The organism is Olleya sp. HaHaR_3_96 (assembly GCF_019278545.1).
In the GTDB taxonomy this organism is placed as follows: Bacteria; Bacteroidota; Bacteroidia; order Flavobacteriales; family Flavobacteriaceae; genus Olleya.
The window spans coordinates 358,528-416,198 of record NZ_CP058987.1; the positions used below are offsets into that span (position 1 = coordinate 358,528).

Annotated in this window: 43 protein-coding genes (2 of these 43 only partly in view); 13 read left to right on the plus strand and 30 right to left on the minus strand. The window is 33.4% G+C overall.

The window, feature by feature from the left end; translation table 11 throughout:
* From H0I26_RS01520 to H0I26_RS01530, 3 genes are all read left to right on the plus strand, one after another.
* Positions 1–423, plus strand: partial view of a lipocalin family protein gene (locus H0I26_RS01520; RefSeq protein ID WP_218700714.1) — the 3' portion only. The gene continues 48 nt to the left of window position 1, outside the view; only the last 423 of its 471 coding nucleotides appear in the window; the start codon falls outside the window, past its left edge; it ends in the stop codon at positions 421–423.
* 5 nt (positions 424–428) lie between these two features.
* A complete protein-coding gene (locus H0I26_RS01525; RefSeq protein ID WP_218700715.1) occupies positions 429–1,136 on the plus strand; it encodes an OmpA family protein in 708 nt (235 codons plus the stop codon).
* Between the two features lie 357 nt (positions 1,137–1,493).
* Positions 1,494–3,611: a Tex family protein gene (locus H0I26_RS01530; RefSeq protein ID WP_218700716.1), complete on the plus strand. Its 2,118-nt coding sequence runs from the start codon at positions 1,494–1,496 to the stop codon at positions 3,609–3,611.
* Between the two features lie 54 nt (positions 3,612–3,665).
* Here the strand turns inward: H0I26_RS01530 and H0I26_RS01535 are convergent, their stop codons facing one another.
* From H0I26_RS01535 to H0I26_RS01560, 6 genes are all read right to left on the minus strand, one after another.
* Complete coding sequence (locus H0I26_RS01535; RefSeq protein WP_218700717.1) at positions 3,666–4,913, minus strand: YaiO family outer membrane beta-barrel protein; 1,248 nt, start codon at positions 4,911–4,913, stop codon at positions 3,666–3,668.
* A gap of 46 nt (positions 4,914–4,959) precedes the next feature.
* A complete protein-coding gene (locus tag H0I26_RS01540; protein ID WP_218700718.1) occupies positions 4,960–6,423 on the minus strand; it encodes a glycosyltransferase family 2 protein in 1,464 nt (487 codons plus the stop codon).
* Between the two features lie 22 nt (positions 6,424–6,445).
* A complete protein-coding gene (locus H0I26_RS01545) occupies positions 6,446–7,339 on the minus strand; it encodes a hypothetical protein (RefSeq protein WP_218700719.1) in 894 nt (297 codons plus the stop codon).
* The gene (locus tag H0I26_RS01550; protein WP_218700720.1) at positions 7,339–7,695 is read right to left on the minus strand and encodes a response regulator; all 357 of its coding nucleotides are present in this window, start codon (positions 7,693–7,695) and stop codon (positions 7,339–7,341) included. Before H0I26_RS01550 ends, H0I26_RS01545 begins: the two co-directional genes overlap by 1 nt.
* Before the next feature lie 297 nt (positions 7,696–7,992).
* Entirely contained in the window at positions 7,993–8,493 is a 501-nt protein-coding gene (locus H0I26_RS01555; protein ID WP_218700721.1) for a hypothetical protein, read from the minus strand.
* 93 nt (positions 8,494–8,586) lie between these two features.
* The gene (locus H0I26_RS01560; RefSeq protein WP_218700722.1) at positions 8,587–8,931 is read right to left on the minus strand and encodes a hypothetical protein; all 345 of its coding nucleotides are present in this window, start codon (positions 8,929–8,931) and stop codon (positions 8,587–8,589) included.
* 130 nt (positions 8,932–9,061) lie between these two features.
* Here H0I26_RS01560 and H0I26_RS01565 point away from each other — a divergent pair, with 130 nt between their 5' ends.
* The 5 genes from H0I26_RS01565 to H0I26_RS01585 all read left to right on the plus strand — a co-directional run bounded on the left by H0I26_RS01565 (position 9,062) and on the right by H0I26_RS01585 (position 12,125).
* Positions 9,062–9,967, plus strand: a complete 906-nt coding sequence (locus H0I26_RS01565) for a histone deacetylase (RefSeq protein ID WP_218700723.1) — start codon at positions 9,062–9,064, stop codon at positions 9,965–9,967.
* Positions 9,968–10,003: 36 nt separating this feature from the next.
* Positions 10,004–10,831 (plus strand): helix-turn-helix domain-containing protein, encoded by an 828-nt coding sequence (locus H0I26_RS01570; RefSeq protein WP_218700724.1) that lies wholly within the window; start codon positions 10,004–10,006, stop codon positions 10,829–10,831.
* Positions 10,832–10,964: 133 nt separating this feature from the next.
* The gene (locus H0I26_RS01575; protein WP_157814064.1) at positions 10,965–11,132 is read left to right on the plus strand and encodes a hypothetical protein; all 168 of its coding nucleotides are present in this window, start codon (positions 10,965–10,967) and stop codon (positions 11,130–11,132) included.
* Positions 11,133–11,158: 26 nt separating this feature from the next.
* Positions 11,159–11,707, plus strand: a complete 549-nt coding sequence (locus H0I26_RS01580) for a carboxymuconolactone decarboxylase family protein (RefSeq protein WP_218700725.1) — start codon at positions 11,159–11,161, stop codon at positions 11,705–11,707.
* Between the two features lie 28 nt (positions 11,708–11,735).
* The gene (locus H0I26_RS01585; RefSeq protein WP_101202065.1) at positions 11,736–12,125 is read left to right on the plus strand and encodes a plastocyanin/azurin family copper-binding protein; all 390 of its coding nucleotides are present in this window, start codon (positions 11,736–11,738) and stop codon (positions 12,123–12,125) included.
* Between the two features lie 145 nt (positions 12,126–12,270).
* Here H0I26_RS01585 and H0I26_RS01590 read toward each other — a convergent pair whose 3' ends face one another.
* From H0I26_RS01590 to H0I26_RS01610, 5 genes are all read right to left on the minus strand, one after another.
* Entirely contained in the window at positions 12,271–13,479 is a 1,209-nt protein-coding gene (locus tag H0I26_RS01590; protein WP_218700726.1) for an SdrD B-like domain-containing protein, read from the minus strand.
* A 96-nt stretch (positions 13,480–13,575) separates the two neighbouring features.
* On the minus strand, positions 13,576–15,345 hold the full coding sequence (locus tag H0I26_RS19835; RefSeq protein ID WP_317618212.1) for an OmpA family protein: 1,770 nt from the start codon (positions 15,343–15,345) through the stop codon (positions 13,576–13,578).
* Between the two features lie 244 nt (positions 15,346–15,589).
* Positions 15,590–15,973, minus strand: coding sequence for a hypothetical protein (locus H0I26_RS01600; protein ID WP_218700727.1), 384 nt, complete (start codon positions 15,971–15,973; stop codon positions 15,590–15,592).
* Positions 15,974–16,036: 63 nt separating this feature from the next.
* On the minus strand, positions 16,037–17,407 hold the full coding sequence (locus H0I26_RS01605; protein WP_218700728.1) for a DUF5689 domain-containing protein: 1,371 nt from the start codon (positions 17,405–17,407) through the stop codon (positions 16,037–16,039).
* Positions 17,408–17,439: 32 nt separating this feature from the next.
* Positions 17,440–20,331 carry a carboxypeptidase-like regulatory domain-containing protein gene (locus H0I26_RS01610; RefSeq protein ID WP_218700729.1) on the minus strand — a complete coding sequence of 964 codons (2,892 nt, stop codon included), beginning with the start codon at positions 20,329–20,331 and terminating at the stop codon, positions 17,440–17,442.
* Positions 20,332–20,471: 140 nt separating this feature from the next.
* Here H0I26_RS01610 and H0I26_RS01615 point away from each other — a divergent pair, with 140 nt between their 5' ends.
* Positions 20,472–21,533, plus strand: a complete 1,062-nt coding sequence (locus tag H0I26_RS01615) for an endonuclease/exonuclease/phosphatase family protein (RefSeq protein ID WP_218700730.1) — start codon at positions 20,472–20,474, stop codon at positions 21,531–21,533.
* Positions 21,534–21,601: 68 nt separating this feature from the next.
* Here the strand turns inward: H0I26_RS01615 and H0I26_RS01620 are convergent, their stop codons facing one another.
* From H0I26_RS01620 to uvrC, 12 genes are all read right to left on the minus strand, one after another.
* Positions 21,602–22,027 (minus strand): hypothetical protein, encoded by a 426-nt coding sequence (locus tag H0I26_RS01620; protein ID WP_101015524.1) that lies wholly within the window; start codon positions 22,025–22,027, stop codon positions 21,602–21,604.
* A gap of 109 nt (positions 22,028–22,136) precedes the next feature.
* The gene (locus H0I26_RS01625) at positions 22,137–24,680 is read right to left on the minus strand and encodes a TonB-dependent receptor (RefSeq protein WP_256935231.1); all 2,544 of its coding nucleotides are present in this window, start codon (positions 24,678–24,680) and stop codon (positions 22,137–22,139) included.
* 315 nt (positions 24,681–24,995) lie between these two features.
* Entirely contained in the window at positions 24,996–26,636 is a 1,641-nt protein-coding gene (locus H0I26_RS01630; RefSeq protein WP_218700731.1) for a choice-of-anchor J domain-containing protein, read from the minus strand.
* Between the two features lie 12 nt (positions 26,637–26,648).
* Positions 26,649–29,183: a TonB-dependent receptor gene (locus H0I26_RS01635; protein WP_218700732.1), complete on the minus strand. Its 2,535-nt coding sequence runs from the start codon at positions 29,181–29,183 to the stop codon at positions 26,649–26,651.
* A gap of 169 nt (positions 29,184–29,352) precedes the next feature.
* On the minus strand, positions 29,353–30,996 hold the full coding sequence (gene pgi, locus H0I26_RS01640) for a glucose-6-phosphate isomerase (protein ID WP_218700733.1): 1,644 nt from the start codon (positions 30,994–30,996) through the stop codon (positions 29,353–29,355).
* A complete protein-coding gene (locus H0I26_RS01645) occupies positions 30,996–32,318 on the minus strand; it encodes a peptidoglycan DD-metalloendopeptidase family protein (RefSeq protein ID WP_218700734.1) in 1,323 nt (440 codons plus the stop codon). The genes pgi and H0I26_RS01645 overlap by 1 nt, the downstream gene beginning before the upstream one ends.
* The gene (locus tag H0I26_RS01650) at positions 32,276–33,199 is read right to left on the minus strand and encodes a tryptophan 2,3-dioxygenase family protein (RefSeq protein WP_218700735.1); all 924 of its coding nucleotides are present in this window, start codon (positions 33,197–33,199) and stop codon (positions 32,276–32,278) included. The genes H0I26_RS01645 and H0I26_RS01650 overlap by 43 nt, the downstream gene beginning before the upstream one ends.
* Positions 33,200–33,204: 5 nt before the next feature.
* Entirely contained in the window at positions 33,205–33,987 is a 783-nt protein-coding gene (locus H0I26_RS01655) for a DUF3108 domain-containing protein (RefSeq protein WP_218700736.1), read from the minus strand.
* A gap of 144 nt (positions 33,988–34,131) precedes the next feature.
* Positions 34,132–35,295 carry a 4-hydroxyphenylpyruvate dioxygenase gene (gene hppD, locus H0I26_RS01660; protein ID WP_101015533.1) on the minus strand — a complete coding sequence of 388 codons (1,164 nt, stop codon included), beginning with the start codon at positions 35,293–35,295 and terminating at the stop codon, positions 34,132–34,134.
* Positions 35,296–35,471: 176 nt separating this feature from the next.
* On the minus strand, positions 35,472–36,632 hold the full coding sequence (locus H0I26_RS01665) for a homogentisate 1,2-dioxygenase (RefSeq protein WP_218700737.1): 1,161 nt from the start codon (positions 36,630–36,632) through the stop codon (positions 35,472–35,474).
* 337 nt (positions 36,633–36,969) lie between these two features.
* Positions 36,970–39,210, minus strand: coding sequence for a patatin-like phospholipase family protein (locus H0I26_RS01670; RefSeq protein ID WP_218700738.1), 2,241 nt, complete (start codon positions 39,208–39,210; stop codon positions 36,970–36,972).
* Positions 39,207–41,000 carry an excinuclease ABC subunit UvrC gene (uvrC, locus tag H0I26_RS01675; protein ID WP_218700739.1) on the minus strand — a complete coding sequence of 598 codons (1,794 nt, stop codon included), beginning with the start codon at positions 40,998–41,000 and terminating at the stop codon, positions 39,207–39,209. The genes H0I26_RS01670 and uvrC overlap by 4 nt, the downstream gene beginning before the upstream one ends.
* 150 nt (positions 41,001–41,150) lie before the next feature.
* On the opposite strand from uvrC, the gene H0I26_RS01680 reads away from it, so the two are divergent.
* From H0I26_RS01680 to H0I26_RS01695, 4 genes are read left to right on the plus strand one after another with little or no spacing between them, the layout of a single operon-like run.
* A complete protein-coding gene (locus tag H0I26_RS01680; RefSeq protein ID WP_218700740.1) occupies positions 41,151–41,573 on the plus strand; it encodes an ATP-dependent zinc protease in 423 nt (140 codons plus the stop codon).
* A 1-nt stretch (position 41,574) separates the two neighbouring features.
* Positions 41,575–42,453 (plus strand): 30S ribosomal protein S6--L-glutamate ligase, encoded by an 879-nt coding sequence (gene rimK, locus H0I26_RS01685; RefSeq protein ID WP_218700741.1) that lies wholly within the window; start codon positions 41,575–41,577, stop codon positions 42,451–42,453.
* A gap of 3 nt (positions 42,454–42,456) precedes the next feature.
* On the plus strand, positions 42,457–43,425 hold the full coding sequence (locus tag H0I26_RS01690) for a succinylglutamate desuccinylase/aspartoacylase family protein (protein ID WP_218700742.1): 969 nt from the start codon (positions 42,457–42,459) through the stop codon (positions 43,423–43,425).
* A gap of 8 nt (positions 43,426–43,433) precedes the next feature.
* On the plus strand, positions 43,434–43,997 hold the full coding sequence (locus H0I26_RS01695) for a 5-formyltetrahydrofolate cyclo-ligase (protein ID WP_218700743.1): 564 nt from the start codon (positions 43,434–43,436) through the stop codon (positions 43,995–43,997).
* On the opposite strand, the gene H0I26_RS01700 is transcribed toward H0I26_RS01695, so the two are convergent.
* The 7 genes from H0I26_RS01700 to H0I26_RS01730 form a co-directional block, all read right to left on the minus strand.
* Positions 43,994–44,620: a lipoprotein signal peptidase gene (locus tag H0I26_RS01700; RefSeq protein ID WP_218700744.1), complete on the minus strand. Its 627-nt coding sequence runs from the start codon at positions 44,618–44,620 to the stop codon at positions 43,994–43,996. The genes H0I26_RS01695 and H0I26_RS01700 overlap by 4 nt on opposite strands.
* Positions 44,621–44,690: 70 nt before the next feature.
* On the minus strand, positions 44,691–45,314 hold the full coding sequence (locus H0I26_RS01705) for a hypothetical protein (protein ID WP_218700745.1): 624 nt from the start codon (positions 45,312–45,314) through the stop codon (positions 44,691–44,693).
* Positions 45,315–45,435: 121 nt separating this feature from the next.
* Entirely contained in the window at positions 45,436–45,819 is a 384-nt protein-coding gene (locus H0I26_RS01710; protein ID WP_101015543.1) for a TraR/DksA family transcriptional regulator, read from the minus strand.
* A gap of 4 nt (positions 45,820–45,823) precedes the next feature.
* Positions 45,824–49,231 (minus strand): isoleucine--tRNA ligase, encoded by a 3,408-nt coding sequence (gene ileS, locus H0I26_RS01715; RefSeq protein ID WP_218700746.1) that lies wholly within the window; start codon positions 49,229–49,231, stop codon positions 45,824–45,826.
* A 117-nt stretch (positions 49,232–49,348) separates the two neighbouring features.
* Entirely contained in the window at positions 49,349–55,084 is a 5,736-nt protein-coding gene (locus H0I26_RS01720; protein WP_218700747.1) for a LamG-like jellyroll fold domain-containing protein, read from the minus strand.
* Positions 55,085–55,764: 680 nt separating this feature from the next.
* The gene (gene radA, locus H0I26_RS01725; protein ID WP_101015546.1) at positions 55,765–57,126 is read right to left on the minus strand and encodes a DNA repair protein RadA; all 1,362 of its coding nucleotides are present in this window, start codon (positions 57,124–57,126) and stop codon (positions 55,765–55,767) included.
* 3 nt (positions 57,127–57,129) lie between these two features.
* Positions 57,130–57,671: the 3' end of an alpha/beta hydrolase gene (locus H0I26_RS01730; protein WP_218700748.1), read on the minus strand. 604 nt of this gene lie beyond the right edge of the window; only the last 542 of its 1,146 coding nucleotides appear in the window; its start codon lies off the right edge, out of view; its stop codon occupies positions 57,130–57,132.

Below are 57,671 nucleotides of genomic sequence, written 5' to 3' on the forward strand. Positions count from 1 at the left end.
GGTACTTCAAAAACAGTAAAAGAATCTAGAAAAACAATTAAAGGAGAATGGGTAATAAACACTATAAGTTACAGCGAGGCTGGGACCTATAAAGTATCCCTTTTTAACGATGTCTCTAAAACGTGCTTTGAGCAAAGTACATGGAGATTTATCCCTAATAATAATTCAGGAGTTTACACTATCAATGATTCTAATTGTAGTACAGGTGAAAGAAATTTCAACTTTACCATTCAGGAAATAGACTCAGCTACTGGATTGTATAATTTTCTTTTAAAGCCGACAGATGCAAAAGGTAACAGTGAGACCAATCAAGGTTTTAGATTGACATTAGCTCAACTTTCTGAAACTAATATGAGATGGGAACAAACACTTACTGTGGATGGAAAACCATTTACAATTAACATGAACTTTACAAAATTATAAAAACTATGAAAACTATATTTAATAAAATATCAATTAGCACTTTAACTGTTCTTTTAGCGATTAGCTTTACAAGTTGCAGCAGTGTGAAAAATGCTAATAACAAACAAAAAGGTGGTGTTATCGGCGCTACAGGCGGTGCTCTTTTAGGTGCCATTATTGGAAACAATATTGGAAAAGGTGGTAACGGAGAACTTGGAGCTGTCATTGGAGGGGTTGTTGGTGGAGGCGCCGGAGTTTTAATTGGAAACAAAATGGACAAGCAAGCACAACAAATTGAAGAAGAAATCCCTGGCGCAGTTGTAGAGCGTGTTGACGAAGGAATTGTAATTACTTTTGACGAAAATAGTGGTGTTTATTTTGATACTGCAAAATACGGTGTTAATGCAAAGTCACAAGAATCGTTAAATAAACTTGTTGGCATTTTCAAAGAATACCCAGATACTAACATATTAGTTGTTGGTCATACAGACAGTGTTGGTAGCGACGAAAACAACCTGATTTTATCTAAAAACAGAGCTAATGCTGTCACTAATTACTTGACAAACCAAGGATTGATCAGTAGTCGTTTTACTACCAACTGGTTTGGAGAAACGCAGCCAATGTATGACAATGCAACTGCTGAAGGTAGAGCAAAAAACAGACGTGTAAATGTGGCTATTTTACCAAATGATAAAATGATTAACGATGCTAAAGTACAGTCTGGCGAAAACTAGAATTAGTTTCGATTTTATTCGGAAAATTACACAGAGTTAAATATATTACAAGACCTTATTAAAAACACTTAATAGGGTCTTTTTTTATGCGTATAAAACAAGAACAACATAGAGCTTATACAAAATACTATAAAATTAAAAACAGATCAAAAAACAGGAACGGCACATATTATTCTTAAAGCAGAAAACAAATCTGACAGCGTTAAAAATCATAATATTACAATAACGCAACATTCAGATAAAGATATGCAATAGCCCACCTAACTACTTTGAAAGCTAGATACCGAACAGTTAATCTGTTATTTATAAAAGTATAAAATCCGTTTTCTAATCACCATCTAAAGCAAAAATCAAAACATGTTAAACTACATAATTTCCAAAACCAATCTACCCGAAAAATCAGTTAAAAACACTATTGATTTACTAAATCAAGATGCAACTATTCCTTTTATTTCTAGATACAGAAAAGAAGCTACAGGGAATTTAGATGAAGTACAAATTGGAGATATTGTTAAATATAAAGATGAATTTGAAGCTTTAGAAAAACGTAAGACCGCTATTTTAAAAGCTTTACAAGAGCAAGCTGTTTTAACGAATGATTTAAAAACTAAAGTTAATGCATGTAAAGATTTAACAAGTCTTGAAGATTTATATTTACCCTTTAAAAAAAGCAGAAAAACGAAAGCGGAAACGGCTCGTAAAAACGGATTAGAACCATTGGCTAAAATTATCATGAGCCAAAATGCAAATGATGTCGAATCTATAGCCATTAAATATGTAAAAGGCGATATTAAAACAGTCGAAGATGCTTTAGAAGGCGCTAGGCATATTATTGCAGAATGGATTAATGAACGAACCGACATCCGTAATAATTTACGTAACCAATTAGAGCGTCATGCTATGATTTCCACGAAAGTGGTAAAAACAAAAAAAGAAGATGAGAATGCTCAAAAATTCAGAGATTATTTTGAATGGGAAGAAGCATTAAGTCGCATTCCCTCTCACCGATTATTAGCCATTTTAAGAGCAGAAAAAGAAGGGTTTATTCGCGTTAAAATTGAAATAGATAAGATAAAAGCATTAGAAAACATTGATAGACGCATTATCAAAAGCGAAAATGCCTGCGCAGACCAAATAGAACTAGCCATTAGCGACGCTTACAAACGTTTATTATTCCCGTCTTTAAGTAACGAAGCTTTACAAAAAGCGAAAGAGAAGGCTGATGAATCTGCTATTTCGGTATTTGCAAAAAATTTAAAACAATTACTATTAGGTTCGCCTTTAGGTGAAAAACGTGTATTAGCAATTGACCCTGGCTTTAGATCAGGCTGTAAAATAGTCTGTTTAGATGCGCAAGGGGCTTTATTACATAACGAAAACATATATCCGCATCCTCCAAAAAGTGATAGTATTGGTGCTATGAACAAGCTATCGACTTTAACGGAAACGTACAATATCGAAGCTATTGCTATTGGTAATGGAACAGCATCCAGAGAAACGGAAGCGTTGGTTAAAAAAATTCAATTTAAAAACGACATACAAGTCTTTGTAGTTAGCGAAGCGGGCGCTAGTATTTATTCCGCATCCAAAATTGCGAGAGACGAATTTCCTAATTACGATGTTACTGTTAGAGGCTCAGTCTCTATTGGGCGACGTCTGCAAGACCCTTTAGCAGAATTAGTAAAAATTGACGCTAAGTCAATTGGTGTTGGGCAATACCAGCATGATGTGGATCAAAGCAAACTACAGAAACAATTAGATGTTGTGGTAGAAAACTGTGTCAATAGTGTTGGTGTAAACATCAATACCGCAAGCACCTCTTTACTTAGTTATGTCTCTGGAATTGGTCCAAAACTAGCAGAAAACATCTTTAACTATAGAAACGAAAACGGTGTTTTTACTAGCAGAAATACGATAAAAAAAGTACCCCGTTTAGGCGGAAAAGCATTTGAACAAGGCGCTGCATTTTTAAGAATTAGAGCGGCAAAAAACCCATTAGACGATTCTGCGGTACACCCTGAGAGCTATAAAATAGTCGAGAAAATGGCTAAAGATTTAAAAGTCACTTTAAATACTTTAATTGGCAATCAAGAGTTGCTTAAAAAAATAGAATTAAAAAATTACTGTACTGACACTGTTGGTTTATTAACCTTAGAAGATATTATTAAAGAACTAGAAAAACCAGGCCTAGACATTAGAGAAGAGGCTAAAGTATTTACTTTTAATCAAAATATTAAAACAATAAACGATTTAGTTGCTGGTCAACTATTACCAGGAATAGTCAATAACATTACTAATTTTGGGTGTTTTGTAGATGTCGGAATTAAAGAAAGTGGCTTAATACACGTCTCTAACTTATCTGATAGTTTTGTAAAAGATGTTAACGAGCATGTGCATCTACATCAACAGGTTATCGTTAAGGTTTTAGAAGTTGATGTGCCACGTAAGCGCATACAGTTAAAACTACATAAATAGTATTGCAAAGTTTAAACTCTATTAAAAACAAATGATAGCTAGGACTACATTAGGTTAAAATCTATATTTCAACCCTATTGCTGCATTTATTTGATTACCCGTTTTATTATTTGTAAGTTCTTGGCTTAAATAACCAACACTTCCCTGCAAGACATAGCGATTTCCTATAGCTCTAGAAAGGCCAAGTGTCGTGTAAAATGAGTTTAAGTTTGGATCTATCCCAATTTGGGTAAATCGTGTTGTTTCATCAGGCGAAATTCCAGTACCTACCCTAAAATACAAATAATTTTCGCTATTACTATTTAAATAATAACGCACGTTTAATTGATAATTTTGTACAAACTTATTATTAATTTCTGGACCAATAAAAGTTCGTGCGTTTAAGTAAAATTTATCAACATAAGACGTTAAACCAAAAACATAAGATAACGCATCTACATTATTATTAAAGCTAAAATATCTAAAACCAGCTTCAACTTCAACCCATTTTGTCGCACCATAAAAAATTGAAGCACTAGTACCAAAGTTTTGAAAAAAATTGGACTTAGCTGATGTGCTTAGGTTAATAAATCCATATAACTTTTTAGAAAAAACAGGATAGGCTTCTAATTCATACAATAGTGCATTATCAAAAAAACGCTGACTATAACTCACTCTAGCGCTTATAGAATGTGCTCCTACAAACCTTGTGTATTCCACTTGAGACGTATTCCAACTTTTTGTCAAAGGGTAATCATCCAAAAAGCTTAAAGTTTCATGATACACACTAATTTGATTTTTATTTAATCGTTTTAACGACACTCTATACCTATAATTTTCTTCTTGATTTAAAGGCGTATCGTTTAATGTTTTCGCTACAGCCTTAGCCGCTTCATGATCATCAAGTTTTACATATGTTTCTATTAAAACCAATTTAAAATCGATATCATCGGAATAGTAAGGACTCATCTTTTCCGCAAAAGAAGCTAGCGCCTCACTAGTTTTAGTGGTAGTCACCTGTCTTATAACTAAGCTTCGATAGGCAGCAAACGTGTTTGCATTAACCAAAAGGCCCAAATCATTAGAAGCTTGTTCATAATACTTTAACGCCTGAGCAACTCTAACACGTAAAACACGAATATCAATATATTCAGGGGCAATTAATAAGCCTTCATTTAATTTGACCAAAGCTTCACTATACGATTTGGTTGTATACAGTTTTTTTGCCTGAAAGTAAAGTGAGTCTACATCAACTTTAGCCTCTTGCGCCTTTAAAATAAAACCACTAAAAAGGATGATGGTAACAATAATTAATCTTTTCATTTGATTATTTGTCCTATTAATATTAGGCCTTTATTAAGTTTTTTAATTAAGAATTTAATCCAGGTTCTTTAACATCAATTTCTATTTTTTCTTGTTCTTCATTAAATCCTGTTCTTGTCATAACACCCCAACCTGTATCAATATTAAATACTTTTTTTAAAAATCCTTTAATTTGAGCATATAACAAAACAGGATGATTATAAAACGATTCTATATATGCTGCTAATAACAACTGGAAAATCATTTTGGGTTTTGAATAATGTCCATAGTTTAAACTATACATTAAAATGGCTATCGTCGAAAATATACAGCCAGCAAGATAAACTGTAACAAAAAGAGCTATTGTAAATGGCCAGTTTATTCCCATAAAGAAAATAAGATACATAATGAATAACATTCCTAAAAACTCAACAATTGGCGCTCCTAATTCAAAAAACACCCAATATGGATAGAAAAACATGCCCATATTATTATATTTTTTATTAAAGAATAACGTTCTATGCTTAAAAATAGTTTCCCATAAACCTCTTGCCCAACGATCACGCTGACTTATGTAAATTTTAAAGGTAGAAGGCGATTCTGTCCAACATAATGTCTCTGGAATATAAACGACTTTATATTTTAATTTCAAATCTTCCATATGGCGCCTCAATCGTATACATAGCTCTAGATCTTCACCTATAGTATCTTTATCAAAGCCTCCAACTTCCAACAAGCGTTGTTTAGGATACAAGCCAAAAGCACCCGAAACTAGCATTAAACCTCCAATTTCTCCCCAAGCCATGCGCCCCAACAAAAAAGCACGAATATACTCGACGATTTGAATTCTTGAAACTAACTTCTTGGGCATTCGAATCTCTTTAATTGTACCATTTACAATTACAGAATCATTGGCTATCCCAATTGCTCCTCCACTAGCTATAACCTCTTCGTCTAATGCTTCTAAATAAGGTCTAACCATTTTTAGCAAGGCATCTTGCTCTATAATACAATCTGCGTCCGTACAAAGTACTAGATTAGATTTAGCATAGGCAATAGCCGCATTAATAGCATCAGAACGCCCACCATTTTCTTTATCAACTACTGTTAACGTCGCATATTTAGGATTTTTACTTTTATAAATTGCTTTTATAGGTGCACATTCAATTTCTTTAGCACCTTCATAAAAAGTTACAGGCTCTAAATTAAAAACAGTAATCAATTGCTTTAAAGAATCATCAGTACTACCATCATTGGCTATAATCAATTCATAGGCTGGATATTGAATAGACAACAGGGACCTAACATTTGTAACAATGGTTTTCCCTTCGTTATAAGCAGGAGCAACCAACGTAATTGAAGGTAAATCTTTAGCGCCTTTTACTAAATTTATATCCAAAAAAGTTGCCTCTTTCTTATTACGGATAATTGCTTTTCTAGACAACACAATTATCAAGATATATATAGCCAATATGCTTAACCCATAAATTAAAAAGAAAAGTTGTATAGAGTAATAGAAAAAATTATGCATGCAAATATATTTACCTATTAATTTAGTTAGAAACGTACAGGTAATTGTCAAGCAAATCGGCTTGCAAAGGATTTAAATTATTAGCCGACATTAACTTAAACTGCTTTAATTCTGCATTTTTCATTTCTAAATCTAATTGAGCAAGTGCTTCTTTGGCTACTTTAACTAATTGTTTATTCTCTGAGCTAAGTTGCTCTACAACATAATATTTATAGTTAAAAAGTTTAAAGTTTTTTATAATCCTAACCATTAACTCCTTAGTCATATAATTATCTGCTTTTAGAGCTTTTTCAAAAGAATATAAATCAAAAGGTTCTTCAATTTCATGCAGTTTTTCAATAATACGTATTTGCTGCCATAAAGATATAGGTGCAACAACATCCAGAAAAGAAGTTAAACTTTTCCATCCATAAAAAGTAATTAAAGCGATTTGTGCTTCTCGTTTTACTAACCTGTTTTTATCATCTTTATAAGACGAAATAATTAAATTATTTTCTTTTAATTCTAATTCGTAAGAAATCCAAATAGCCTTAGCTTTCTCATACCAATCCTTCGATTTTAAATTAGAAAGCAATGTTTTATTTAATCCCAATTGATAAAAAAAAGCTTTAAAATTATGACTTTTAGAAAATTTAAAAACTTGATTAACTTTTAAAAAAACATGAGCAACATCATTAAATTGGATGTCATTGTTTTTTATATATTTAGAAGTATGTTGTTGTTTTTTTAAAGACAACTTTTTAGAATCTTCAGAACAACTAGACACAATACCTTCGATAAGGTTTTTTTCCAATTCTAGGTATTGAATCTTTTGTAGTTTACTTGAAGTAATGTGTTTTAATATGGAAAACCACAAAAACATAAGAGTCATCAAAAAGAAAACAATGACCACATAGGTTACTGTTAAAAGAGTCATTATATATAATTAGAAATTAACGCCTTAGCTTTAGGGAAGTTTACAGGTAGCGAAATAAAATCGTTTACACCCATCTCTTCCAAACTTACTTTAATAGAATATTGATCCATATGCGACATCACTATAATGTGTGCTTTGGGAGCAATCAGTTTTAAATCTTCTATATATTGTAAAAGAAAGTTACCATTAATAGCTGCATCGGTTAAAATAACATCGTAATGCGTATTAGAAATCGCAGCTGCGACTTCTTCATAAGTCCTTTTAATAACAAAATCTATATTTGGTAAGTGTAGCATTTTTTTTAGTAAAAAAGAAACGCCCGGATCGCTATGTACTAGAAGTATTTTCTTTGACAACTTATTGTGTATTAATTAGTAACTCGGCTAAAGTAGTATTTCTTTTACAAGAGCATGTGGTTACTCCACAATCTGCAGATAAATTCGTTTAAAGCTTTTTTTTTATAAAACAAAAGCCTTTTTACAACACATTTTAACTTCGCTAATAGAAGTTATAAACAGAAATACACCATTTAAATTACTATTAATTTAAGACCTCTACGACTTAAAAAACACTGACTATTAAAAGTTTTACACATAAAAAAGCATCAATCTAAATAATAGGTTGATGCTTTTTTTATTCTTAATTTCATAAGATTAAGATGCCATTTTAGCGTTGACTATAACCTTTAAGTTGTTATCAATAATGTCTTTCCAGTTTTCTATTCTTCGTGCCTCATAATCTTCTGTAAAGGCTTCATCTGTATCAAAAAAGCTAATAACTACAGCCTCTTTATTAGGTGTGTAAAACCAGATTTTTAAATCTAAATGCTTTAATCTAGTCACTTTATCTATGTCTTTTTTATAATCAGAAATGACTTCGCAAGACTTGATTTCAGACAGCTCTAAATTAAGCACTTGGTTTTCGTCTGGCTTAAAAGCGACGTAGGATAATACTTTTTTATCTTCGGTTAAACCGATAAATTTATTGTTCCAAACCTCTTTTAAATTGTACTTAAACCCATTTGATTTTAATAGATTCTCTGCTTTATGTTTTGTTTTTGTAGTGTTATTTAAACCTTTAAAAATGAATATAAAAAAAGGAACGAATACGCTTAATGTTACTAGTATAGCTAGTAATGAGAATGAAATTTTCATTGTTTTAATATTTTGATTTAATGTATAAGAAATCAACACGTTATCTTTACGTAAAAGACAAGCGTTGCAATAGTTAATAAAAACGTATTGCGCTTAAGTAAACCAATGAAAAGGGTAAATAATCTGTGTTTTAGACAATCCAACAGCAATAGACGTACTAGTTTTTTGATACACCAAGAAATTTTCTTGTTGCTCCTTACTAATTGCATTTACAAAAGCAAGTTGCTTAAAAAAAGTAATGCCGTCTTCTACCTGTACGTTAACTGTAAGATCAATTTGAGAATTTACAATTATACCTTGAGAATTTAAGGCCGCACTTGCTTGAACTGTATGCTGTGGAAAAGTATTTTGCACGACAGAAGCAACCTCAACTTCAGAAGTGAAGAAGGTAGACAGCCCTATTAAAAGAGAAATAACCAAAAAGTTAAATCTTGCCATGTTATACTTTAATTTAAAGTACAAAGGTATACGATAAGTTGTTAAGAAGATGCTAAATTTTAAAAACGCACTTAATTTTTTTTTGAACCTACTAAAGCCTAAATTTAAAACTTAAACTGTCAATTTACTTATGCTAAAAATAGCTTATCATCCTATTTACTGTCATCCATTACCTGAGGGACATCGGTTTCCGATGCTAAAATACGAGTTGCTTCCTGCACAATTAAAACACGAAGGCACTTGTACTGAGGCTAATTTTTTTGAACCTAATAGAATGCTAAACGAAGCACCAATACTGGCAGTCCATGATCCGGAGTATTTTTACGACTTGCTTAATATTACATTGGATCCACGTGCTGCGCGTAAAATTGGGTTTCCGCTGAGTGAGGTTTTAATTGAACGTGAAATAGTTATTGCAGACGGCACCATAAAAGCTAGTGAATTTGCTCTAAAACATGGTATTGCTATGAATATTGCTGGCGGAACACATCATGCATATACTAATCACGGAGAAGCCTTTTGCATGTTAAATGATCAAGCCATTGGCGCTCGATTTCTTCAGAAAAAAGGATTGGCTAAACGTATTTTAATCGTAGATCTAGACGTACATCAAGGCAACGGGACTGCCCAAATATTTAAGGATGATCCTTCCGTGTTTACTTTTTCTATGCACGGAAAACATAATTACCCGTTTAAAAAAGAACAAAGCGATTTGGATATTGCTTTAGAAAACAATGTCGGCGACACAGAATATCTTTCTGTTTTACAGGACACATTACCCAAACTAATTAAAGACTTTATACCCGACTTTATCTATTATTTATGTGGTGTAGACGTGATTGCCACAGATAAACTGGGTAAATTAGGACTAACCGTGACAGGCTGTAAAGCACGTGATCAATTTGTTTTAGAAACCTGTAAAGCTAATAACATACCAGTCATGTGTAGTATGGGCGGCGGTTATAGTCCAGACATTAAAACCATTGTCGAAGCGCATGCCAATACGTTTAGATTAGCTCAAAAAATCTATTTCTAAATGTAATGTAACCCTCGGTTATCAGACTATATAGTTATGCTAAAAACATTTACAGAGTTTTCCACGAATGGGACATTAAAAATCTCTGACCAAAGTCTTTTAAAACAGTTTACAACCTCAAAGCAAATTGGGCTGTACACCTTTATTCTTACTGGTAGTAGTACCATTACTGCGGAAGTGGATGGCGTCCCTTTGGTTTTAAAACCGCATCAAATATTATCCTTAACGCCTATCCAAAATTTTAAATACATTGATGGGGACGATAGCGTAGTCTATCAATTTAACCAAGAGTTTTATTGCATAAAAGACCATGATAAAGAGGTGGGTTGTGCTGGTGTTTTATTTTTTGGGAATGATACTATTCCTGTGATTTCTTTAAACGAAAATGAGCAGCACAAATTTAATGTGCTCCATGATATGTTTTTAGATGAAATAGAAACAGAGGATACTATTCAGGCCGAAATGCTAAGAATGTTATTAGCGCGATTTATAATTAAGACCACACGTTTACTTAAAAACGAAACACCATCTACACCACTTAATAAAGCTACTGACGAAACATTAAGACAGTATAACTTATTAGTAGAAACCCATTTTAAAGAAGCCCATCAAGTTAGTTTTTACGCAGAAAAATTATTTAAGTCTCCAAAAACACTATCCAATAGCTTTGCCAAATCGGGACAAAGTCCTTTAAAGATTATTCATGAGCGTTTAGTATTAGAAACCAAACGTCAATTAATGTATACTGACAAAACTGCCAAGCAAATTGCTTACGATATTGGTTTTGAGGATGCTTCACACTTAAGCAGATTGTTTAAAAAACAAACTAGCATTACCCTTTCTGACTTTAAAAAGAGTTTATAAACCACATTTAAAGCCTTTATTTCTTCATAAAAACCATTATTGGGAAAAATCGACAACTACTAAGGTAATATCGTCGTTTTAAAACCCGCTTTCGCGTCGCATCTTTGCACTGTAATATAAAAACAACAGCATTATGAAAACGACCATATCTATATTCAATCTAATTGAAATCTTTACAAAAGCAAAAAGAAAGCTAACCAAATCTATCAATCCACAAGAACATTGTGAGCATAAACAATTACACGATTACTATTGTGATGCAGAAATAAACAAAGGAATTATTGACAATTCAATTATATAAAAACACAACATTAAAAACATAAGATTATGACACCTATTAAAGCACTTAAAAGAGACGAAGTAAACGCAACCAATCAAACTATTTTTGACCAATTAGAAAAAGCTGTAGGATTTGTACCTAATTTATATGCAACGTATGCTAATAGCGAAACTGCTTTAGAAAACTACTTGAATTTTGCAAATGCAAAGACCTCTTTAAAAGCTAAAGAAAAAGAAGTAGTAAATCTTGCTGTAAGTGAAGTAAACAGCTGTATCTACTGTTTATCGGCACACACTGCCATTGGTAAAATGAATGGCTTTACAGACGACCAAATTTTAGAACTAAGAGCAGGAAAAGCCTCTTTTGACACTAAGTTTAATGCTTTAGCTGCTTTAGCTAAAAACATTACAGAAACTAGAGGAAAAACAGACGCTACAATCTTAAACAACTTTTTAGACGCTGGTTATAACCACGGAAACTTAATTGATGTTATTGCTTTAGTTGGAGATAAAACAATCTCTAATTACATCCATAATACAACACAAGTTCCTGTAGATTTCCCAGTAGCACAACCATTAGAAACAGTAATATCTTAATTAATTATAACCTTAAAAATAAATAACAATGAAAAAATTAATCGCAACTTTAGTAATGACATTAACACTTTTAGTATCTGTTAATGCACAAGACAAAATGATGAAACATGATGCTGTAAAAACAGTCGCATTAGAGCAAACTACAGGTGAGTTTACTCAAAAAGGATTAACGATAAGTGAAGGGACTTATATTTTTGAAATAGCTAACAACGCTGTTGGAACAGATGTTGGCTTTGTACTAATTAAAAAAGGTGCTGATGCTTCTAACCCAGAAAACCACATTAAAACTGCTTACGTAACTAGTGTTGTTAAGGATGGAGAAACACAAACCTCTAGCGCAACAACATTAGCAAAAGGAGAATACACATACTTTTGTCCATTAAATAAAACACCACAGTACACATTAACTGTACAGTAACATTAGCTTTTAAGTTAAAAAAAATCCTGCCTACGATTACGTTAGACAGGATTTTTTGTATCTACATAAAAGCCACAATTGTAATGATCACATAAAACAAATAAAAACTCAAAGTCATCGTTATAACAACCTTGAGTTTAATATTTTAATTATTACAACTATAAAACGCTACAATTTCCACTGAGTTACTTACTACTGTAACAGACTCCGTTGTCACAGTTTGTGTCCATCCTGTTTGGTTTACAATTTCAACTGTATACGTTCCATCAGGTATACCTGAAAAGAAAATATTACCATTTACATCTGTTGTTTCCGTTCTAATAATTGTATTCGAAGCATCTTTTAAATTAAACATCCAACCCGCTCCCAATACATCTGTCGCATTATTAAACATTCTATCACAATCTTCTTCTAAAATATTTAAAACACTAATAACATTGTTTTCACAACACCCTTCTACATTATTAGAGATTGCTTGCTCACCATTACTTGTAACCATATTTCCTAAAAATGAAAACCCTAAAGTTACGGAACCCGTGTTTACTAATCGCGCTCTAATACTATAACTTCCAGAGCTTAAAGGCAATCCCGTTGTTGACCATGTTAAAATAGGATCTATAGACCACACATAGGTCGCACTAGTATTTAAAACCGTATTTGTTGCGTTATCTATTAACACAAAAGAAACTTGATCATCTCCTTTATAGGTAAAACTAAAATCTACACTTGTATCTTCTAACACACAAAACGAACGTTCAAAAACGTATGGCACTCTATCTCCATCAGCATTAGAAGCATTATTACAACCAAAATTCCCATTTGCCCCTAAATCAAAAGGAGCAATAGTTGATGCCCCTGGCTGATTAACCCATTGTGTATTATTAAAGTTATTAAAATTCATGACATAAGTATTACCAGAAAATGTTCCTATCGCAGGACTTGTACACGGATTATCTGGCGAAAACTGAAAAATAGGAGGTTGATTTATAATTTTCCAAAACGGATCTACAGCTCCAAAAGCTGGCGTAATCACATCTCCGTTAGCATCTATACCTGTCGATAAATTTAAATCTGATTGAAGATCGCATCCTTCAGGAATTGAATTTACTGGCATACATTCGCAAAATTCATTTACAATTCCGTCATTGATACCATTTGCATTTGAATCACATCGGTCACCAATATTTAACTCAAGATCCGCGCAATCTAAATCATTAAGATTTATGTAGTCACAATCTTCTTCACTACACGAAAACACCAAAAACAAAATAATAATTAGCACTAAATATTTTATTGTTGCAAAAAACCAAGAGTCTAAATCAGTGTTTTTTTTATTTATATATCTATTTTTCATAATTTCTAAATTTTTAAAACAAGCCAAGGCAGCCAGTTATCTATAATTACTGCCTTGACTCTATATTAATTAATAGCCTTATTTAAATGGTTTCATTTATTCTGAACAAACGACCTTAAACTCCGTTCTACGATTAATTGTATGCTCACTTTCTAGACATTTTACTCCATCTGCACAACGGTTAAGTAGTTCTGACTCTCCTGCTCCTCGAGCAATCAAACGATCTCTTGAAACTCCTTTAGTCATTAAATAGTCTACTGTAGATTGGGCACGTTTTTGAGATAACTCTTGATTATATTTATCACTACCTCTAGAGTCCGTATGTGATGACATTTCGACTTTAATAGATGGATTATCCTGCATTAGCTTTACAACATACTCCAAATCCGGGCCTGCTGCAGGTAAAATATCCCATTTATCAAGATTAAAAATGATATTATCCAATTTAATAGCCTGACCACACGGATTAACACACATTTCAAAATCTATAAACAAGGACTTATTTCTATCCATATTTGTTGTAGAAACATGTACTTCATTTGAAAAATAACCATTCTTTCTACCGTTTAGCGCGTAAGTCGATGCTTGCTTTAAATGAAAAATAAAATCTCCTTCTATATCAGACAATGTATTTTTTTGTCCAGCTTGAAGCTTATCTTTTAAGATAATATCCACGCCTTGAATACCTATAGCTGTATTACACTCAACTACATCTCCTTTTAAAATAAAATTAAGATCTCCATATTTAATTTCTTTTTGAATGCTATTACCCTCTTTCTTACAGGCAATAAATTCATTTATAGAAATCGAGGTTTCATCTAAGTCTACATTGTACAATTTACCCGTAACGATATAATCGTTTTGTGCTACGTCATTAAAAACAACCACTCCATAAGAATTTGTTGTACCTGCCTGCACTATATTTTCGTATAAATCCGTTAATATCACATCTGTATCCGGTAAGATTTCTCCTGTAAATTTATCTAAAGCAGTAACGGTTACACTACAACCACAAGTTGCACAACATCTAGGCATATGGTCTTCTCCGCAAACCTCACAAACCTCAACTTTTTCTTTTTTATTAAATTTAAAAGTTACACCAGCAAATAACCCAACAGAAGAAATATCACAATCACATGGTTCTTCTCTTAACAAAGGACCATTTGGATCTTGTCCATTACCTGTAGCTCCTGCAGCCCCAGTAATATCTACTAGTGGATAATACCCAGTCGACACAGCTAGCGGCGTATCGTATAATTCGGTAGCACCAAGATGACGCATATAATAAGCACCTACATTAATTCCAAAATTGTCATTTAAATAGTAAGTAAACCTCATTTGCCCTTTAAAAGTAAGGATTCCTGAATCATCATAACCTGCATGAAAGTTTAATGGTTGAGCAATAGGCATTGTACTTTGCAAATAAGTACGCCCCCCTTCTATTGATGCTAATCCAAAGCGTGTATTAAATTCTGCAGTAAATTTTCTAGACAAGCTTCTAAATTGAAAGTTTGGCCCTATACCAAAAAATAGTCTAGATATATTATCCTCTACTAAATTAAAATTAGTGACTAATGCCCCAGTTGTATCGTACAAATTATCTGTTGGGTATTGACTTTCGGATTGATTTTTTATATAATCAAAGTCCATCCCCAGACCAAACCAATTCCAATAATAATCTAAAGATAACCCCAAGTCTAAACCGCCTTTATAATCTATATAAGGTGTATTGTTATTATAACTTGGAAAGTCATAACCAATTCTTGGTGACAACTGAAAATAATTAGTATCTCCTTGTTGTGCATTTGTAATAAATGCCGAAGCAAATAAAAATATGATTAATAAAAAATTGAATAGCTTTTTCATGATTAACAGTTTTAAATTTTAGTTATACATATTTATATAAAGAAGGGATTGCTTTTGTTACCCTTCTTATAAAACCGTATTAATCAAGAGAGTTAATACATAACCAAATTTGGCCACGACAAATCATTTATTATAGCAACAAGTAACCTGTAATTATTTTCAACCTATGCCATGCTAACTGTTATGGACAAAAAAAAGCCCACTATAAATAGCAGGCTTTGTAATTGTAATAAAAAATTTAAAACTATAAACTTTGAAGAAGTATCAATCCAAGTACTAAGCAGACAAAAGGTAAGCTAAACAACATCATTAGATTATGCTTCTTTGCTTTGCTTTTATTAAACTTAGCATTTAAAACTTTTCTAGTTTTTCCATTATATTTTAGCCAATTTTTAAAATGAATAGCGATAGCAGATAATACAAATAGTGTCCAAGCTTTTTCGCTTGATATCGTCGATGCATTCATCTTAGTTAAAAAAGTAGCTACAAATACACCCAACAAAAAGCATAGAGCTATTTGCAAAGTAGAAATATAAAATAAAGCTATAGTATTCGCCTTTTGCTTAAACTTTGTTTTAAACGCTGTAAATACGGTAAAGAAAAACTGATCAAATTTATTATTATTCATAAATTATTAAAATGTGTCGCCCGCTTCACTTCAAGTGGTTCTCTTTTAAGATTGAAAATTAAATTATTGTACTGTTACAAATACATTATCCAAATGCACCGTTGAGTTTAAATTATTAGTATCACTCCCTGTGTACACAAAAGCAATGTAACCTAGTCCAGAAAATGTTGACAAATCGATATCTCCAGAACCTGTCCAAGTATACCAATTATCAAAATTAGCCTCTAAACTTGACGTAAACTCTAATGTTTGCCAAGTTGCATTTAAAATACCGGCTGGTGTCCCATCAAAATTTGTGGAAATATAAACTTTTATTGCGTCATGTCCTACATCTGGATATGCATGTTCTGTTTGAAAAGTTAATATTTCTCCATCTCCTTGATCTAAATCCAATACAGGAGAAATAAGCCACCCTGTATTATTACTATCTCCTGATGATAAAGCAGAAAACTCAGCAAATCCATTACCTTGATATACTTGCTCTGTCCAAGATTCGCTACCCTCCTCAGTACTATTCAACCAACCCTCAAAATTAAAATTAGTATTATCTGAAGCTTCCGTAAAATAAGCAGTTAATAAAGGTTCAGAACAAGGCTCAAGATTATTAAAGTGTAGTGCTTCTGGTGTATTTATATAGAGAGTATAAAAGTCGTCATAAAAATCTCTAGTTAAAACCCCATCAATACTACCTCGGTTATCAGGTAAAGCCACACTTTTAAAATCAGAAAAGGTACTTGTACTTAAAATAACACTATTTCCTAAGCAATTAAGCATGACACGCTCGCCATTAAAACTATCATTATTTTCTGAAGCAAAAGTCTGTCCCATATGATCATCAGCAAATGTCATATTATTCAATCTAATATATTGACTTTCTAATCCGTCTGAAAAATCGACAATAGAAACTTCTTTTGCAATTACTGCAGCAACCTCGTCAGTCCTTTTAATATATTCTGTCACTTGTGTGCTGGGAATCCGCGCTATCTGACCACCTTCTAACCTCCCTAACTGAATGACACCATTACTTTCTCCTACTGCCAAACCGTTTAGTTTGACATATACTTTACGTCCAAACTCATACTGAGTAAACATAGGATTTTTATCTACTTGAATGACAATAGCTGCTGTTGGGTTTTCCGGAGCATCCTGTATAACTAACTGTTTATAAAAATTCCCGCCCTCATCACTTGAAACAACATAACCTTCGGTATATTTTTCTAAAACACCTTCTGCTACTGCTTCATAAGTTACCGGATCTCCGGTACCTGTTCCAAAGTTTCCTAAAACAGCGCTAATCGAATTAAACTGAGCTTGGTCATTTGGATATGCCGTAATCCCTGAAAGGCTCGTAGGTATATCAAAATTATCATCTTCTACGCAACTAATACAGACAAAAAAACTAACTAATAACCATGCTACTTTGTAAGTCTTCATTTTTCTTGAATTTATTTTTTCTTTATACATAATTAAAATCTTACATAGACATTTAAATAATAAGTAGTCCCATTTCCAAAAAAATAACGATTCCCAAAAACAGGTCCATTAACATTAGTTTGTTCTACTAATTGACTTCTGTAGTCGACACGTCTAGATTGCTCAAATCCACCAGTTTTGTACTCTTCATTAAGTACATTATTAATTGTTGCAAAAAAACCAGCAAAATAATCTCCCATCCGCCAGGACTTACCACCAATTATATTGACTAGCATATAAGAATCAAACTGTTCTTGCTGCAATAATTGTTTAGCAATATCCGGATCTATATTATTAATCTCACCGCCAGTTAAAACATAAACAGCTCCATCCGCCGTACCTTCCTGAAACTCCGCTTCTGAATATAATTCTGGATCCGTTACAAAAGCCGCACTTCTTTTTATTGCACTTGTATTGACATAAACCTTAGAAAAGTGGTTAGCAGTAACACCAACATTCCAATATCCTGGATCACGATACTCAAAACCTAATTGTAATGCTTGCTCTGGTCCTCCAGAAATATGTAAATTTTCAAGGTTTGTTGTTCCGTTTCCAAAGACCGCACGTCCCACACCAAATTCTTGACTATAAAAAGTTAAATTAGGGTTATTGTTATAGGTATATTGCCCAACAGAAACAGCACCTTTCAACTTTACCGTTGGGGTCACCTGGGCTTCTATACCAAATTCAGCTCCTATCCGCTGCGTTTCTATCCCCGTGACTGCTTCTTGCACTAAATTATTGCCTACACCTTCACTATAATAAAAACCCGTTTCTGTCCCTTTTTTAAAATTAGAATAAAACCCTGTTAATCGTGCTTTTACAATTGTAGATCTAAAAATATAACTAGCATCTATACTTGTAATAATTTCACTATCGACATCTTCAATAAGCATATTAGACTGTCTAACATTAGCAAACGTATTTCTCATATTAGGCGCCTTAGTCATGTATGCTCCATTAAAATCCAATATATGCCGACCAGACACTTTATAAGTTACGCCTGCTTTTGCTCCAAAATTTTTAAATTGAACTTTTTCTCCCCTACCAAAAGAATGACCGGTAAAATAACCGTTTTCAAAAAGGCCCTCCCGTTGATAATTTGTTGTTGAAACATTACCCGCTAAATAAAAGTCTACTTTACTATAATTAAATACAGATTGCGCAAAAGCACTACATACAGTAGCATCAATATTATAATTATATTTATAACGCTCTCCTTCTGTAACTATCCTATTAGGATTTCTTATATCTGATTGTGCTGTTGTTAATGTACCATCCGTAGATTCTGTTGTTTCATCAGAGAAAAAATCAACATCTAAATAACCTGTTCCTCCCAATAAATCCGAAACCAATGCAAAATTTTCACTTTTTAAATGCCTATAATTTACTGCTGCGTTTAAACGAATGTTATCACTTAACTCTGTATCAAAAATAGCATTAGCCATTAACTGCTTATCGTCTACACGATCTTCTTGAATAGCATAAATTGAATTAAACCCTTGATTTGCTGAATCTGTATTAGCTGTATAAAGGTCGTTCCAATTAAACTGACCATCATTTTGAAACGTTTGCCGCGCTATATACGCTTGTTCATAATTATAAGCTGTTGGACCTCCTTCAACATTCAAAAAATAACTTGGTAAATTTTGATAATACGTAGGGTCGGTATTACGCGCACCTCCAATGTAACTATCCTGTCCTTGAAAATTGACTAAACGCGTCCCGCCATTATCTACTCTAGTATTTCCAGAAGTCCCGAATTGATAGCCAATATTTGTATTAATCCCTGTTTTTTCAGAAATATTCCAATAATGATTCAACATGATAATAGGTTCTTCTATTTTACGTATTCTAGAGTTTCTTATTTTACCATTTTGTTCTCCCCAAAAAGGATTGTATTGCCTTCCTTTTAAATTAAAAACTTCGTCCGTTAAAGCGGTCCCTTTACCTCTTCTATTTTTAGCGTAAATAGTCGTTAAGTTAATACTATGCCTATCATTAATTTGTTTTTCTACAGAAGCTGCGAAAGAGTTAGCATCATACAACGTGCCCTCTACATACCCTCCATTGCCAAATCTTCTAGAAGCTAACACACTATACGCCCAGTTATTTTTCATTATACCAGAGTTATAGCTTAACATTAAACGCCCTTGATAGCTTCTATTAGCAGATGCCAAAGACAAACGTCCACCCTTTCGGTATTTAGAAGCTCTCATAATAATATTATTTGTCCCTGCTAAATCTCCAAAACTATAATCATTAGAAGCCATTCCCATTGAAAACTCTTGGTTACGTTGCACATCATTAATTCCGCCCCAGTTTCCCCATTGTGGTCGACCTGTATTTTGTTTATTCAATTCAAGACCGTTTATTAACACTTTACTGTTAGCATTATCCAGACCTCTTGGCCTAAAAAAGGTTGCACTAAAATCGTAAGCTGCTGCACTTAAAAAAGCATCTTTAGAAGATTGTAATAATCCCGACACATTACTAGTTAACCCATCGTCTTCGCTATTCAATTGATCATCGGAAATAGAAATAATATACAACGCATTATTATCAACGACATTAAACGTTAATACCATATCCTGTATATCTATCGTTTGTCCTTCGTTTATAATTATGGGATACCGTTTTGTAGTGTACTGTAAATGTTCAATTCTTAAAACCTGCTCTCCTAACGGAATGTTTTCATGAAAGTAAAATTGCCCAAAATCATCCGTACTTGTAGATAAACTAGAGTCTTCAATAGTAACAATCACTCCAACAATGGGCAAATTAGTTATCGCATCATTCACACTCCCCTTTACCAAGGTATCCTGAGTTAAAAGAGCATTATTTGCGAGCATTACAAATAAAAAAAACAAAAAAGGTCTTATCATAAAGAGGGATTAAGATAAAAGTAGCGTTGTTACTTTACATATTGATTTTTAATGACTTAGTATTTTATAGTATATTTAATAAATATATACTTTTACAGAACAATCTACAAATAACATTCTCAAATACAATACATTAAGAGATGAAACACTTAAATTACCACCTTATTTCCTTTTTACTACTGATTTTTACAAATGTAAATGGACAAGAAAAAAAGAACTTCCGAATACACACTGTAGCATTTTACAACCTTGAAAACCTATTTGACACCATTAATGATCCTACCAAATATGACGAAGCAAGTCCCATGATGGAGATTAAGGCCAATCGTTCTAAAATTTATAAGAAAAAAATACAAAATATGGCACGTGTCATTTCTGACATTGGTAGCGACATTACGCATAATAGTCCTGCATTAATAGGCGTGTGTGAAATTGAAAATAGTACGGTCCTAGAAGACATTGTAAATGATTCTTTATTATTACATAAGGATTACGCAATTGTCCATTTTGATGGCCCAGACAACAGAAGCATAGATGTGGGGCTTTTATATCAAAAATCATTATTTCAAGTTATCTCAAAAAGCACACATACTCTAAAAATATATGATAGCGAGAGTCATAAACGTCAAAACACAAGAGACCAATTACTAGTCACAGGAAAACTAGAAGAAGAAACAGTACACATCATTGTTAATCATTGGCCATCAAGACGTGGAGGAGAAGCTAAAAGCAGACCTAAACGCATTGCTGCCGCCAAACTTAATAAACACTTAATAGATAGCTTACAATCCATAAATCCCTATGCAAAAATAATAACTATGGGCGATTTAAATGATAACCCAACAAACGCCAGTGTAAAAGATATCTTGAAAGCTGAAAGAAAAAAAGAAAAAGTAGCCTTTAAAGGTATTTACAACCCATTTATAAACATGTTTAAACAATCTGGCTTAGGAACTACTGCCTATAGAGATGCCTGGAGTTTATTTGATCAAATAATGATGACTAAACCATTTTTGCATAAAGACTACTCTAATTGGACCTACTACAAAGCCGGTATTTTTAACCAGAATTATCTAGTGACAAAAAAAGGACGGTTTGAAGGTTATCCACTACGTAGTTTTGCTGATGGCGGTTTTACCAATGGTTTTAGTGATCACTTCCCTGTATACATATATTTAATTAAAGCAATAGAAACTAAATAACCATTCGGGTAAAAAAAGTTTGATATAAACGCATAAAAAAAACGACCATATGGTCGCTTTATTTTATGTTATAAATTAAACCATGCTTTCCATGGTAATTTTGCTAAGACTAAAAGGAATGCTAATGTATAAAAGATAGCCAAAGGTTTCAATTTCCCTGCAGAGGTCAATTTCTTTTTATGTTTAGAATAACCGATGGTAATAAAAGCGACTGCCAAAATCATTGCAACTGGATGTTCTACTGCGTTAGAACGTAATGCTGAATTCCCCATCACTTCCTTCATAGAGCTCTCTCCAAAATAATCTTGCGCAAACCACAAAACAATACCTAATAGTAATTGAATATGAGAGACTATTAGTGTAAATAATGCAATACGAAAATCCAAAGGCTCGTATTCCTTTTTTCCAAAATACTTTATTAATGCATTTGCAGTTGCAATTATCATCATAAAAAATACTAGATAGGCCCAATAGGAGTGCAACATTTTTATCATAATTCTTGTTTTAATTAGTTATACCGCAAATGTAGTAATTATTAGGCATAAAAAAACCGCTTCTGTACAGAAGCGGTTTTAATACGTAGATTTAAACTAAATCTTATGTTTAGAAATTAAAACGAACACTTGTATTCCAAGTTCTTCCGTAACCAAATCTACCTGTATTTGATCTATTAATTCCTTTATAATTTTCTGATTCTATTGCTGAAGCTGCAGTAGTCCCGTTTACAGATTCTAAATAAACTTCATCAAAAACGTTATTTACATTTAATCTAAATTGTAAAGACGTTTTACCCGTTTCACCAAATAATAATTTATATGATAACCCTGTATCAACAGTATCATAAGAAGGCATAGACAATGGAGCAACTCCTAATGAACCTGTAGAAAAGACATCATTATACCAGTTCCATCCAGCATCGATACTAAATCTTGGTAAAAACTCGTAGCTACCATTAATACCTGCAGTTACCTGTGCAGCACCACCAACGTTAAAACCATCAATAACGATATCTTCGTCGTCACCGACTTTATTACCATCATTATCAAACGTTCTTAAGGTAGCATTATCCTTAAACTGCCATTCACCTAAAGCTACAAATCCATTAAGTTTTAAATTATCTAAAGGACGTGTCATTACTTCTAATTCTACACCGTAATGTACTTGTTTTACTCCTAATGTTTGGTAACTTAAAAAAGCATCACCAATCTCTCCATTACTATTATACTTCGTAACATTATCCCAAGTAGTGTGATATACGTTTAAGTTTGCGGAAATTGCGCTACCTCCGTTAAATTGATAACCAGCTTCTAAACCTGTAATTTCCTCATTTTCAGCTTCAGGTGATAATAAAGTATTACCTTCTCTGTTATTTTGGTATAAATTATCATGAAAAGGTTGACGAGAATAGTAACCAGCGTTAACAAAAACTTTATGTGCATCGCTTAAAACATAAGCACCACCCAGTTTCACATTGTAACCAAGATTATTTACCTTATCTGACTCTTCTGAAACTCCAGCTTCTTCAACATTTAAAAATTCTGTTCTAACATGTGATTGATTAGAAACAGCTCCTTGAAAAAACGTAGAGAAATTATCTTTAGAATACTCTAGTTGACCAAAAACACCAGCATAGTTAATCTGCTCTTCATAATCATATCCAAAACGTTGTGAGTGATCATTATTTTGATTAAAAAACACTTCCCAAGGGTTAATTCCTCCTGCTTCAGTTAATTCATAATCTAAACCACCACTATATCCAGAATTAGCAGTCACTGCATCTACAGATATAAACTCTCTAACATCTCTAAAATGGAATCCATTGTACAAACGTACGTCAGCTCCAAAATTTAAGTTTAAATTTTCTGTTAATTGATTGTTGTAGTTTGTTACTAATCCAAACCAATCATGATTATTGTTAGATCCTCTTGCATACGTTACATCATCTCCAGAAGTTATTGCCTGAGCAAAACTTCCTCTACCCATAGAGCCATAAACTACCGTAGACAATTCAGAATCTTCATCGATTGTCCAATCCCAACTTATGTTAGCTACTGGCTTATGATAGATATTTCTACCTCCTGGATAAGCACCACTACTTAAAGTATTCGAACTATTTACATTATCATAATTCCATGAATTATAACGTCTACCTTCCTCTAAAAACTCTCCTATAGAACCACTTCCTGCAACAGCATGCGATTGCGGCGCCCCTGTTAATAAGAAGTTTAATGTATGATTTTCATTTGGTTGGTAACCTACAGAAAAGAAATATGTTTGTCCTTGACCATCTGTATTGTCAACATAACCATCACCTTGCCAGTGACCTAATAATCCAGAAAAAGACCATCCCTTTTCGTTTACTCCTGTTGAAAAATATGCTGTAGTTTTAGTGTAACTATCGTTAGCTACCATTTGCTGTACAAAACCACCTTCTTTTCTGTCAATAGTCTTTGTTACGATATTTACCGTTCCACCTACTGAAGAAATAGCTAATTTAGAAGCTCCTAAACCTCTTTGTACTTGTATTGCATCAGCAACATCCATTACACCAGACCAGTTAGACCAGTACATTCTACCATCTTCCATTCCATTAATTGGTTGACCATTTAGTAAGAATGCCGTGTTTGTTTGATCAAAACCACGTATAAACATTTGACCATCTCCAAAACCACCAGATTTAAGATTTTGAACAGAAGGTGTAGACTTTAACACCTCTGGTAAATCCCAATTACCAGCTTTTTGTTGAATTTCTGCTGCCTTAATTGTAGATACAGCAACCGGCGTTTCTCTCCCCCCAGCTAAATCAATTACACCTTTTCCAACGACAACAACCTCGTCTAAAGAATTATCTGGTGTTAAGAAAATATTACCAAGGTTAATACTATCGCTAAAAGAGATTGTTTTTTTACCATAACCTACATATGAGATTATAAGAACACCTGAACTTGCCTGTGTTTCAAAAGTAAACGTACCATCAAAATCAGTAATTGTACCATTACTTGTACCTTGCTCAACAATACTTGCACTTGGCAGTGATGAGTTAAATTCGCCGTCCATAACTGTACCAGTAACAGTACTTTGAGCCATTGTAAATGCAGAAAACATTAATGTCACTGCAAAAAACATAACTTTAATTGTGTTTTTCATTGTCTTAAAATAAAGATTTGTTAATTTCAAATTTCGTGCAAAAGTACAACTATTTCTTATTCTAACATTAACTTAACGTTAAGAACTGTTCTAAATAAAATCACAAAAAGAACGATTTATAAGCTACCCACTACATCGTATTGTTGATGGAGATGTTGCCAACGGTTTTAGTAATCACTTCCTTGTATAAATATTTTTAATTAAAAGTAACAGAAATTAAAGAACCTTTCGCTAAAAATAAGAAAAGCTTGTTTTTAGGCATAAAAAAACCGCTTCTTTACAGAAGCGGTTTTAATATTATATTATTATTAGAAACTATTGGTATATCCAACTACCTCCCATTTTAATAACTGCAAAGTCTTCAGTGGTATTACTACCATTATACACCTCTATAGTAACAACATATTTTTGTTCATCTGCTGCCGACGGGTCAATTTGATCTAAAACTACAGCGACTGCTTCCAATACCATTGCGTTAGTCCATTCTGCAGGATTCCCCGCTCTTCTATCCATATTACCATAGTTAATCATACTACTCGTTGCTGTTGGATAATCAACAGCTAAAGCTGTACCTATATTTGCATAGTCATCAGCAGCTAAAGTATACCTAATGGTGTTATCAGGAACCCAAACACCATTATCAAAACCAAACTGAAGTGTTGTAGAAATAGTTGATTCGTAACCAGAAAACTCACCGTTAACAACTGAGTATAAATTACCTCTTCTTTGCGCTCCAGTAGAACTTGAGAAATAATCATAAATTACGATTAACTCTTCATCTTCCTGAGCAAAAGGAAAGTTTAAATCCAAAAATGTTGGTAAATAATTATCTGGAGACAATGAACTACTAAAATTATTATACTCACCAGGTTGTCCTGAAGCCGTTCCCATTGCATCATAATCTGCAGAACTCAAATAGTAAATACCTTCCATTGCAACCCATTCTCCTGCAGAATATGTAAAATACTCTCCTTTAGAATTAGTAGCACCTGTAGCCCCTAAAGTCTTAATAGACATATTAGCAATTCTCCATCGAGAAGCATCACTATCTGTAGACTCATACTTGAATGCTACGTTAATTTGTTGACCATCATAAGCAGAAAAATCATAATCTTCAGAAGAAGCCATATCTCCTGTAGCAGGATTAGCTAAAGAAATTTCGTCCCACGTTGCAGTTAACACATCACCTGCATAATCAGTAGCTACTAAAATTTTAACTAATGATGCATCAGTAGCAAAATCAAGTTCTTGAGTAATTTGAAATTTAAGGTTATCCTCACCATCTAAATCAATAGCTGGAGATACTAACCATTCAATATTTGCAACTTGAGTTCCAAAATATCCATTACCTCGGATGTTACCAGTTTCAGTCGTCCATACTTCATCTCCTCCAAGTTCTTCTTGACTTGTCCAACCCTCAAAACTTCCTGCAAAATTATAGTCTATAATACTAGCTAAACCTACAACAGGAACTTCCGTATACTGCTTGTATTTAGCTAAAACAACTTGTCCTTCTGTCGGACTTGTGATTTGTGTTCTTAATACATCGGGAACTAAAGACACTGCATCTATATCTGGATAAAAACCAAAAGCATCACTTCCAGTAGTAGCATAATCTGAATTAGTTAGTTGATAAACATCAGAATTAGTCAAATCACTAACTCCTTCTGCGTTCCCAACATATAATTGATATCCAACTAAAACAGAAGAACCTTGTCCCCAAAATGGATATTTATTAGCTAGAAAGTCTGGCATAAGTAATTTAGCTTCTTCAATAGAACTAAAACTACCAAAACCTAATTCTAATTCTGCATAATCATCACCTGTAAGTATATAAGACTCAGAACCAACAATAGGATCTGCTGTTGCATCTAGATCATTATAGATGTCTTCAATTGGGTTACAACCCACTAAGGTTACCCCTAAAATAGCTAAACAATAAATTATTCTTTTCATTTTAAATATTTTTTAAAAATTAACTTTTAATGCTACACTATATGTTCTTCCTGCACCGTAATACACTTGTGCTGTAGATGAAGTCCCATCCAAATCATTAGCATCCGAAATATACTCTGTATTAAAAACATTATTAACCTTTCCGATTAATGTCGCATCAAATGAACCCACTGCAAAACCATGTCTCATACCAACATCAAATAATCCAAAATCAGGCACTTCCCAAACATCAGGTAGATCAGCACTAGACCTATTAGTCACATCATAAGAGGCATAGTTATCACCTGCAAAATTATAATCTAAATAAATATTAGATTTTTGTGCTAATTTATAATCTAACCCTAAAGCAAATGTCGTTTGAGCTGCATCACCAACTTTTATACCATCAGCAACAACCTCCACTACATCAATTTCATCTCCAGCTTGATTTCTTATAATTGAAGACACATTACTTTTCCATTGCCAGTCACCTACAGATGCCATACCTGTTAACGTAATTTTATCGTTTGCTTTATATTTAAAATCAAGTTCAACACCTTGATGTAATGCATCTACACCTTGTAAGTTGTAAAAAAATAAATTTTCACCAGTACCTATAGATCCATTAAGAGACTTATCTAACCATTTTGTATAATAAACATTTACATTAGCACTAAATTTTTCTCCACGGAAACCGTATCCTAATTCAGCACTAAACACTTTTTCATTTACTGCATTTTCATTAGCATCAAGTCCATCTTCATCTAAAAACACATTCACTAAAAATGGTGCTTTTGAAAAATATCCTACATTAACAAATACATTATTATTTGCATCTAAATTATAGTTACCACCACCTTTAGTTCCATAACCAATAAAGTTAACAGATTCAGATTCTCTGCTTCCAATTATTGTATTATTCATGTATTCTCTCTTCTTATAATTACTATTAGAAACATCTGTAGCAATAAATAAGTTTAATTTTTCAGTCACTTGGTATTCAGCTTGCGCAAATAATCCATATCTCTGAACAAGACCATCATAATCTTTATTGTATCTATCTCCAACTTTAAGAGCTTGTCCATAAGCGAAAGTATCCGTCTCATTATCTAAGAAAAATTGTCCTCCTAATAAATCATCTACTTGATACCAGTGAGATCCTAAATAAGAACGCGCATCTAAACCTCCTGAAATTGTCAATTTATCATTAATTGCATTTTTATAAGTTGATAATAAACCATACCATTCATGTGAGTTTCTAGAAGAAGAAATAATATCACTAGAACCACTTACACCGTTGGCTTGATTTTCCGTAACTACTTTATCAAAATCTATCGGTTGTAAACCTGCTGTTCCAATTCTGTAATCGTCAGACCCTATCTTAGAACCTTCATCTCTTCGTCCACCACCAGAACCAAAAGAAGCATAAACTGCTGTTGATAATGCAGAATCATCAGTAATATTCCATAAGTGATTAATAGACATTTGTGGTTTATGGTAAAAGTTGTAAGATTGATGATATACCTCACCATTCTTATATCCCCAATCTCTATTTGCTTTTTTAGGTCCTGAATCTGTATCTTGAAGTTCAGCTATAGTAGAACGATTAAAACGTTGCCCATGTTCTTGTTGAGAACCAAAAGCCGTAAATGATAATCTATGTGCATCGTTTAATTGTTGTGACAAATTAAGAAAGTAGTTGTATCCTGAAAACTCTGTTCCATCAACATAACCATCCCCTGTTATTTTAGAAGCACTTACTGATGCTGCAAAACCCGTATCACTTAAACCCGTTGAATACGTCATACCGTATTTAAAATAACCATCATTAGCAATACTAGTTCCAAAGTTACCTCCTTCAACAGCATCCGTTGTTTTAGTAAGGATATTTATTGTCCCTCCTACTGAAGCCACCGCTACTTTTGAAGCCCCTAAACCTCTCTGAACCTGCATGCTAGATGTTACATCACCTAAACCAGCCCAGTTACTCCAATAAACAGCTCCGTTTTCCATATCGTTAACGGGAACACCATTAATCATTACTGCGACATTTTCAGAATTAAACCCTCTAAGATTTATTCTACTATCACCGTAACCACCACCTTGTTTTGTAACATAAACACCTGGTGTCGATTTTAAAATCTCAGGAAATTCTTGAGTTCCTAGTTTTAACTCAATGTCTTTAGCCCTAATAGTAGATACTGCAACAGGTGTTTTTCTGTCTACAGCTACGGATGCTATAATCATTATTTCATCCAAACCAACTTCGCTAGAAACTAATGCAACTTCACCTAAATTTTTGTTACCGCTTATTTCAATCTCTTGATCAATAAATCCAACATAAGATAAAACAACCTTAGTTGTAGTTGATTTAGTTGTTAATGAAAATTTTCCGTCAAAATCGGAAGATGTTCCATTAGAAGTACCTGATTCAATAATGTTAACTCCTAATAAAGGCATTTTTGTCTCAGAGTCTACCACTGTTCCAGAAACAGTACTTTGAGCCATTGTAATTGCAGAAAACAATAATGTCACTGCAAAAAACATAACTTTAATTGTGTTTTTCATTGTAAATAATTAAGATTAGTTAGTTTCGAATTTGTGCAAAAATACGACTAAATACAGATGTAATATTAACTTAATGTTAACATATGCACACAAACGAAAGTAAAAAAAAATAAATACAAAATCACAATAATATACTAAAAATAAAAATATTATACAGGATTACTGTAATTTATCTTAATTTTTTATACAATTCTAATAAATTTAAAGTAGAAGCGTCATGATTCGCAAAGCGAGAGCTATCAAATTCCTTTAAGATTTTATTGGCTAATTGCTTCCCCAACTCAACTCCAAACTGATCATAACTATAAATGTTCCAAATAATACCTTGGACAAATATTTTATGTTCGTACATAGCTATAAGTTTCCCTAAACTCTCTGGGGTTAGTTTTTTTATAAAGATTGTATTTGTAGGCTTATTGCCTTCGAAGACCTTAAACGGTGTTAATTCTTTTATTTTTTCTTCTGACACATTTTGACTTCTAAACTCAGCTTCAACCTCTTCCTTTGTTTTACCGTTTAGTAATGCCTCGGTTTGCGCAAAGAAATTAGACATCAACTTATCTTGGTGATCATGATTACCATATAATGACTGTGCAAAACCAATAAAATCTGCAGGAATCAACTTAGTCCCTTGATGTATTAATTGAAAAAAGGCGTGTTGTGAGTTACTCCCTGGTTCCCCCCAAATTAATGTTCCAGTTTGATAGTTAACAGGTAAACCATTGCGATCTACACTTTTACCATTACTCTCCATAATACCTTGTTGCAAATACGTTGCAAACTGAGTTAAGTATTGCGTGTATGGTATTACCGCCTCACTTTCTGCTTTGAAAAAATTATTATACCAAATACTTAATAATGCTAAAACAACTGGAATATTTTGATCAAAATCTGTTGTTTTAAAATGGGTATCCATTGTATTTGCCCCTTCTAAAAGCGAATCAAAATTCTTGTAACCTACAGATAAACTAATGGTTAATCCTACAGCGCTCCACAATGAAAAACGACCACCAACCCAATTCCACATCGGGAAGATGTTATTTTCATTTATTCCAAAGTCTTTTACTTTTTCTATATTAGTAGATACTGCGACAAAATGCTTGGCCACATCTTCTTGCTTAGCATGCTCTAAAAACCAAGCTCTAATAGTATTAGCATTAGATAATGTTTCTTGTGTTGTAAATGTTTTTGAAACAATAACAAACAATGTGGTTTCCGGGTCTAATGTTTTTAAAACCTCGTTAACATGGTCCCCATCTATATTACTTACAAAATGTGTAGTTAGATGATTTTTATAATATTGAAGCGACTCTACGACCATCGCTGGTCCTAAATCACTTCCACCAATACCTATATTTACAATATCAGTAAAGGCTTTATTTGTATACCCTTTTAATTGTCCTGAAATAACTTGGTTAGAAAAATCTTCGATTTTTTGTTTAACCTCAAAAATCTCTGGCATTACATTTTTACCATCTACTAAAATAGTATCTGTTGCTTTAGCACGTAAAGCCGTATGCAACACTTCTCTGCCTTCTGTTTTATTGATAACCTCTCCAGAAAATTGTGACTGAATTGCTTCTTTAAGTTTAACCTCTTCCGCTAATTCTAACAGCAATGTCATCGTTTCTGATGTTATTCGGTTTTTTGAATAATCAACATAAAAATCCTCCCAACTAATAGCCATTTGATTTGCTCTAGTCTTATCCTGATCAAATAAATCTTTCATTTCTAAACCTTTAACAGCTTCAAAATGTGCTTCTAATTTTTTCCAAGCTTTTGTACTTGTTGGGTTGATTGATGGTAATGCCATTATTTAGTATATGTAATTGAATTTTCTGTAATTGTTTGAACATCTAAAATCTGTTCTTCTTCTATAGGTAGTATAAAATCAATGCCGTCTAATTGCGCCTTTAACGGTTTTATAAACTTTAAATATTCGGTTTTTAAACTGTCAGTGATAGGCTCTGCTTCCGGTAACTTTTGCTTGAAAGGATCAACCTCTTTTCCGTTTTTCCAAAAACGATAACAAACATGAGGTCCTGACGTATTACCTGTCATACCCACATAACCAATGACATCTCCTTGTCTTACAAAATCACCAACCTTGGCATTTCGTTTTTGCATGTGAAAATATTTAGTTGTGTAGATACTATTGTGCTTTACTGCAACAAAATTACCAGCAGACTTACTATATCGAGATTGAATAACAGTTCCGTTTGCAGTCGCTCTAATGGGCGTCCCTATACCTGCAGCAAAATCGGTCCCTTTATGTGGACGCACGCGATTACCATATAAAGCAATCCTTCGGTTTAAATTATATCTAGATGAAATACGCTTGTACTCTACAGGTGCTTTTAAAAAAGCGCGACGTAGATTTTTAGCCTCTTCCGAGAAATAATCTTTTAAACCTTTTATGGTATCTGTTTCAAACTCGAAGGCATAAAAATCTTCTCCATTATGTAAAAAGTAAGCTGCCTTAATATTATCTATTCCTGCATAAATACTATCATCGATATATTTTTCGGTATAAACCACTTTAAATTTATCCTTTTTTTGAAGTCTAGAAAAATCAATAGTCCAAGCGTAGATATCCGACATTTTATAAGCTAACAATACACTTTTACCTTGTTTAGCAAATGCTTCTGATATATTAGACTCGATAACACCAGAGACTTCTTTTTCTACAAATTTGATTGGCTTTTCACTTGAATAGGCGTGAATGGAATCTTGAAAATTTATAACAACATAATCTGTTTTAGTAGGCTGATAAATAAAACATTTTGGTTGTTGTAGTGAATCTGTAGAACACAATAACGTGTAGGGCTTACCAACTTGTAAACGCCTAATATCAAAACTATCTTTGGTTTGTTCTGCTATTTGATAAATTTTAGAATAATCTATCTTATTACGTTGCAAAATCTCTCCAAAACTATCTCCTTTTCTGATAGTATCGCGTTTTACTACGTAATCGTCCAATTTAAAACCAAATTCATAAAGCGCTACTGGCTCTATCACTGAAACGGTTTCTACTGGCACTTTAACCTCTTCTTCTTTACAACTTACAATTGCTAATGTTGATACTAGAAGTATTAGACCTCTTTTCCCCAATCTTGCAATTCTTGTTCGGTCCATAGATCTGGAAAAAATATTCGTCTTTGATACTTTGGATGCATGTATTTTACCCATTCACTTCCTCCTGTTGCTTCAGCTGTTTTACCACCAATATTTAAGTAGTGATTCGCTGTGTTATAATGTGCCATTACCCAAGTAATATTTACTGTGTAGTCGTAATGACGCATTGCTTTTATTAAATCCTTGTCTTCTCTAACCTCTTGCGGTAAACTTTTAAAGATTGTCCACAAATTGTGAGTGTTATAGAATTCTACAAATCTAATAAATTCGTCTTTGTATTTAGCTTCAAAAACTGTTAATGTATAGCTTTTTTTACCCGTTTTGTAGTCCTTTCCTGCTGCTTGCCAATATAAATGTTCAAAAGCATGTTCTAAAGACGAGTTACGGTCTATGGTTTCTCTAAATCTATTATCGATAAGATTAATCAACTCGGTAGAAGCAAATTCAATTTTACGGTATTGTGCCGATTGGAACCCGCTTGCCGGTGTTAATGTGTTTCTGAATTTGTTATACTGCTCGACATCCATACCGTCTTTCATTACAGTAAAAGAAGACGTTAACACATCAAAATAACGGCTAATACGCATGATCTTAGTTTCAAAAAAAGAGGCTGTTATAGCGTCTTGCTTTGCAACTTGATCAATTTCCCATAAAATCATTTTAAACAACAACTCATTAACCTGATGATACATCAAAAAAACCATTTCATCTGGTAAAGTTGTACGTTGCACTTGCAGATTTAAAAGCGCATCAGTTTGAATATAGTCCCAATAATCAATGGGTTTACTATGCAATAAACCTTCTAAATGCGTATTAACATTTTGGTCTAATGCTTTATATTTTTCTTCTAATTGCTTAATTAAATTTGGGTCTACACTCATTATATTTAGTCTACTATAATTTTAAAACTGTGTTTTAATCCTGCATAAGCAACCAAATCTGCTCTTAGAGATCCTACAGCTAAATCTGCTTTAATACGTAAAGGTATTTTATTTTTATCATTAGACACCCAAAGCGTCAAGCTTTCTTCCTCTTTAAAAACACGACCAGCCATCACATAAGGTCTAAACATTAAAGTTTCAACGGTTCCAAAATCAGTGTCCAGGTTTTCTTTTCCTAAATATTTTAATTTAAAACCATAACTTTCTTCATCAAAAAACATGTCTAATTTAATTTCGTCACCTTCTTTAAGAGTTTTGGTATCCAAGTTATTTCTTAAATAATAGAAAGTAGACACCATATCTTGAACGTTAGGTTTGGTATCCAACGTTTTTTTTGTGTCGTGCTTCTTATTATATACCAATGCTTTTCTTTGATCTTGATCAAATTCTATTTCAATATTTTTTTTATGTCCCCCTTCGTCTATTTTTCTAATAAACTTATAAGGCAAAATGGTTTCTTTATCAAAATAACTCTCGTAACGGTCTTCCACTTTAAAAAACCATTTAATCATCCCTGTAGTCCAGCCTTTTCCAACCACATGAAATACAGGCTTACCATTTACTGTTGACTCTTTAACTTGAAGCGTTGCATTACCAGCCTTCATCCAACCACTATAACTCATTTTAAATTTAAACCACTCGCCACTTTTAAATGCAGGGTCTGGATCTATTGCAAAAGAAAAACTAGCGGTAAATAATGCTAAGATTAAAAGTATTTGATTTTTCATAACTAAAAGGATTAAAGGGCTTAATTGATTAAGCTATAGGTTATTTACAACTTAGAATACAATTACTATTCCAAAAGTATAAAACAAAAAAATGCCATCAGTATTTTTGATGGCCTTTTTTTGTTATTAAATTATAAAGCTGAATTAAAGCGTTCCTCTTTTTGCTTGTTCTCTCTCAATAGACTCAAACAATGCTTTAAAATTTCCTGCTCCAAAACCTTGCGCTCCCATACGTTGTATGATTTCGAAAAATAAAGTTGGTCTATCTTCTACTGGTTTTGTAAAGATCTGAAGTAAATACCCTTCCTCATCTGCATCAATCATAATTGACAACTTTTGAAGCTCGTTAATATCTTCCTTCATCATTTCCATATGCACACCTAAACGGTTTGGAATATCATCATAATACGCTTGTGGTGGTGGTGGCAAAAACTCGATACCTCTAGCTTTAAGTTGAGATACTGTTTTAATAATATCATCTGTTGCTACTGCAATATGTTGCACTCCTGAACCTTCGTAGAAATCCAAATATTCTTCTATCTGAGATCTTTTAGCCGCCTTTGCAGGCTCGTTAATCGGGAATTTGATACGTCCATTACCATTACTCATTACTTTAGACATTAAAGCCGAGTATTCTGTGTGTATTTGCTTGTCATCAAAAGATAAGAAGTTAACAAAGCCCATAACATCTTCATACCATTTTACCCAAGTATTCATTTCTCCCCAACCTACATTACCAACCATATGGTCAATGTATTTTAATCCAACTGGCTCTGGATTGTAATCACTTTTCCATTCTACAAATCCTGGCAAAAATTGTCCATCGTAGTTTTTACGTTCCACAAACATGTGAACTGTTTCTCCGTAAGTATAAATACCAGCCCTTACCACTTCTCCAAATTCGTCTTTTTCTACGACTGGTTCCATGTAAGATTTCGCACCACGTTTTGTAGTCTCTTCATAAGCTTTTCTAGCATCTTCCACCCATAATGCCACAACTTTTACACCATCACCATGTTTTACAATGTGATCGTTAATTGGCGACTTACTATTTAATGGTGTTGTTAATACTAAACGGATCTTATCTTGCTTTAACACATAACTTACCGAATCTTTTGACCCTGTTTCTAATCCTTTGTAAGCATGAGATTGGAATCCGAATGCTGTTTTATAAAAATGCGCTGCTTGTTTTGCGTTACCCACGTAAAACTCAACATAATCTGTTCCTAAAAGCGGCAGAAAATCTTGTGCACCTTCAAATATTTTTTCTAAACCGTAGTCTACTGATTTTACTTCTTTTTTACTCATAGTGTTTGTTTCTTAATCTTTCCCTTAGAAAGACATTCAACTTAGTTAATTGACTATATTCTTTTGATTAAGCTTTTACTTTGCTAATGCGTTAGCCCTGATTGCAGTGGCATCCTTTTTTGTTTTTCTTAAAAAAGATATAACGGAAAGCAGGAAATAGCTTCAAATTATTTTTTTTAATGCTCTAACCACGATTTATAATAGTCTTCGTCGGCTATTTTAAGCGCTTCCTCAGTCACCATTAATGGCTTAAACGTATCTACCATAACTGCTAGCTCATCTGTTTTTACCTTCCCGATGCTACGCTCTGTTGCTCCTGGGTGCGGACCATGTGGTATTCCTGCGGGATGCAAGGATATGTGCCCAGCGTCTATATCGTTTCTAGACATAAAATCTCCATCGACGTAATACAAGACCTCATCACTATCTATATTACTATGATTGTAAGGTGCCGGAATACTATCTGGATGATAATCATACAGTCTTGGCACAAAACTACAAACGACAAATGCATCTGTTTCAAAAGTTTGATGTACTGGTGGCGGTTGGTGGATACGTCCAGTTATCGGCTCAAAATCATGGATTGAGAATGCATATGGATAATTGTAACCATCATAACCAACAACATCAAATGGATGTGTTGCATAAACCATTTCAAAAATATCGTCTTGCTTCTTAACTTTCATTAAAAAGTCCCCTTTTTCATTATGTGTTTCTAACTCTTGTGGCTGTCTTAAATCACGCTCACAAAAAGGAGAATGTTCCAATAACTGTCCAAAATAGTTACGATAGCGTTTAGGTGTGTAAATTGGTCTTTTAGACTCGACAATAAATAAACGATTATCTTCTGTATCAAAATCCATTTTATAAATCACACCTCTTGGCACTAATAAATAGTCTCCATACTTAAAGTCTAAGTTGCCTAAATGTGTACGCAGCTTTCCGGTTCCTTTATGAATAAAGATAAGCTCATCTGCATCCGTATTTTTATAAAAATAATCTGTTGTTGATTGTTTAGGGGCTGCTAAAATAATACTGCAATCACTATTTATAAGCACCGTTTTACGAGACTCTAAATAATCGTTTTCTGGTTTAACTTGAAACCCTCTTAAACGATAAGATTTTATGTGGTTTTTTTTAGCAATTTTAGGCGCAACACTGTATTGTTTTCTAATTTCCTTTACCTGTGTTGGTCTATGCTCGTGATAGGAATTTGTTGACATACCGTCAAACCCTATAGTACCAAATAACTGTTCAGCATACAATGTACCGTCTGCTTTTCTGAACTGCGTGTGTCTTTTTGGTGGTATTTTTCCTAGTTTATGATAAAATGGCATTTTTTTAGTTTTTAAATTGAAAAAAAATAACGTCTAAGAAATGTGTGACGCTTTATTAAATGCTTAACAAGGAAGGAAGATCACTCCGGATTGCGCTTAATCAAGAATTTTAAATGTGATAATAAATCGCTCCAAGCTGTCTTCATAGTCTAACAAATATCGTAAATATTTCTGAGTTTAAAAAGTGTTTTTATCCTACAGGCAAAAGCCGATGCACCACATCCTACGTTAAAGGTAGTAATGGCATCCTTTTTTTGCTGCCCAATATGGCTAAAAAAGACATAATAGATGACCTGATTTTATCTAAGCCTATAAAGGATAAAATAAAAAACGTCCTTTAAAACCAATATCCTAAATTAAAAAACCAATAACTATCTCTTGTTTCTGGCGAGTAACTATACTTAGCTTCTATTGGTCCCAGAAAAGAATCTAGAGAATATCCTAAAGCATAACCTGAATATTCGGGCAATGATAACCAATCTGCATCATCAAATAACCGATCTGATACATTGGCATAATTTGCAGTAAGCATTATATGGTTTTTAGGCAAAAATTGATAGTCTAAATTTAGACTTCCTTTTATATATGAATCTGCAGCTATTGTCAAAAAATCATACCCATAAAAGGGTTTAAAATTATTTATAAAGTTATTACCATAACCCCCTAATACAAAATCTAAAAACTGATTAGCTTTAGGATTAATTTTAAAACCAGCGTCTGTAACCAAATTAAAAGAGAGTTTATCGGTTGCTTTAAAGGCATACCCTAGTTCTGCTTTAAATACTGAAAACGGAGAGAACTCAGTTGAATAATCTGACGAGTAAACATAATAGTTAGCTTCTCCCAAAAAAGAAATTCCTTCTGTTGGGTAATATTTACTATCGTAAGTATCAAATTTTAATTGCCCAAAAAGACTAACATAATTACTGTTTTCAAAAATCGTTTCGTTTTGATTGTCCGACGACAATATTGTTTCTGTTGTTACTTTTAATTTTTTATGTTCCAAACCTAAAGACAAGGCTAAATCATTTCTAAATAACGTTTGCAAATAAAACTGATTAGTAAAGTCCGTCAACTCTGCGTTTATCTTATTAACTCCTACGCTAGATGCTTCTGATTGCGACAAAAAAGCATCAGCCACGACACCTTGATCAAACTCATTATACCTTGATTTTAAACCAACACTCCAATAAATACCTTTATCTATAAAATAATCAAAATTGTACCTGACGTGATCTCCTATTATTAAATCCAGAGAAGCAACATCATTTTTTAATAAAAATTGATTTTTAGTAATGTTGGCTAAAATGGCGCTTTTATATAAATCGTCATAGTGCAATCCTAGTTTCAAAAATGTTGTTTTTTTTGTTTCATTAACGGTAGTAATTACTCTATACGCATCATCTTCTTCTTTTTTAAGTTCATAGAAAAAACTATCAAAATTATTAGTTGCCACCACATTATTAGCCCCTTCGGATAGTTCTTTGTAAGTCACTTTTGTATAGGGCCTCATTCTTAACTTCCCTAAAACGTAGGATCTTGTATATTTATTGATTCCGTTGGTTTCAATATAATTGATTTGTAAGCTATCAGGAGAATGCATTGCTTCCCTTACTATAGGTTTTTTTATTTGTTTTTGTTTTAATTGTTGCAAAACTTCTATTTTTCCTATAGCAGCAATCTCTCCATTTTTAATAATCTGGTTTCCATCATCAAAAGACACTACATTAAACTTTGTTATATCTGGCTTTATATAAATATCAGTCTCTTTAGACTTGCTTTTCATATCAGTTATAGTCCTGAAATTATTAATCTGAAATAATATTTGTGGCGCAGAAGATAAATCTGTACGATTTGCTAAACCATCCTGTACATCAACCCCAATAATAACATCCATTCCTTTTGCTTTCAACTCGTTTATAGGATAATTATTAACGACCCCTCCATCGATTAATAATTGCCCATTAATCTCCACAGGCTGAAACAATGACGGAAAAGCACCACTCGCCCTAACCGATTGTGGTAAATTACCTTTATCCAAGACCACTTGCTGTCCTGTTTCTACATCAGTACCAATACAGAAAAATGGTATTGGTAATTCTGAAAAATCGTCTTCATCACTAACATGTAGCATTAGCTTGGTTAATAAATTGAACACATTTTGACCTCTAGATAATGCCGATGGCAACTTTACTTTTAAGCGATCAAAAGGTAGGGTTACAGCGTAACGCTCTGATATTTCTCTCTCATATGTTGACTTTGCAGATCTTGGTATATTATCACTTATTAGGTCATCAAAATTAACCCCCTTAAAAATAGAATCTAATTGCTTCCCTGAATAGCCAGAAGCATATAAGGACCCAATAATAGCCCCCATACTTGTACCCGCTACATAATCTACTCTAATCCCTAAACTATCTATAACTTTTAAAACACCAATATGCGCAAACCCTTTTGCGCCACCACCACTTAAAACCAAACCAACTTTAGGTTCTTTAGATTCTACTACCTGTTCTTGCGCGTTAAGACTACTACAAAAAGTCAATATTAATAGTATAGCGATGCTAATTTGCTTCATTCTTTATGATAATAATTATATATTTTTGCTGCTCTAGAAACTCCTACAATCTCTTCCAATTCATCTAATTTAGCGTTTGAAATTCGTTTTGCAGATTTAAATTTTTTCAATAATTCTACTATGGTTTTTTCTCCAATCCCAGGAATAGTTTCCATTTCGGTATTTAACGCCTGCTTACTTCTTTTATTTCGATGATGCTCTATTCCAAAACGGTGAGCTTCATTACGTAACTGTTGAATTATTTTTAGTGTTTCTGATTTTTTATCTAAATATAATGGAATTGGATCCTCTGGATAAAACAATTCTTCTAAACGTTTTGCAATCCCTATTATAGCTATTCTACCTCTTAATCCTAAAAGATCTAAACTTTTTAATGCTGAAGATAATTGCCCTTTTCCTCCATCAATAATTATTAATTGCGGTAAAGGTTGCTCCTCTTCAAGTAAGCGTTTATAACGTCTAAACACAACCTCTTCCATAGACGCAAAATCATCTGGACCTTCAACCGTTTTTATATTAAAATGGCGATAATCTTTTTTACTTGGTTTACCGTTTTTAAACACAACACAAGCCGCTACGGGATTAGTCCCTTGTATGTTTGAGTTATCAAAACACTCGATATGTCGTGGCTCTTCCCCTAAACGCAAATCCTGTTTCATTTGTGCCATAATACGATTGGCATGACGGTCTGGATCTGTTATTTTAACTTGCTTGAAACGCTCCATCCTATAATATTTGGCATTTCTAATAGATAAATCCAAAATATGCTTTTTATCTCCTAATTGCGGAACGGTAACCTTGAGCTCCTCTCCAATATTCACAGAAAAAGGTACGTATATTTCTTTAGAGTTAGAGTTAAAGCGTGCTCTTATTTCAATAATAGCTAATTCTAAAAGTTCCTTATCACTTTCGTCGAGTTTCTTTTTGATTTCTAACGTATGTGATCTTATAATGGATCCGTAGGATAATTGTAAAAAATTAATATAACCATGTCCAGCATCACTAATTATTGAAAACACATCGACATTACTAATCTTAGGGTTAACTATCGTTGACTTAGCTTGGTAGTTTTCTAATACCTCAATTTTTTCTTTAATACGCTGCGCAGCCTCAAATTCCATGACTTCTGCAAATTCCCGCATCTGTAATTTAAAGTTACCTAAAGAGTCTTTAAAATTTCCTTTTAAAATCGCTCTAATAGCATCAATATTTTCATGATAGCTTGCCTCTGTCTCTCGACCTTCGCAGGCCCCTTTACAATTCCCCAAATGGTATTCTAGACACACCTTGTATTTCCCCTCACTTACTTTGTCCTGTGCCAAATTATAATTACAGGTTCGCAATTTGTACAACCCATTAATTAAGCCCAATAACGTTTTAACCGTTTTCATACTTGTGTAAGGGCCAAAATACTCACTGCCATCTTTAATAACACGACGCGTTGAAAACACTCTTGGAAAGCGTTCATTTTTTATACAAATCCAAGGATATGTTTTATCATCTTTAAGTAAAACATTATAACGCGGCTTATGCTTTTTTATCAGGTTGTTTTCTAATAACAACGCATCCGTTTCAGTTTCAACAACTATATGCTTAATATTAGCGATACGCTTGACTAAAACTCTAGTCTTTCCATTTTCGTGCGTTTTAGTAAAATAAGACGTTACACGTTTTTTAAGATTTTTTGCTTTACCAACATAAATAATAGTGCCTTCCGCATCAAAATACTGATAGACACCCGGAGAATCCGGTAAGGTTTTAAGCTGTATATCTAAAGCGGTTTGACTCATTTTAATTCTAAAAAATTGATGTGTTTTTATGAGTAATCAAAGGTAATTATTTAAAAATAACTTATCGTTTTTAGCTCAAATTTTAACCTGAAAATAAAAATAATACTATTTACTTATTTATTACCTTGCACCTCTTTTTAAACAATAAAAATGACAAAGAAAACCATTGGTAGAACTGATAAAATTAACTTTCCGAAGTTGGATTTATTTGAAGTAGACTGTAAAATTGATACAGGCGCCTACACCTCTGCAATACACTGCTCTAACGTCGTTGTTAAAGATGACGGGCTACATTGTACCTTTTACAGTAAAGGCCACCCCAACTTTAATAGTGAAACTAAAGTATTTAAAGAGTACACCTTTACAGATGTAAAAAGCAGTAACGGTTGTGTTGAAAATCGTTACAAAATAAAAACAGACGTGATTTTTTTTGGTAAATCATACAAGATTAACTTAACTTTAAGCACAAGAGACGACATGAGATTTCCCGTTTTAATTGGTAGACAATTTTTAAAACGAAAATTTTTAGTAGACGTTGATATCCTAAACCAATCCTTTAATCATAACAAATAAAATGAACATTGTAATCTTATCTAGAAACGCCAATTTATACTCAACAGACCGTTTAGTAGAAGAAGGTGAAAAAAGAGGTCATAAAATAGAAATAATAGATCCATTAAAATGTGATATTATCATTGAAACAGAAAAACCGACCATCTTTTATAAAGACCGTTATTTAGATTACGTCGATGCTATCATACCTCGTATTGGAGCTTCTGTAACGTTTTATGGTTGTGCTGTTGTTAGACAATTTGAAATGATGAATGTTTTTACTACGGCGTCTTCTGAAGCTATTCTAAGATCTAGAGATAAATTAAAAAGTTTACAACGTTTAAGCAAAGCTGGTATCGGAATGCCAAAAACGGTTTTTACAAACTATTCTAGAGATGTTGAGGAAGTTATCCAACATGTTGGTGGTGTTCCAGTAATTATAAAATTACTAGAAGGTACTCAAGGATTGGGTGTTGTTTTAGCTGAAAGTAAAAATGCTGCCGAATCTGTTTTAGAAGCCTTTAATGGATTAGAAGCTAGAGTTATTGTACAAGAATTTATTAAAGAAGCTAAAGGAGCCGATTTACGTGCTTTAGTTGTTAATGGAGAAGTTGTTGGTGCAATGAAACGTCAAGGAAAAGAAGGTGAATTTAGATCTAATTTACATAGAGGAGGAAGTGCAAATATTATTAAATTAAGCGAAGCAGAACTTCAAGTTGCTAGAAAAGCTTCATTAGCTTTAAAACTACCTGTATGTGGTGTAGACATGCTACAATCGGAGAGAGGTCCTTTATTATTAGAGGTTAATTCTAGTCCCGGATTAGAAGGTATAGAAAATGCAACAGGTAAAAATATTGCCAAAAACATTATCAATTATATAGAAAACAACACTAAAAAATAGGCGATGTACAAAAACGACGTTTTAGAAATTTTAGGAGAGACTATAAAACCGGGGCAAAGCGCGGAAGTTAGTTTTAATGTTGCCAAATTACACACTAGAACACCAGTCGATGTTCCTATTATCATAGAACGCTCTAAAAAACCAGGACCTACCGTTTTATTTACTGCAGGAATCCATGGTGACGAAATAAACGGTGTCGAAATTGTTCGTCAATTAATATCCAAAGGTATTAACAAACCCAAAATAGGGACAACCATTTGTATTCCGGTACTTAACATTTTTGGTTTTATCAATATGGAACGCGCCTTTCCTGATGGTCGCGATTTAAATCGTGTCTTTCCTGGAACAAAAAAAGGCTCTTTAGCTAGTCGTGTAGCCTACGAGTTAATACAAGAAGTAGTCCCTCATGCTGATTTTATAATTGATTTTCATACAGGCGGTGCATTTCGTTTTAACGCCCCGCAAATACGTATAGAGCGAGGTAGCGAAGACGATGATGTTATGGCCGAAATTTTTGGTGCGCCATTTATACTATATTCTCAAAACTTAAATAAATCGTTTAGAAATGCCTGTAACAAATTAGGAAAACCGATCTTATTATATGAAGGAGGAAAATCTTTTGACCTCGACAACGCCGTAACCAACACGGGCGTTAATGGCGCAAAGCGTATTATGAATCACTTCGGAATGTTACGTAGACAATTTAAAGTCTCAGAACCTAAAAAGGAATGCGTTAAAATAACAGAAAGTTCTTGGCTAAGAGCGAAGCACTCTGGTATGTTTAAAGCCACGGTTAAACTTGGTATAGAAGTTAAAGTTGGTGACGACATTGGAAACATTACCGACCCTTACGGAAAATTCAACCATTTTGTCAAGTCTAAACACGCTGGTTATATTATAAACATCAATCAATCTCCAATTGTTTATCAAGGAGACGCCTTGTTTCATGTGTCTACAGAAGTCTTAAAATAAAATATAAGATGAAAAAAGCCGAATTAAGACGGAAATATAAAGCTTTACGAGGCGCGCTTTCTGAAGCTAATATTGATGATAAAAGTATTGCTATTGCCAATCAGCTATTAACGTTATCCATTTGGGATTATAGTTTTTACCACTTGTTTTTAACTATTGAAACTCATCAAGAAGTTAATACCGATTTTATATTAAATATCCTTTCGGGTAAAGATAAAAACATTGTCATTTCTAAAAGTAATTTTAAAACTAATACACTAAGCAATTACTTACTAACTGACGCAACGACCCTTAAACTAAGCGCTTATAACATTCCAGAACCTGTAGATGGTATAGACATCTCGAATGACAAAATTGATGTTGTTTTTGTTCCGCTTTTAGCATTTGATACTAAAGGACATCGTGTCGGTTATGGCAAAGGATTCTACGATAAATTTTTAGCCTCCTGCAATCCAGGCACTATAAAAATAGGGCTATCCTTTTTTGAAGCTGAAGCTGAAATTGAAGATGTTTTTGAAAATGATGTGACCCTTGACTACTGTGTTACTCCAGAGAAAATTTATAAGTTTTAATCTTCTTCACGCTTAGGAAACGCCTTTTTATTGAAGAAAATCAAAATACAAAACCCAATACTAATAGCAACATCCGCAATATTAAAAACAGGTTCAAAAAACGTGAAATACTCACCTCCAATACCTGGGAGCCATTCTGGCAAATAGCCCTTCCAGATTGGTAAATATAACATATCAACGACCTTACCATGCAGCAGACTATCATAACCTTCCGCTGGTAAAAAAGAAGCTACCTGACTAGAGCTACCGTCAAATAACACACCGTAAAACACTGAATCTAAGATATTACCCAATGCGCCTGCAAAAATAAATACTAATGCTAAAACTAACGTTTTAGACTCTTTCTTTTTTATAGTATTTACTAACCAATACCCAATCCCAAAAATTGCAAAAATCCGAAATACAGTCAAACACACCTTAGCGGTCCTATCCGTCATAAATGGAAGGATATCACTTAGTTTAGTCCCCCAAGCCATGCCACTATTTTCAATAAAATAGATCTTAAACCAATTAAAAACAGCCACATCTTCTCCTAAAACAAAATGCGTTTTGACATATACTTTACTTATTTGATCAATAAGTAAGATAACAATGATTAGAAAGGATACTTTTTTTATATTCATAGGCTTAAAAGACACTTAGGCAATTCTGAATGCACTAATTTATTTTTAAGGATTAATGCTAGACTTAGGCTTATTTTTCAATTTTAGTCACGTTAATATCCCCATTAATTGTATGGCAACTTATGTTGTATTTACCATACTTAAATTGTTTGTTTTGTATTGTTCCCGTTTTAGTAAATGCTTCTACTTTGGCATTATTAGTTTGAATAGCAATATTTCCATCAATCGTATTCACGGTGGCATTTCCCAAAAACTCTTGCAAATTACAATTACCTTGATTTAACTCGATAAAAACAGAATGATATTCTCCAATAACCTTTACCGAAGCGATATCACTTTTAATATCCAAAGCCATACGTTTTGGAACAGTTAATTCGTACTCTACAGAAAGTACTTTATGGGCACTTAACTTGTCATTATCATCTTTAAACAAAGGCTGGAATGATGCTGAAATAAACAAAGTTTCGTTTAAAAAGCTATCAATAATCATTACATCTTTTGCATACTCACCTTCAATTTTCACTTTTAACGATATGGTATTAGAACGTGCATTTGAGACCTTAATCTTAAACACATTTTGCCCTGCAATAGCAACTGTTTTTATCTCGTTAGACTCCCACGTTTTTTCTGTCCCTATTTGGGCAAAAAAAAACTGAGTGATTAAAAAAAATATAACAGTGAGTTTAAATTTCAATATAACAACGTATTACAAATACAAAACGCTTCAATTAAAAATGAAGCGTTTTGGGTTATTCTATTTCGACATTACTATCATGCAATAGTGTCGCTTTCTAAACTTCTCTTTTATTAGAAATTTATTTTTGCATATTTTTTGCTTCGATACTTAACGTTGCGTGAGGCACTAACTCTAATCGTTTAGGATTAATCAATTTTCCTGTTACACGACACACTCCATACGTTTTACTTTCAATTCTAATTAAAGCATTTTTAAGGTCACGAATAAACTTTTCTTGTCTAATAGCAAGCTCCGAGTTAGACTCTTTACTCATTGTTTCACTACCTTCATCAAACGCCTTAAAGGTTGGAGACGTATCGTCTGTACCGTTATTATGGTCGTTCATATAAGCACTTTTAATTAACTCTAAATCGTGCTTAGCTTTTTCTATCTTATCAAGAATTAACACTTTAAATCGTGCTAATTCTTTATCTGAATGCCTTACGTTTATATCTGATGCCATAATTTTAGTTTTTTTGAATAAATAGTTTAGTACTTATATCATCAAAAGCAATATCTATACCACTATCTAATTGATTAATAATTTTAAGATCGTCCGTTAAGGTTTCTGCCTTAATGTAGTCTAAATTAGCTTTTACGGCTTGCACAATGTTTACATCTTCTTGAAGCTGTACGGTAATCCTATCTGTCACTTCAAATCCTGAATCTTTACGCAAGTTTTGAATACGGTTTACCAACTCTCTTGCAATACCTTCTTCTTTTAATTCTGGTGATATCGTAACGTCTAGAGCAACTGTAATATTGCCTTCGTTTGCAACTAACCACCCTTCAATATCTTGTGATGTAATCTCTACATCATCACGTTGTAATGTAATACTTTTTCCATTACACTCGACATCGATCTCTCCTTTTTGTTCAATAACTTTAATATCGTCTGCAGTCATTTTAGTAATGATTCCAGCAATGGTTTTCATATCTTTTCCAAAACGTGGTCCTAACGCTTTAAAATTAGGCTTAATCTGCTTAACTAATATATCTGAAGCATCTTCCAAAATCTCAATTTGCTTGATATTAACTTCATGCTTTATCAAATTTGCTACAGCTAAAATCTCTTCTTTCTGTTGTTCTGAATCTACAGGAATCATGATTTTTTGCAGTGGTTGACGCACTTTTATTTTTTCTTTAGCTCTTAATGATAAGACTAAAGACGAAATAGTTTGTGCATTTTCCATTTTACGCTCTAAAGATTTATCTACAAAACTTGGATCAAATTTTGGAAATTCAGCCAAATGTACACTCTCAAATCCTTCCGATTGTGTTGTTTTTGTTAAATCTATGTAAAGCTTATCCATAAAAAACGGAGCAATTGGTGCACCTAATTTTGCTATGGTTAATAAACACGTATATAATGTTTGGTATGCCGAAATCTTATCTGTTTGGTAATCCCCTTTCCAGAAACGTCTTCTACTTAAACGCACAAACCAGTTACTAACATAGTCTTGTGTGAAATCTGAAATAGCTCGCGCTGCTTTTGTTGGTTCGTATTCTGCATAATACGCATCCACTTTTTGAATAAGCGTATGCAACTCTGATAAAATCCAACGGTCCAATTCTGGTCTATCTGCTAATGGAATTTCCGCTTCAGCGTAACTAAACTTATCTAAATTAGTATATAAACTGAAGAATGAATATGTGTTATATAACGTTCCGAAAAACTTACGTTTTACTTCTTCAATGCCGTCTAAATCAAATTTTAAGTTATCCCATGGATTTGCATTAGAGATCATATACCAACGTGTTGCATCCGCACCATAGGTATCCAAAGTGGTAAATGGATCTGTTGCGTTACCTAAACGTTTAGACATTTTCTGTCCGTTTTTATCTAACACTAATCCGTTAGACACAACGTTTTTATAGGCAACCGAGTCAAATACCATTGTTGCAATAGCATGCAATGTATAAAACCAACCTCTAGTTTGATCAACACCTTCTGCTATAAAATCTGCAGGAAAGGCTTCGTTATTATCAATTTTTTCTTTGTTTTCAAATGGGTAGTGCCATTGCGCATAAGGCATTGACCCTGAGTCAAACCACACGTCAATTAAATCACTTTCGCGTTGCATTGGTTGCCCACTTGGAGATACTAATACAATACCATCTACAATATTTTTATGTAAATCTAACTTTGCATAATTTTCTTCGGAATTGTTTCCAACTTCAAAATCTTCAAAGATATCTTTAGCTAAAACACCAGCGGACACTGCTTTTTGCATTTCGGCTTTAAGCTCTTCCACAGAGCCAATACAGATTTCTTCCTTACCATCTTCTGTTCTCCAGATTGGTAATGGAATCCCCCAATAACGCGATCTAGATAAATTCCAATCGTTTGCATTAGCTAACCAATTACCAAAACGTCCTGTCCCAGTAGATTTTGGTTTCCAGTTAATGGTATTATTATTAGCTACCATTTTATCTTTAACATCAGTCACTTTAATAAACCAAGAGTCTAATGGATAGTATAAGATTGGTTTATCTGTACGCCAGCAATGTGGGTAACTGTGTTTATATTTTTCAACCTTAAAGGCCTTATTTTCTTCTTTTAACTTAATTGCTAATTCAACGTCTATTGAGCGTTCTGGAGCTTCGCCATCATTGTAATATTCATTCTTAACATACTTACCACCAAACTCACCCATTTCTGGTCTAAAACGCCCTTGTAAATCTACAAGAGGTACTAAATTTCCATTATCGTCTTTTACCAATAATGGTGGTATTTCTGGAGAAGCCTGTTTTGCAACTAAGGCATCATCTGCTCCAAATGTTGGTGCTGTATGTACAATACCTGTCCCATCTTCAGTCGTTACAAAATCTCCAGCAATAACTCTAAACGCATCTTGCGGATTGTCATTTGGTAACGCATAAGCTAACAACTGTTCGTATTTGATCCCAACAAGATCTTTTCCTTTAAATTCCTTTACAATAAAATATGGAATGGACTTATCTCCAGCTTTATATTCTAAAAGGTCCGGTTTAGATTCTACTTGATTAAATAACTTTCCTGCAAATTGTTTTCCAACTAACAGTTTTGCCATAATCACATTAATTGGTTCAAAAGTATATTGATTATACGTTTCAACTAAAACATAATCTATTTTTGGTCCGACAGTTAATGCGGTATTACTTGGTAATGTCCAAGGTGTTGTTGTCCATGCTGTAAAATGGATATCTCCTTCATTTTGTAAAAAGTCGGGTAATGTACTTTCAATAGCTTTAAACTGAGCAACGATAGTTGTATCTGTTACATCTTGATATGCTCCAGGCTGATTAACCTCGTGCGAGCTTAACCCTGTTCCTGCTTTTGGAGAATAAGGTTGAATAGTATACCCTTTATACATTAACTTTTTAGAGTAAATTTCTTTTAAAAGCCACCAAACGGTTTCCATATACTTAGGTTCGTAAGTAATATATGGATCCTCCATATCTACCCAATACCCCATTTTTTGAGTCAGGTTATTCCAAACATCCGTGTAACGCATGACTGCTTTACGACAGGCTGCGTTATAATCTTCTACAGAAATAGTTTTACCAATATCTTCTTTAGTAATCCCTAGTTCTTTTTCCACACCCAATTCAATAGGTAAACCATGCGTATCCCAACCAGCTTTACGCTTAACCTGAAACCCTTTCATGGTTTTATATCTTGGAAAAATATCTTTTATAGCACGTGCTAAAACGTGGTGTACACCAGGCAAACCGTTAGCTGAAGGTGGTCCTTCAAAAAACACGTAAGGCTCTGCGTTTTCACGAGTCGTTACACTTTTTTCAAATATATTATTGTCTTGCCAATACTTAAGAATTTCTTCTGCTACGTTTGGTAAGTTAAGGCCTTTATATTCAGGGAATCCTGTGCTCATTTTTTCTAATTTCGTTATAGAGTTGCGAAATTAAGGAATTCTGTTTAAAACTCTGATTTTTGAGCATAAAAAAAGCGCCATTACAATTTGTAATGGCGCTTTTGGATTAATCCTTTTTTATTTTAAGATTATCTTTTTTTCTAAAGTTTGATTATTTTCCATCGTAATACTTACCACATACAACCCTGTACTTAAGTTTGTCAAATTTAACCCATTTTCTAATTGTTGATTAGTTACTGAAGCACTACTATAAACTTGTTGCCCTAATGTATTATAAAGTTTTAATCCTTTAACCGTAACATTTAATCCTTTTACAAATAATAACTCTTGAGTATCAATATAAAAAACTGAAACGTTTTCTATGTCCGCTTCAAAACCATCAGTACTTAAGGTTTCTGCAGATTGGAATACAACATCAAACCTATCAGCAAAAACACCTGCTTCTGAAGCAAAACTATACGCTTGATCTGAAGTCAAATCGTAATAAATATTATTTAAATTATCTCTTAAAAACACCTCTTGATCCGTTGGAAAATCAACAAACTCTATTGCCTGAATACTATACATTCCGCTGCCATCTGCCTCAAAATTTAGAGCGACAACTTTATCTGCTGTAATATCAGCATAAGACTGAATAACCATTGGATTATTATCTAAAGTCATGGTTAAATCGTTAGGAAAAGTCTCATATGCTTTAGCATCAAAACCGTAATCAAAGTCATCATTAGTCGCACTATTAAAGCCCATAACAATTTCTCTACCTAAATCATTAGCTGTGGTTAATTGTAATCTTATTTTTTTAATTGGATTTTCATCTGTTATAGAAGCCATTTGATTTTCCACTTGCGATTGTCTAAAAAAGACAGACTCTCCTAAAGCTTCTTTTTTAAATACTCTTTGCGAATTATTAAATTCTATATCACCATCATTCAAAACCTCAACGATAAAACCTTGCCCGACAGACAAATAAGATTCTGGCGTTTTCACTCCTGCTATACCTCCTGTAGTATCACCATTTAAACCTACAAATTGATAAGCTCTAATACCTGCAGTAAGATTAACGGTTGCATACCCCCCTTGATATTGATTAAGCACATGTGAATCTCCGCCCCACTGTTCCCAAAGGTAAAGCTCTCCACCAATAACAGCGCTATTATCGTTTATAAATGCACCAACACCTAGTGCAGAGGGATATGGATTTCCTAATAATGAGGTTGTTCTTGACGTTCCACCTACAGATCCAGCACCTCCGGTATCTGTTGCTGAAACTATTATTATCCCATTATTTGGCTTCCCATCAAAAATGTATTGAAAATCTGTAGTACCAACACCTGTTCCTTTATGAATGTAACCAAATCCCGATGGAACATCATAAGCAGCACCAATATTCACCCAACTATAATAAGAGACTCCACTTTGATAAATGTAGGTCCAATAGGTACTTATTTTACCTAATTCGTCATAAGACGTTGTAAACTCCATTGGCGTAAAAACATTATCTTTAAGTAAACTTAAGTTGAAAGCTGAATTACTAGTATTTGTTGACAGATTATTATCAGAAATACTGGTTGCTTGTGTTTTTCCGACAGGAGACCCCCAATAATTATATCTATATTTATTAGCTAAACCTTCTTGACGTCTAAAAATATTACCATCGTTATCTGTAACCAAATCACTCTGGGTCGTTTGAATAATTTGAGAGTCCTCTAATAAATCAATGGTTCCATTAATTTCTAAATACCATGTATTGTTAATATAATTATCATTAGTTACCGTAAAAGTTTGAGCATCTTTTACTACCAACCCTAAATTTGTATGTGACGCTACCGTAGATATATTGTTATCTATTTGGACAATACTCCAATCTTTATTATTTGCAACTACATCAATATCCCACACATCGCCATGTTCCCAATTAGCGACTGTAGTCCAAGGACCATCTTGTATGGTTTTGTATGGCAAAGGTGCTGTTTGAAAATAAATATTTTTAATATTATATAACTTAGCGCCTGTTATTTGATCTATTCCAGGTGTTACTTTGTTATCCGTAATATCTCCCTTATATCCGTCCATTTTATAATAACGCACTAAATTTGCCCCGATAGAATTCCCCGATATATCCTTAGGTATTATTTTACCTTGATTAAAGTTTTGATTTTCATCTAACTCTTGATAAACGGTTCTTTGCACTTCTTCTTCTGTTAAACTAATATTGAATACTCTAACCTCATCTATTTCTCCATGAAAATAATTTGAATCATTATTAGCAAGCCTACCTATTGTAAAATTAGACGTGTCATTAGACATTCCTCCTGAACCAGCTGGACTACCTTGTGCTTGTCCATTAATATACAACACTGTTCCCGAACCATTAGTTGTTGCCGTAATATGTGCCCAAACACCATTAACCACCACATCTGTAGAAGTCAATACCACACTACCATTTAAGACCACCGACACTGTATTATCAGCACTATTAACCACTAAATAAAAATTAGTTTGCCCTGCAACAATTCTATTTGTATTTATAGCGTTATCGCCTTCAGATTTTATCCAAGCCATAAGTGTAGCGTTTCCGTTTGGCAACACAGTAGCATCTTCCACATAGTCATTGCGCCCATCAAAAAACAAGCTGTAAGAATTTTCTAAATCCCGAGGAGATCCGTAGACAGAATTATCAGAGTCGAATGCATCAATTATACCATCTGAATCTGCATCTGTACCACCATCAATGATTCCGTCATTATCGCCATCTAATTGAAAATAAATTGTATTACTAATATCGCTTCCATTTGAAACATCATTAGCAGCATCATTACTATCTACATCTAAATAGTCAGGAACACCATCTCCATCTGTATCTAAAGGAAATTCATAACCATTAACACCAAGTCCATGATCATCTCCATCGCTATCATTATCATTACCATCAATTAATGCCAACACACCATCACCATCAAAGTCATCATTTATAGTCCCTGTATCAGCATCACCACCATCTCCTAAACCATCGCCATCGACATCTAAGTCCCCATTACCATTATTTTCCACAACATCAAAAATAGAATCATTATCTGAATCTAAGTCTATATAGTCAGGCGAACCATCTCCATCTGTATCTAAACCTACTCCACCTTCAAAAGCATCATGCATTCCATTACCATTAGCATCTAACCAAGCAGCACCTGAAGAAACTAAACCATCTTTATCAACATCACCTCCTTGAGGAAAAGCACCATATTCGTAAATATTAGGAATACCATCATTATCGTTATCTAAATCGAATATATCTGCAACACCATCATTATCTAAATCACATAATGATTGTGTAATAATAATATCATCTATAGCCAAATCATTTCCATTTCCTCCAGGAGCATTATTTATAAATTGAATAACGAATTCTGACTCACTAATAGCAACTGAAGTACCATACTCTTTCCACAAAGAATCCACACAATTGTTACCAGAAGCACACCTTGTAATATCACCTGTATCAAACGAAGCTAGTTCTGTAGCATAGTCTGAAGTCAAGAACTTTACCGTAATATTTGGAAGTATTCTAGGCAATTCCCCTCCGCTGAATCTATTATCTGCATTATCTATGTTAATAGCCCAAAAGCTATAATTTATTGGCACATTGGGTAAAATACCAGAGACTGCCGTTTCATAAAAAACACCCGGATCCGTAGCAGCGTTAAACACTGCCATCCTTCCATTTGTATCACCCGGGGTGTGATCATCTCCTTTATACCAAGCGTAATTTGCAAATTCTGCTATATTTTCCCCATTAGCTGTTACAGTATTATTAGTAGCATCCCCATTTGTAATAGAATAATGCACCACATATTCTCCATCGTTCAAATTATGATCTGCATCACATTCTTCTGCTCCTTGACCTGCCAAACCATCTTCATAACAATATGATGTAGTCACACCATCCGTATTTCCATTAATAGCTGATCTGGTGACTCCAGCACCAAAATCTTCAATTAAAAAAGTTGTTTCAACTATAGAAGCCCCTGAATACATTAAACATTGCAATTGTTCTACCCCATCCTCTATACCATCATTATCATCATCTACATCTACATTATCAGAGACACCATCCCCATCAGTATCTGGGTATAACTCATCTCCTTCTCCGACTATATTATATGTAAATGGGTTTTCATCAGGATCGTTACTATCTATAACTACGACAGCTGAAATATTATTAACAATAGTACTAGGATCAAAATTTATTGAGAAAGTTTCGAATCCTCCTGGCGCAATACTTGTTCCTCCCACTGGTTGTGTTAAAATAGAAAAATCAGCACTAGAACCGGCCTGTAAAACAACAGGTGTAACACCTAAAACCAATGAGCTAGCCCCGTTGTTATAAATTTTAAAAACTCTTGTTTTCGCTCCTCCATTGACATCGTAAACACCAAAATCTGTAAAACTAGAATATGAAGTATCTGTTTGCCCATTAGTAATTTCTGTATTATTACCTACTACAGTAATATCTTGGGGTGAAAAAGGATCTAAACTTATGTTCAATGCATAATCTTCAAAATCTTCCACCTCCCCTGTTGTACCACAAGAATCTCCAGGAGACCAATATTGCCTTACACCTACGCGCATCACAGTAAGTCCAGTCGTTGCCGTTGTTGGAACTACAAATGACCTAGAAACAAAAGGAAAAACCGCATTAGATTCTTCTCCTCCTGCCGCTCCTCCAGATCGATAAATACGTTCACCGTCATCAAAAATTCCATCTTTATTGAAATCAATATAACCTACCCATCCCGAACGGTGATTACCAGCATTTAATGCTGTATTCCCTTCTATTAAAATAGACAAATCATAAGTACCACCTAAATACACATCTGCTGCTGGCACGTTTGTGAAATTTTGATAACCGCCTTCATCACCAGAATCGTTATCTATTGTTACAGTTTCACCTGGCAAGGTGACATTGGTTATAAAACGCACTCCATTTGAACTTGAAACTGGCTCGCAAACCCCAAAACCGACATTTACATTCACAGTCCCAATTTCACACTGACCAATAACATTACACAAATTGTACGTAAAACTATCCACTCCATTAAAACCGCTATTTGGAATATATTCAAATATACCATCTGATATTTCTGTCACTACACCATTTGCTGCTCCTGTTAACAAACTATAATCTTCACCATCACCTCCTGTTGTTCCTATATAGTCATTTGTAGCAACATTTATTTGATTATTAACACCTGGTGTACTATCTATTAAAACCTCCAGATCATCATCACTAACTATTGGAATTGCCGAAACCTGATTAACATTAATCGTATAATCTTCAATTTCCGCCCTACCAGTATAAGTACAACTATCTGAACTTATTGAAGCTCCTCCACCACAATTATCACAATATGATGCAGATATTCGCAAAACAGCAGTGCCAGGTAATGCCGTATTATCCAATGTAAACGATATATTTGTTGTCGCAGTACCGTTATTATTGTTTACATACCCTCCAGAGTTATAAACCTCAACATAACTCCCATCACCCTGATAGTCTATCCAAGCAACAACTTTTAAATTACCCCAAGTTTCTTTGACATGACTTATGGTAGCTGTATACGTACCTCCCGCTGTTAATGTTACTGATTGACCTGTGAAATCTGAATAAGTAGCATTATCTGCACCTGAAAAATTACTTATCTGACTAGCCCCATCTCCAATTACTTGAACATTAACAATGTTAAAATTATTAAAATCAACCATCCCTGTTGGGATACATTGAGCATATGAAAATTTAACTGAGACTAAAAATATTATTAAAACTATAAATTTGGGAATTATAGAAATTGATTTCATAATTAATTGATTTTTATTTAAAACTAAATACTAAAGAAACAAACGGTTACACTAAAGAGAAAACGGTAACAGGTTAAAATACACTTGGAAGATAAAACTAGGATATCATCGATAATAGATTGCTGAAAGGCTAATATTTTCATATAAAATTCGTTATTAATAGCTTGGGGCTATATTAAATTAAACTAAAATATTGAGGGAATAAATAGCTGTCAAATGTATCTTTTAAGTCACAAATATCTTTCTTAGCTTTCAATTAATTACCATTATTCGACCAAATACCATTTACTTTAGTTAAACGTTGTTATTTTTACGTTTAACTGTGCCAACAAAACCGTACTATCTACAAGACCCTATAGTCTTACTTCTAAATATACTCAGATTTCAAACTGCCTGTTTTTTTTCCTAAACAATTAAACCTTTTCTTTTCTATTTTTATTGTAAAAAAAGTGCGTACCGTTTTGTTTCGTAAGCTCATTGTAATATTAATTATTAAGAGATTAAAATTATTTTTACTTTTCTAAAAGCTACGAGGGAAAGGTTTTATGTAAAAGTAACATACATACGATAAATATGATATTTAGGTTTTAAAAAACTAGTTTTATTTATTGAAAAACTATTTTTTCATCCTTTTATCTGTAAGAATCAATTCTAAATTTGCTGGATAAATTAGTCTACAATTACGTTATAATCAAATCCACCAAATCTTCAATTTTTGAGATCAATTGAATTTTGATTGCTGTATCCTTCAAAGCTATTTTATTGTATTTAGATACAAATATGGTAGAAAACCCCAATTTTTCAGCCTCAAGAATACGCTGCTCCACACGTTGGACTGGACGAATTTCGCCAGACAGACCAACTTCCGCTGCAAAACAGTAATTAGCAAGTAATGCTTCATCTTCATTTGAAGATAATATAGCAGCAACCACAGCTAAATCTATTGCGGGGTCATCTACATTAATACCTCCCGTTATATTTAAAAACACATCTTTTGCTCCCAATCTAAAACCTGCTCGTTTTTCTAGTACAGCTAGCAACATGTTTAACCGTTTTGCATTAAAACCAGTTGCACTACGTTGTGGTGTCCCATAAACAGCAGTACTAACTAAAGCTTGCACTTCTATCATTAATGGTCGCACCCCTTCCAAAGTAGCCGCAATCGCATTACCAGATAATTCTTCGTCTTTTTTAGATATTAAAATCTCACTTGGATTAGAGACTTCTCTTAATCCAGAACCTTGCATTTCATAAATACCTAATTCATGTGTAGATCCAAAACGATTTTTCTGTGCACGCAAAATTCTAAAAACATGATTCCGATCACCTTCAAAATGAAGCACCGTATCCACCATATGTTCTAATATTTTAGGCCCAGCAATGTTTCCGTCCTTCGTAATATGACCAATCAAAATCACTGGCGTATTGGTTTCCTTAGCAAATTTAATTAGCTCTGTAGTACATTCTTTAACCTGGCTAATACTTCCGCTTGATGATTCTATATAGTCAGAATGTAATGTTTGAATGGAATCTATAATAACAATATCGGGTTCTAACGCTTCGATTTGTTTAAAAATATTTTGTGTTTTTGTTTCAGTAAGAATATAACAACTATCGTTATCTGGATTTATACGTTCCGCACGCATTTTGATTTGCTTCTGACTTTCTTCTCCAGAAACATATAATGTTTTGTACGGCAACTTTAACGAAATCTGAAGTAACAACGTGCTTTTACCTATCCCAGGCTCTCCTCCTAACAACGTTAAAGACCCTGGTACAATCCCTCCTCCTAAAACACGATTAAACTCACCATCTAAAGTGTCTAATCTAGCTTCTTTCGAAGAATCAATCTCCTTTATTCGTAATGGTTTTGATACCCTTTTAGAACTATTATTAGGCGTTTTCCATTCGCTTTTTTCAGGCTTTTGGACAACCTCTTCCACAATAGTATTCCACTCTTTACAAGCATTACACTGTCCTTGCCATTTTGAATATTGCGTCCCGCAATTTTGACAAAAAAAAGTTGTTTTTACTTTTGCCATATGTTAATATCCAAAGTCTGCTTTAATTTGTTCTGCTAATTCTAAAACTTGATCTTTTGTAATACCTGCAATTTCAGCTAAAACATAAGCCGACTGGTACGTTTTCATAGCTTTTTTAGGAGACCCTGTTTCTTCGTAAAAACGCCCTAAGTAGTAATTTCCAAGTAGTGTTTCAGGATATTCTTTTCTAGCTAATTTGCCTAAGTCTTCAAAATAGTCCCAGTTCTCATTCTTTTTAATAGCCGCTTCTATTGCTTTAAAATCATTAATTAAAATAGGTTTTTGGATCCCAAATAAGTCATCAATCATTTGATATTTTTCAACTAAATAATCCACGGGGTTTCCTTCCAATTTCAGAATAGTTTCTTTATATTCTTTTTTACTAATTGGCTGAAAAACAAGGAATATACTTTCCAATGCTTTTGGAATAGCATGCGCAGGTAATGTATAATGTGATACCCCTTCAAAAGTCTCAAACGTCTTAAGTACATTATTATTGTCGATAGCTTTCAAGCTCTTAGACAAAGCTTCTGTTTGTTCCTGAA

Coding starts and splice junctions, on each gene's coding strand:
- H0I26_RS01695 (WP_218700743.1), top strand. CDS start 43,434: ATGAAAAAAGCCGAATTAAGACGGAAATATAAAGCTTTACGAGGCGCG.
- pgi (WP_218700733.1), bottom strand. CDS start 30,996: ATGGCATTACCATCAATCAACCCAACAAGTACAAAAGCTTGGAAAAAA.
- H0I26_RS01625 (WP_256935231.1), bottom strand. CDS start 24,680: ATGAAAAACACAATTAAAGTTATGTTTTTTGCAGTGACATTAATGTTT.
- H0I26_RS01680 (WP_218700740.1), top strand. CDS start 41,151: ATGACAAAGAAAACCATTGGTAGAACTGATAAAATTAACTTTCCGAAG.
- H0I26_RS01630 (WP_218700731.1), bottom strand. CDS start 26,636: ATGAAAAGAATAATTTATTGTTTAGCTATTTTAGGGGTAACCTTAGTG.
- H0I26_RS01580 (WP_218700725.1), top strand. CDS start 11,159: ATGACACCTATTAAAGCACTTAAAAGAGACGAAGTAAACGCAACCAAT.
- H0I26_RS01620 (WP_101015524.1), bottom strand. CDS start 22,027: ATGATAAAAATGTTGCACTCCTATTGGGCCTATCTAGTATTTTTTATG.
- H0I26_RS01565 (WP_218700723.1), top strand. CDS start 9,062: ATGCTAAAAATAGCTTATCATCCTATTTACTGTCATCCATTACCTGAG.
- H0I26_RS01650 (WP_218700735.1), bottom strand. CDS start 33,199: ATGAGTGTAGACCCAAATTTAATTAAGCAATTAGAAGAAAAATATAAA.
- rimK (WP_218700741.1), top strand. CDS start 41,575: ATGAACATTGTAATCTTATCTAGAAACGCCAATTTATACTCAACAGAC.
- H0I26_RS01665 (WP_218700737.1), bottom strand. CDS start 36,632: ATGCCATTTTATCATAAACTAGGAAAAATACCACCAAAAAGACACACG.
- H0I26_RS01530 (WP_218700716.1), top strand. CDS start 1,494: ATGTTAAACTACATAATTTCCAAAACCAATCTACCCGAAAAATCAGTT.
- H0I26_RS01535 (WP_218700717.1), bottom strand. CDS start 4,913: ATGAAAAGATTAATTATTGTTACCATCATCCTTTTTAGTGGTTTTATT.
- uvrC (WP_218700739.1), bottom strand. CDS start 41,000: ATGAGTCAAACCGCTTTAGATATACAGCTTAAAACCTTACCGGATTCT.
- H0I26_RS01655 (WP_218700736.1), bottom strand. CDS start 33,987: ATGAAAAATCAAATACTTTTAATCTTAGCATTATTTACCGCTAGTTTT.
- hppD (WP_101015533.1), bottom strand. CDS start 35,295: ATGAGTAAAAAAGAAGTAAAATCAGTAGACTACGGTTTAGAAAAAATA.
- H0I26_RS01610 (WP_218700729.1), bottom strand. CDS start 20,331: ATGATAAGACCTTTTTTGTTTTTTTTATTTGTAATGCTCGCAAATAAT.
- ileS (WP_218700746.1), bottom strand. CDS start 49,231: ATGAGCACAGGATTCCCTGAATATAAAGGCCTTAACTTACCAAACGTA.
- H0I26_RS01570 (WP_218700724.1), top strand. CDS start 10,004: ATGCTAAAAACATTTACAGAGTTTTCCACGAATGGGACATTAAAAATC.
- H0I26_RS01540 (WP_218700718.1), bottom strand. CDS start 6,423: ATGCATAATTTTTTCTATTACTCTATACAACTTTTCTTTTTAATTTAT.
- H0I26_RS01525 (WP_218700715.1), top strand. CDS start 429: ATGAAAACTATATTTAATAAAATATCAATTAGCACTTTAACTGTTCTT.
- H0I26_RS01590 (WP_218700726.1), bottom strand. CDS start 13,479: ATGAAAAATAGATATATAAATAAAAAAAACACTGATTTAGACTCTTGG.
- H0I26_RS01615 (WP_218700730.1), top strand. CDS start 20,472: ATGAAACACTTAAATTACCACCTTATTTCCTTTTTACTACTGATTTTT.
- H0I26_RS01605 (WP_218700728.1), bottom strand. CDS start 17,407: ATGAAGACTTACAAAGTAGCATGGTTATTAGTTAGTTTTTTTGTCTGT.
- H0I26_RS19835 (WP_317618212.1), bottom strand. CDS start 15,345: ATGAAAAAGCTATTCAATTTTTTATTAATCATATTTTTATTTGCTTCG.
- H0I26_RS01635 (WP_218700732.1), bottom strand. CDS start 29,183: ATGAAAAACACAATTAAAGTTATGTTTTTTGCAGTGACATTATTGTTT.
- H0I26_RS01600 (WP_218700727.1), bottom strand. CDS start 15,973: ATGAATAATAATAAATTTGATCAGTTTTTCTTTACCGTATTTACAGCG.
- H0I26_RS01575 (WP_157814064.1), top strand. CDS start 10,965: ATGAAAACGACCATATCTATATTCAATCTAATTGAAATCTTTACAAAA.
- H0I26_RS01670 (WP_218700738.1), bottom strand. CDS start 39,210: ATGAAGCAAATTAGCATCGCTATACTATTAATATTGACTTTTTGTAGT.
- H0I26_RS01690 (WP_218700742.1), top strand. CDS start 42,457: ATGTACAAAAACGACGTTTTAGAAATTTTAGGAGAGACTATAAAACCG.
- H0I26_RS01560 (WP_218700722.1), bottom strand. CDS start 8,931: ATGGCAAGATTTAACTTTTTGGTTATTTCTCTTTTAATAGGGCTGTCT.
- H0I26_RS01555 (WP_218700721.1), bottom strand. CDS start 8,493: ATGAAAATTTCATTCTCATTACTAGCTATACTAGTAACATTAAGCGTA.
- H0I26_RS01720 (WP_218700747.1), bottom strand. CDS start 55,084: ATGAAATCAATTTCTATAATTCCCAAATTTATAGTTTTAATAATATTT.
- H0I26_RS01700 (WP_218700744.1), bottom strand. CDS start 44,620: ATGAATATAAAAAAAGTATCCTTTCTAATCATTGTTATCTTACTTATT.
- H0I26_RS01545 (WP_218700719.1), bottom strand. CDS start 7,339: ATGACTCTTTTAACAGTAACCTATGTGGTCATTGTTTTCTTTTTGATG.
- H0I26_RS01585 (WP_101202065.1), top strand. CDS start 11,736: ATGAAAAAATTAATCGCAACTTTAGTAATGACATTAACACTTTTAGTA.
- H0I26_RS01645 (WP_218700734.1), bottom strand. CDS start 32,318: ATGGACCGAACAAGAATTGCAAGATTGGGGAAAAGAGGTCTAATACTT.
- radA (WP_101015546.1), bottom strand. CDS start 57,126: ATGGCAAAAGTAAAAACAACTTTTTTTTGTCAAAATTGCGGGACGCAA.
- H0I26_RS01710 (WP_101015543.1), bottom strand. CDS start 45,819: ATGGCATCAGATATAAACGTAAGGCATTCAGATAAAGAATTAGCACGA.